Consider the following 57,541-nt stretch of genomic DNA (forward strand, 5'->3'; position numbering starts at 1 on the left):
CGTCGCCAACGCCTCCAACGCCCAGGTGGTGCTCGACGCGCTGACCGAGCGCTCCTCCGGCTTCGACGCCGAGGTCCGCGACGACCGCGAGGCCTACGCCCTGCTCGCCGTCCAGGGCCCGGAGTCCCCCGGCATCCTCAAGACCCTGACGGACGCCGACCTGGACGGCCTGAAGTACTACGCGGGCCTGCCCGGCACGGTCGCCGGCGTGAGCGCGCTGATCGCCCGCACCGGCTACACCGGCGAGGACGGCTTCGAGCTGTTCGTCCGGCCCGCGGACGCGGTCGCCCTCTGGGAGGCGCTGACCGCGGCCGGCAAGGACGTCGGGCTCGTCCCGTGCGGCCTGTCCTGCCGCGACACGCTGCGCCTGGAGGCCGGCATGCCGCTGTACGGGCACGAGCTGACCACCGCGACCACGCCGTTCGACGCGGGTCTGGGCCGGGTCGTGAAGTTCGAGAAGACCACCAACGACGGTGACTTCGTGGGCCGCACCGCCCTGGAGGAGGCCGCCCGGCGCGCCGAGTCCGCGCCGCCGCGCAAGCTCGTCGGGCTGATCGCGCAGGGCCGCCGGGTCCCGCGCGCCGGCTACGCGGTCGTCGCCACCGACGGCACGGTCATCGGCGAGGTCACCTCCGGTGCGCCCTCGCCCACGCTGGGCAAGCCGCTGGCGATCGCCTACGTCGACGCGGCGTACGCCACCCCGGGCGCCGAGGGTGTCGCGGTGGACATCCGTGGAAGCCATGAGCCGTACGAGGTCGTCGCGCTTCCCTTCTACAAGCGGGAGAAGTGACGCCGGTCCAGCGCTGCCCCCGGCAGTCGTGACACCGGCGCGCCCCACGCGTCTCACTGTGCAAGACCCCATTCACGATCACACCCTCGCGTACAGGAGAATCGAGCCATGAGCAACCCCCAGCAGCTGCGCTACAGCAAGGAGCACGAGTGGCTGTCGACCGCCGAGAACGGCGTCTCGACGGTCGGCATCACCGAGCACGCGGCGAACGCGCTCGGCGATGTCGTCTTCGTGCAGCTTCCCGAGGTCGGGGACACGGTCACGGCGGGCGAGACCTGCGGTGAGCTGGAGTCGACCAAGTCGGTCAGCGACCTCTACGCCCCGGTCACCGGTGAGATCACCGAGACCAACGAGGACGTCGTGAACGACCCGTCGCTGGTGAACTCCGCCCCGTTCGAGGGCGGTTGGCTGTTCAAGGTGAAGGTGAGCGGCGAGCCGGACGACCTGCTCTCGGCCGACGAGTACACCGCCTTCGCCGCCGGCTGAGCCCTCCCGGCCCGCCGCTCCGGCACCCCGCCACCGCCCAAGCGGAAGCTCCCCCGGACTCGGTCCGGGGCCCCACCGCGCCGCCTGACCCCTCCAGGAAAGACTCATGTCGCTTCTCAACAGCTCCCTCCATGAGCTCGACCCCGACATCGCCGCCGCCGTCGACGCCGAGCTCGACCGCCAGCAGTCCACCCTCGAAATGATCGCGTCGGAGAACTTCGCTCCCCTCGCCGTCATGGAGGCCCAGGGCTCGGTCCTGACCAACAAGTACGCCGAGGGTTACCCCGGCCGCCGCTACTACGGCGGCTGCGAGCACGTCGACGTCGTCGAGCAGATCGCCATCGACCGGATCAAGGCCCTCTTCGGCGCCGAGGCCGCGAACGTCCAGCCCCACTCCGGCGCGCAGGCCAACGCCGCCGCCATGTTCGCCCTCATCAAGCCGGGCGACACCATCCTGGGCCTGAACCTCGCACACGGCGGGCACCTCACCCACGGCATGAAGATCAACTTCTCCGGCAAGCTCTACAACGTGGTGCCCTACCACGTCGACGAGAAGAGCAACCTCGTCGACATGGAAGAGGTCGAGCGCCTCGCCAAGGAGCACCGCCCGAAGCTGATCGTGGCCGGCTGGTCCGCGTACCCGCGGCAGCTGGACTTCGCCGAGTTCCGCCGGATCGCGGACGAGGTCGGCGCCTACCTGATGGTCGACATGGCGCACTTCGCCGGTCTGGTCGCCGCGGGTCTGCACCCCTCCCCCGTGCCGCACGCGCACGTCGTCACCACCACCACGCACAAGACCCTCGGCGGTCCGCGCGGCGGTGTGATCCTGTCGACCCAGGAACTCGCCAAGAAGATCAACTCGGCGGTCTTCCCGGGCCAGCAGGGCGGTCCGCTGGAGCACGTCATCGCGGCGAAGGCGGTGTCCTTCAAGGTCGCGGCCTCCGAGGACTTCAAGGAGCGCCAGCAGCGCACCCTGGACGGCGCCCGCATCCTCGCCGAACGCCTCATCCAGCCCGACGTCACCGAGGTCGGTGTCTCGGTGCTCTCCGGCGGCACCGACGTCCACCTCGTCCTGGTCGACCTGCGCAACAGCGAGCTCGATGGCCAGCAGGCCGAGGACCGCCTCCACGAGGTCGGCATCACCGTCAACCGCAACGCCATCCCGAACGACCCGCGGCCCCCGATGGTCACCTCGGGTCTGCGGATCGGCACCCCGGCGCTCGCCACCCGCGGCTTCCAGGCCGAGGACTTCCGCGAGGTCGCCGACATCATCGCCGAGGCCCTCAAGCCCAGCTACGACACCGAGGCCCTCAAGAGCCGCGTCACGGCCCTCGCGGACAAGCACCCGCTCTACCAGTCGCTGTGACACCGCGCCCCGAGTCCATCGCCGCTGCCACCTCTCGCGGCGGCTGACGCGGGGCCCACGGCCCACGCCACGGCCGGGTCACGCGTGCCACGCGTGTCGTGCGCGGCGCCCGTGGTGCGCTTCACGAGCGCGGGCCCGGCCCGCCGGGAGACCGGCGGGCCGGGACGGGCGAGTTCCCGGCCAGGTCGATCTCCTGGGCGCGAGGGAGCAGGGCGTCAGCGGCCGGGTGACCGGCAGGGCCGGCCCGCGGGGCCGCTCTGCTCAGAGAACCGGAAGGACCCGAGGAACCGGACGGCTGACTCCGGGCACTATCCGACCCACACCAAAACGGCCCACTTCGCCGGATACCGGGCAACGATCTGGCGCCCGCCGGCTGTGAGACGACGCACAGCGCAGCGGGCCGCGGCCCGCACAGAGCGCCGACAACCGCTGTTTCCCGGGACGACGGCCGTCCGCCGTTTTCCGTCAGGCGGCACCGGCGCGCGTCCGCGTTACGCTCGTCAGTCGGCGCAGAAACGTACCTCCTGCCCCATTGCTCCACCGTCCACCACGAGCAGACAAGGGAGTCCGCCACCGTGGCCATCTCCGTCTTCGACCTCTTCTCCATCGGCATCGGCCCCTCCAGCTCCCACACCGTGGGCCCCATGCGCGCCGCCCGGATGTTCGTCGGTCGCCTCAAGAAGGACGGTCTCCTCGCGCAGACGGCCTCGGTACGCGCCGAACTGTTCGGCTCGCTCGGTGCCACCGGCCACGGCCACGGCACCCCCAAGGCCGTGCTCCTCGGCCTGGAGGGCCACTCCCCCCGCACCGTCGACGTGGAGAACGCGGACGACGAGGTGGAGCGGATCCGCACGACCAAGCGGCTGCGGCTGCTGGGCGCCGAGATCGGGACGGACCACGAGATCGACTTCGACGAGTCGACCGAGCTGATACTGCACCGCCGCCGCTCCCTGCCGTACCACGCCAACGGCATGACGCTCTTCGCCTACGACCAGGCCGGCGCCCCGCTCCTGGAGAAGACCTACTACTCGGTCGGCGGCGGCTTCGTCGTCGACGAGGACGCCGTCGGCGAGGACCGGATCAAGCTCGACGACACCGTCCTGAAGTACCCCTTCCGCACCGGCGACGAGCTGATGCGGCTCGCCCAGGACACCGGGCTCTCCATCGCCACCCTGATGCTGGAGAACGAGAAGGCCTGGCGCACCGAGGAAGAGATCAACGAGGGCCTGCTGGAGATCTGGCGTGTGATGCAGAGCTGCGTCAGCCGCGGCATGTCCCGCGAGGGCATCCTGCCCGGCGGCCTCAAGGTCCGGCGCCGCGCCGCGAACTCCGCACGCCAGCTCCGCTCCGAGGGCGACGCGCTCGCGCACGCCATGGAGTGGGTCACCCTCTACGCGATGTCGGTCAACGAGGAGAACGCGGCCGGCGGCCGGGTCGTGACCGCCCCCACCAACGGGGCGGCCGGCATCATCCCCGCCGTCCTGCACTACTACATCAACTTCGTCCCCGGGGCCGACGAGGAGGGCGTGGTCCGCTTCCTGCTCGCCGCCGGTGCCATCGGCATGCTCTTCAAGGAGAACGCCTCCATCTCCGGCGCCGAGGTCGGCTGCCAGGGCGAGGTCGGCTCCGCCTGCTCCATGGCCGCCGGCGGCCTCGCCGAGGTGCTCGGCGGCTCCCCCGAGCAGGTGGAGAACGCCGCCGAGATCGGCATGGAGCACAACCTCGGCCTGACCTGCGACCCCGTCGGCGGCCTCGTCCAGATCCCCTGCATCGAGCGCAACGGCATGGCAGCGGTCAAGGCCATCACGGCGGCGCGCATGGCGCTGCGCGGCGACGGCCGGCACCACGTGTCCCTCGACAAGGTCATCAAGACCATGAAGGACACCGGCGCCGACATGAGCGTCAAGTACAAGGAGACGGCCCGCGGCGGCCTCGCCGTCAACATCATCGAGTGCTGAACGGCGCGGGCAGCCGCTGATTCCGCGGCTGCCCTGACGGCGTCGGCGTCGGACAGCGCATGACGGTGGCGCCGCCGGTCGGCTATTTGCCGATCTCCCAGGCGAACGGCGGGAGTTCGCGGGCCCGGGAGTAGATCTCCAGGGCGTGGTGGGCCGGGACGAAGGGGTGGACGCGGGCGCCTTCGAGGCCGGCGAGCAGGCGCGCGCAGTGGTGGACGCAGCCGGCCACCTCCCTGCCGAGGCGCTCGACGATGGTGGCGGCGTCGTGCGGACCTTCGCACGGCGTCGGGTCCTTGGCCACGGCGGCCGCGCAGCGACCCTGCGGGGTCCGCCCGTCGGGGTGTGCCGGCCCGTGGCGCGAGGGGTGCGGTGAGGGGTTCGCCGGCAACTCTGCCGGGTGGGCTGTCGGTGGGTCCTTCGGGCCGTTGCCGGGCTGTTCCATCGTGCCGTCCCCCTTGGTGGCGCTGCCTGCGGTGGTGTCGCCGTACAGGTGCGTGCAGGGACGGATCGCCGCCGCCGATGGCGGGCCCGCGGCGGCCTCCCCCTCACCCAGGTGAGTGCTGCTCCGCAAGGGACAGGTCCATGCCGCCTTGGCCAAGTCGTGGACCGATCGTCAACGTTTCATGGGCCGCGATCAGCGGCGACGGGGTGTTCAGCCGAGTGGGGTGGCCGGGGGCGGGGGCGGGCCCGGGTGGCGGAAGGCGAAGGGCTCCGCGATCAGCGCCAACGCCAGGACCACGGCGGCCAGGAGCCAGCCGCCGAGAATGTCAGCCGGCCAGTGGACGCCCAAATAGACACGGGTGGCGCCGACTCCGATCGCCCACAGCACCAGCACCGTGCACCAGGTGCGGGCCACGCCAGGGCGGGCACGGTGCAGTACGCCCCAGGCCAGGAGGCCGGCGATCAGTGCGGCGTTGGTGGCGTGGCCGGAGGGGAAGGCGTAGTCGGGGGCGGGCCCGACCCATTCGCCGGACGGTGGCCGCGGGCGCGCGAGGAGTTCCATCAGGCCGTAGCGGGCGGCCTGCCCCACCGCGAGGACGACGACGGCGCAGGCCACCGTACGGAGCCGGCCGAGCGCACCCCGGCCGGCCAGCAGACCGGCCACCACCGCCAGCAGGTACAGGACGGGCCCGCTGCCGGTCACGGTGAGCACACGGGCGAGGGAGCGCACCGGCTCCCCGTTGTGCGCCGTCGACCAGTCATGGGCAGCCTGTTCGGAGGCGAGCGGGGAGCCGTCGCCCACCGTCGCGACGACGGCAAGGGCCGCGAAGAGCGCCGCGCACACCGCCGCGAACGCGAGCAGCGGACCGGGCCTGCGGGCGTCCGGGGGGCGGTGCGGGAGATGCAGCGGGGGGTGCTGCGGGAGGTGGCGGGGCAATGAGAGGTGGAAGGGATGGTGCGTGGTCTCCTGCGCGGGGCGGGTGCCCTTCGGTGTTTTCTGCAAGGCGTCCTCCGGTCCCTTCGCCGACTCCGGGTCCTGCTCGGGTGCCGGTCCCCCCTCCGGCTTCCTGCCCTTCGTGCGTTCCGGCTCCCGCCCCGCTCCCTTCCCCGGTTCCGGTCCGGGTCTCGGCGCGGACGGCGTCACCTGGCGGCCACCAGGGCACGCAGCCGGGTGGTGCGCAGGCGGTCGACGGCCGGCGTCGCGTGCCGGGCGAGCGGCAGGAGCGGCCGGGCGACGACCACACCGATGGCCAGGCCGGCGAGGACGTCGTGCGGGTAGTGAGCTCCTACCCAGATACGCGAGAACGCCATCAACAGCGCGGCCGGGACGGCGATCCGCCCGAGCCGGGGAGCGCACCGGATCAGGGCGACCGCGGCGGCCGCCGCGATGGCCGCGTGGTTGCTGGGGAACGACCAGTCGGTCACGCCCGGACACATCGCGACGGTGACCGTGTGCAGGGTCCGGCAGGGCCGCGCTTCGTCGAAGAGGGCCTTGACCGTGTCGTTGGCGACGTAGACCAGGGTCACCACCAGGGGGCCGGCCAGCACCTTCGCCATCTCCGCGGCAGTGCCGCGCCGGGCCCGCCACCAGCAGAGCGCCATCAGGATCGCGAAGAGGAACAGGCCGTAGTCGGTGCCGTACGAGACGAGGACGTTGACGGTGTGCGGGGCGCGCTGCGCGAGATCGGTGATCCAGGTGTAGAGGCCGCCGTCGATCGAGGCTGCGCCGAGGGCGACGTTGCTCACAGGCTTCTCCTTGGCGGGTGGCTCGATGCGAGGCCCGGCGGTGGGCCGTGCCCTCCGCTGTCCGTGCGGCCGGCTGCCCCTCTGCAGTCACGTATACGGTCTACCTGACTGTATACGTCTAAAAGGTGACGATCCGTTTCATGTCGGACGGACCACCCGTGCAGCCGCGCCCCGGGGGGAGCCTGCGGCCGGCGTGTTCGCCGATGCCCCGGCCTGACGGCCCGTCGCACGCGCGGCGCACTCGGAAGGGCACGGGGCGGTGCACGTCACGGACACACGGCACGGACATCAGTGAGCGCGCTGGGACCCGTGGCCCGCACCCGTCCCGATCGTGAAGCCGAGGACGGCGCCGCCGCCCGGCCGGTGGCCGGCGAAGGCGTGGCCGCCGTGCGCGGTGACGATCTCGCGGACGATGGCGAGGCCGAGGCCCGAGCCCGGCAGCCCGCGGGCGGCGGGGGCCCGGTAGAAGCGGTCGAAGACCCGGGTGCGGTCGGCGTCGGCGATGCCGGGACCGCGGTCGAGGACCTCGACGCGGGCGCCGGTGACGACGACCTCGATCGGTTCGGTGCCGCCCGGGTCGAACTTGGCGGCGTTCTCCAGCAGGTTGGTGAGCGCACGGTGCAGTGCCGCGGGCCGGCCCTCGACCGCCGCGGGTCGCGTGCTGCGCACGGTGATCTCACGCCCCGTGCGGCGGCGGGCCGAGGCGGCCCCCTTCTCCGCGACCTCGGCCAGGCTGACCTGGGCCAGCGGGTCGTCACCCCGCTGCCCGGCGGCCAGGTCCACCAACTCATTGACCAGGTCGGTGAGTTCGCGGGCCTCACCGGCCAGGTCGGTGAGCAGTTCCGCACGGGCCCGCGGCGGCAGCTCCTCGAACCGCTTCAGCAGCGAGATGTTCGTCCGCAACGAGGTCAGCGGCGTGCGCAGCTCGTGGCCCGCGTCCTGGACGAGGCGCTGCTGGTCCTGGACGGCCGCGGCCAGCCGCCCGAGCATGTCGTCGAAGGCCCGCCCGAGCCTGGCGACCTCGTCCCGGCCCGCGACCGGGACCGGGACGTCCAGCCGGCCGTGCTCGGCCACGCTCTCCGCGACCGCGGTGAGCCGGACGAGCCGGCCGGTGATGCGGCGCGCCAGCCACCACCCGGCGGCCCCGGCCAGCACCAGGACCGCGGCCGCCAGCAGCGCGGTGCGCCGCTGGAGCGCGGAGAGCAGGTCCTCGGTCCCGCTGAACTTCTGGGCCACCTGTACCGCGCCGCGGCCACCGCCGAGTGCGACCGTCGCGACGTGGTACTCCTCGTCGCCGATGTCCGCTTCCCGCTGTGTGTGACGGCCCGCCTGCGCGGCCCCGACGACCCGGCGTTCCCGGGCGCCGACCGGGAGGGCGGGGCTCCCCGGGTCCACGATCCGCCCGCCGGCCCCCAGCACCTGCACATCGGTGCGGGTGCGGCGGGTGAGATCGTCGCGCGGGCCGTCGCGGCCGGGTCCTGCGGCCGCGTAGTCCCCGGGCCGGAACGACCGCTCCCGCACCTGGGTCCGCAGGTCCCCGACCACCTCGGAGAAGACCGACTTCTCGTCCACCCGGACCAGCCGGGCCGCCGCGTCATAGCTGAGGAACCCGACGAGGGCGGTCACCGCCGCGGCCCCGGCGGCGAAGGTCACCGCGAAGGCGGTGCGCAGACTGGCCGGCTTACGGGTCCGCAGCCAGGCGCCCACGCCGCGGCCGCGTGGCGCGCCGCGTTCCCGGCGCCGGGAGGGGCCCGCGCGCCCGGTCACGTCAGTCCTCCCGCAGCACGTAGCCGACGCCACGCACCGTGTGGATGAGCGGCCGGCTGCCCGGCACGTCGACCTTGCGCCGCAGATAGCCCACGTACACCGCGAGATTCTTCGAGCCGGGTCCGAAGTCGTAGCCCCAGATGCGGTCGTAGATCGTCGAGTGGTCCAGCACGATCCCGGCGTTCCGCGCCAACAGCTCCAGCAGCTCGAACTCGGTACGGGTCAGCTCCAGCTCGCGCTGCCCGCGCCAGGCACGGCGGGAGGGGCCGTGGATCCGCAGATCGGCGGCCTCGACGACGCCCTCGGCCGCGGCCTTTGCGCCCTGCGCCACGCCACTGCCCGCCGTATCGCCGCCGGCCGTTCCGCTGCCGACGGCGCCGCCCCGCGTGCCCGTCCCGTCCTTCTGCCCGGCCTCCCCGTCCTGATTGCCCTGGTTGCTGTGGTTGCCGTGGTTGCCGTGATCGCCATGGCCGGCGTGGCCGCCGTCCTCGCCGTACGGGTTCCGCCGTCCTCCCGCCCCTCCTGTGCCTTCCGCCCCGTCCGCCCGGGGCGCGCTGTCCGCGGCCGCCGTCTGTGCCATCCGCCGGAGCAGCGCCCGCAGCCGGGCGAAGACCTCCTCCACCTCGAAGGGCTTGACGACGTAGTCGTCCGCGCCGGCGTCCAGCCCGGCGATACGGTCCGCCGTCCCGACCCGGGCGGTGAGCATGAGGATCGGGGTGCGGTCCTGTTCGGCCCGCAGCGTCCGGCACACCTGGAGCCCGTCAAGGCCCGGCATCATCACGTCGAGGAGGATCACGTCCGGCCGCTCGCGGTGCACGGCGGCCAGCGCCTGGAGACCATCGGCGACCGCGGTGACCTGGTATCCCTCAAGGATCAGGGCGCGCTCCAGGGCGGTGCGGATGGGACGGTCGTCCTCGGCGAGCAGTACGGCGTAGGTCACCGGGCAAGTCTGCCAAGGCCCCGGCGGTGCGGCGGGGGCGGCCGCCTCCCGCCGGGCGGCGGGCTCACCCGGCTCGGCGCCCCGGCCGGACCGCGAAGGCCCGCGAAGGCTGTGATGAGAACCACCCTGGTCACTCCCAGCTGTTTCCGCCCCACCCGCCGCTCGCTGCACCAGCAGGCTCTCCCCTCACCAACTCACCCGTGAGAAAAGGAACTTCACCGCCGCGATCTGGCGTCTCAGGTCGTGAACATGCTGAACTGCTGGAACGCAGATGACGCTTCGAAATCGCAGGTCCGATCGGCAGGAGGCCGCTCATGCTGCATGGTGTCGATGTCAGCTCGTACAACGCCTCGTACTCGGCCGAGGGGTTGGACTTCGTGATCGTCAAGGCGACCGAAGGCCGCTCCTACATCAACCCGCACCAGTCCGCGCAGGCGTCCAAGGCCCGCAAGGCGGGCTGTGTGGTCGGCTTCTACCACTTCCTGTGGCCGGGGAACATCGCGGCGCAGGCGAAGTACTTCGTCGAGAAGTGCGCGTCCGTCCAGGGCGACATCCTGGCCGCCGACTGGGAGCGCACCGGCGAGGGGACCTACGCCAGCAACGCGCAGAAGGACCAGTTCCTGCTGGAGGTCAAGAAGCTGCGGCCCACCCACCGCGTGATGCTCTACTGCAACAGAGACTTCTGGCTCAACCACGACACGACGTCCTACGCGGCCGACGGCCTCTGGATCGCCGACTACGTCTCGGCCGGCCACCCGCGGATCAAGGCGAAGTGGCGCATCCACCAGTACACCGACCGCCCGCTGGACAAGGACGTGGCGGACTTCTCCAGCAAGGCCGCCCTCAAGAAGTGGGCGCACCCGTCATAGGATTTCCCACCAGCACACGGACAGACGCAACAAAAGGAGCAGCTGTGACCGACCCGGCGCCCAAGGCCCTGCAGCAGGAGATCGCCCGGGATCTCCAGGTGAGCGCGTCCTTCGACGCCGAGCGGGAGATCGAGCGCCGGGTGGCCTTCCTCGCCGAGCAGCTGACATCCACGGGCCTGCGCTCGCTGGTCCTCGGGATCAGCGGGGGCGTCGACTCCACGACGACGGGCCGGCTCTGCCAGCTCGCCGTGGAGCGGGCCCGTGCCGCCGGGCACGACGCGACGTTCTTCGCGATGCGGCTGCCCTACGGCGTCCAGGCGGACGAGGAGGACGCGCAGCGGGCGCTGGACTTCATCCGGGCCGACCGGCAGCTGACCGTCGACATCGCCCCGGCGAGCGACGCGGCGCTGGACGCGGTGGTGAAGGGCGATGTGACCTTCCGCGACGCCGGGCACCAGGACTTCGTGCAGGGCAACATCAAGGCCCGCCAGCGCATGATCGCGCAGTACGCGGTCGCGGGCGCCCATGAGGGCCTGGTCGTGGGCACCGACCACGCGGCCGAGGCCGTCTCCGGATTCTTCACGAAGTTCGGCGACGGCGCGGCCGACGTCGTGCCGCTCACGGGGCTGACCAAGCGCCGGGTGCGTGCCGTCGCGGCGGCGCTCGGCGCCCCCGACGAACTGGTCACGAAGGTGCCCACGGCCGACCTGGAGACCCTCGACCCGGGCAAGCCCGACGAGGACGCGCTCGGCGTGAGCTACGCGCAGATCGATGACTTCCTGGAGGGCGAGCCCGTCAGCGACGAGGTCTTCCGGACCATCGTCCGCCGCTACCGCCTCACCGGCCACAAGCGCGAGCTGCCCATCGCTCCCTGAGCCGGTCCCGCCGTACGACCGGTCCGCGGCACGACCGGTGCACGGTGGAACCGATCCCGCCCCCCGGGTGGTGCGCACGCACCCGCTCCCGGGGGCGGGCCGCGTTCCCACGTCCTCTCACGGATCGGTCATCCGCCGGCCAGGGGCCGGTCACCGTCCCGGTGCTAAATGGTCGGCGGCAGCGGGCATGCATGCGGCCATGGGAAGCCGCGAAATCCGATCGGAAGATCAACTGTCAGTGGGGGCGCCTACGCTCCGGGGCATGGGTGACGCACCGCTACGCGAACTCCGCACCGCGCTGACCACAGCCGCCGACATCGCCTCCGCCCTCCAGGCCGCGCCGAACCGGAGCGACGCCGACCAGCTCGTCGACGTCCTCCGGAAGGCGCTGGCCGCGGCCGGCTCACTGGGCGCCGAGACCGGGCCGACCGGCTGCGCCCTGCATCCGCACGGCGCCGTCGACCCCCTCTACGGCGACCCGGAGGACCCGCTGCCGCCGGAGTACGGAAAGTGCCTGCTCTGCAACGACCGCCGCCGCCGGGCCGACGCCCACCATCCCCACCCACACGCCAGGCCCCGCCCGCATCCGCTGTCCCACCGCCGCCGACGGCAGAGCGCGTAGCGCGGACGCTCCGGGCGGCGGTGGGACAGTGCCCGCATCCGGTAGACCTTCGGTTCCGCCCGCCGGCACCCCGGCAGGACGTAGCATCCGCGCATGCGACCTGCCACATACAGCGACGAGGATCTAGAGCAGCACTCCCTGCGGCGCCGGGTGCCCGACGACGGGCAGCGGTCCGGATTCGCGCACGACGTCGACCGGATCCTGTACTCGACCCAGTGGCGGGCCCTGGCCGGCAAGAGCCAGGTGGTGGCCAGCGCCGAGCTGGGCGCCTACCACACCCGGCTGACGCACTCCATGAAGGTGGCCCAGCTCGGGCGCCGGATGGCGGAGCGGCTGGAGCGCAAGTACGGCGGCCCGAACCCCGCCCTGGTCGAGGCGGCCTGCATGGCCCACGACATCGGTCATCCGCCCTTCGGGCACGCGGGCGAGATGGCCCTGCGCGCCACGATGGACGAGCTGCACTTCGCCACCGGCGTGCTGGACAGCTTCGAGGGCAACGCGCAGACCCTGCGCGTGCTGACCTTCCTCGCCGCCCACAAATACCCCGGCCACCGCGGGCTCCACCTCACCCGTGCCTGCCTGGACGCCGCCACGAAGTACCCGTGGGAGCGGGCCCCGGCCGACCAGGACCCGGCGCGGCATGTGAAGTGGGGGGTGTATGTCGCCGACCGGGAGGCATTCGCCTGGGTGCGCGGCGACCGCACCGACACCGCCGTGCCGGTCGAGGAACAGCTCATGGACTGGGCGGACGACGTCACCTACGCCTGCCACGACGTCGAGGACTTCTACCGCACGGGCCTGATCCCACTGGCCGCGCTGTTCCCGCCGGACGGCGCCGCGGGCGGCGACACCGAGCGGGAGATCCGCCGCTTCCTGGACTATGTGCAGGCGAAGCGGAAGCGGGCGGGGGCGCCCTTCGACCGGGACGCGGCGCTGCTGCTGATGTCGGACATCGGCAAACGGCTCGCGGTGCACGCGCCGTACACCGGCAGCCACGAGGACGCCGTCGCGGTCAACCGCCGCACCGCCGATCTGATCTCGTACTTCACCCGCCAGATCGAGCTGGAGGTGAGCGGCACGGCCGCGATCCGGTACGGCGCGCGGCTGGTGATCCCGGCGGAGCGGCGGGCCGCCTGCGATCTGCTCAAGGAGCTGGTGTGGTGCTACGTCATCGACCGCCCCGCGCTCGCCACCCAGCAGCACGGCAAGCGCCGGGTGGTGAGCGAGCTGCTGCGCTGGAGCTACGACGCTCCCGAGCTGCTGCCGCCGGACCGCACCGAGGAACTGGCCCTGCACGGTGACCGGCTGCGCGCCGCCGCGGACCATGTCGCCTCGCTCACCGAGGACCAGGCACTGGCGCTGCACCGGCGGCTGTCCGGCACCGGCCTGGGCTCCGTCAACGACAACGTCTGGCTGTAGGCACATAGCGCCGGTCGGCCCGGCAGCCCGCGCGCAGCGGGACGCCGGGCCGGCCCTGCGGGGCCCACGAAACGGCTCGTGGGGCCCTGCTCAGTCCTGCGCCTTCTTCTCCGGCCGCAGCTTCTCCGGCCGCAGCGCGATACGCCCCAGCACGCCGGCGACGGCCAGCGCGACGACCGCGACCAGCACGAAGTCCGGCACGCCGTTCCCGACCCGCGCCACCCACTCCTCGACTCGGAACTCGGCGTCCGCGTCCAGGATTCCGGGCAGCGCGCCGGTCCCGTTGAAGAGCAGGAACAGCACGCCGACGCCGATGAAGAAGAGGCCGGAGAGCACGGACGTGGTGTGCAGGCGCAGCTTCCCGAGGGTGACGGAGCGGCCGCGCAGCCAGCCGCGGCTGCCGAGCTTGAAGCGGTCCCACAACAGCGCGAGCAGGAACAGGGGCAGCGCCATGCCCAGCGCGTACACGGCGAGCATCGAGGCGCCGTACAGGGGCGAGCCGCTGACCGCCGTCACCGTCAGCACCGCGCCCAGGATCGGGCCCGCGCAGAAGCCCGCCAGGCCGTAGACGCAGCCGAGGAGAAAGGTGGATACGGCCGACCTGGGGGTGATCCGGGCGGCGGCGGCCTGGGCACGCTTCGAGGCGAAGCCCAGCCCGAGTATCTGCGCGACGCCCAGCGCGATGACCAGGCAACCGCCGACGGCGATCAGCAGACCGCGATGGCCGTTGAACAGCCGGCCGGCTGCCGTGCTGGCCGCCCCCAGCGGCACCAGGGTCGAGGCGAGCCCCAGGTAGAACACGCCGGTGCGGGCCAGCAGCTTGCCGGGGTGCGCGAGGGAGTACGCGAAGAACGCCGGCAACAGCAGCGCGCTGCACGGGCTGAGCAGCGCGAGCGCGCCGCCGAGGAAGGCCGCGAGGAAGCCGATGTCGGTCACTTCGCTACCCCCGCGGTCCGCTTCTTCGCGGTCGCCGCGGCATCCCGGACGGCCTGTGCGAAGACCTCGGTGGGCTGCGCCCCGGCCACCGGCCTGCCGTTGACGAGGAAGGAGGGGGTGGACTGGACGCCCAGCCGGTAGCCCTCCTCCTGGTCCTTCTTCAGGGCACGTTCCGCGGCCGGGCTGCCCATGTCGGTACGGAACTTCTCGATGTCCCGCACCCCGCCGGCCCGAGCCAGGCCGACGAGCTTGTCCTCGGCGAGCGCGTCGCCCTTGCGGGTCTCGGCGTACAGCTCGTCGTGCATCTGCCAGAACCTGCCCTGCTGTCCCGCGGCCCAGGAGGCGCGGGCGGCCCGCTCGGAGTCCGCGCCGTAGAGCGGGAAGTTGCGGAACTCGATCCGCAGAGTGCCGGCGTCGACGAACTTCTTGACCAGCTCGGGCTGGGTCTCGCGGGTGAAGCGCCCGCAGAACGAGCACTGGTAGTCGGCGTATTCGACGAGGACCACCGGGGCGTCCTTCGTGCCGATGGCGAGCGGGTCGCCCTCCTCGCGACGGCTGGTCTGCGCGGCGAGGTCGTCGAACATCTTCTGCTGGGCGGCGTCCACCTCCGCGGGGGCGGAGGAGGCGGCTTGCGGCTGACCGGTGCCGCCGGCGTCGCGGCTGCCCTCGACGGACTTGCCGACGGCGATGCCGAGGGCGACGACCGCCACGACGAGGGCGATGACCGCGCCGAGGGCGGCCATTTTGCGGGTGGGAGAAGCGGATGTGGGCATGCGGAAGCTCCAGACGTGCGGAGTGGACATACGGGCCGGTGCGTCGGGGCAGCGGCCTATATCCGCAGGACGGGCTGGAGCGCGAAGGGATCGGTGGCGGGTGCGTTGTTCGTCGGGGGCCTGGCCAGGGCGTACTGCGCGGGCGCGTCGGCGGCGAGCGGCGCCGGGCCGGCGGTCGTGGACGCGAGCGGTTCGCCGCGGTGCGGGGCGGGCAGCGGGACGGACTCGTCGGGTGCGGGTGCGTGCCGGCCCGAGCACTTCTTCGCGGTGTCGGCCACGGCGATGGGGGCGCCCCGGGGCGGCCCGCCGCGTGGGCCGGCGGTCACGTCCCTTCCGGTCGCCGGTCGTTGGGCACCCGCTGGCCCCGTCGCGGGGGCGGCAGCGCCCACCGCGGGGCCGGCGGCGGCCGTCGCGGCGCGGCCGGCGAGCCACGCCTGGTCGCCGCCGATCCGGCACAGCAGCGGCCCGAAGGTGACCGCGAGGAGCAGCAGCAGGGTCATCGTGGCCGACCGGCGCACCTGCCGCATGTGTCCCCTCCTCGGTGCCTGGCGCGAGCGTGAACGTCCCATCCTACGGACCCTCTCCGGGCCGCCCGGCGCGGACCGGGCGCGCTTCCGCCGTTCGCGCGCCCGCGTCACTCCACTCGCACCATCACACGCGAAATCGCGCGCGCGGTCGCAGAGATGGAGGCCGGTGGCGCAGCTCACCTACGATCGTCCGGCACTTTGGGTGATTGATTCCGCTATGCCCGTCAGTGCCGCTTTGGTGGCTCGGCTTCCGGCCTGCGATAGTCGAGCACGACGCCCCCCGGTGATCCGGGAACGTTCCCGATCCCGCGGGCACACCCCTTCCGCCCGCCGGAGATCGGCCGACCGGGGCCTCGCCCGCGCACCCCGCGGGAGGCCCCGGTCCCTCTCTCCGGAGTCCGCCGCGGGCGGTCGCCTCAGCGGTCGGTCACCCGCATCTCGAACCACGTCGTCTTGCCGCGCGGCAGCAGATCCACGCCCCAGCGGTCGGAGAGCTTGTCGACGAGGAAGAGGCCGCGGCCGCTGGTGTCCATCTCCTGAACGGGCATCAGGCACGGCAGACCGCGCGAGGGGTCACGCACCTCGATACGGATCCAGCCGCGGCGGCGCAGCATGCGCAGCCCGAAGGTGCGGGCGCCGGTGTGGCGAACGGCGTTGCCCACCAGCTCCGAGACCAACAGCACGGCATGCTCGGCGAGCTGGGGCGAGAGCGCCCACTGCCGCAGCAGCACGGAGGCGGTCAGCCGGCGGGCGGTGCCGGCGGATTCGGGGCGCGAGGGCAGCCGGACCTCGTCGACGGTCGGATCGCCGACCAGATCGAGTGCCACGGACACCGGGCCGCCGGGAGCGGACGCCATGTCCGCGCCCGCACCGGGGAGTTCCCAGCATGCGGCGGCCGTGCCGCTCCGCGGCCGCGGCTGCTCCATTCCTTCGAGGCCCGCCATGCCCCCCATCATGGCCGTTACTTGGCCACCACGGGAGCGGAACCGAGGGAATCCGTTGCCCGGAATCACCGGTTCCGCACCCCTGGCGGGACATACGCCAATGGCAGTCAGGGGCCCTTCACAGCCCGCCTGACCTGCGATGACCTCTCGTGCACGAGTGATCACCCGGCGTGCCCGAGAAGGCCCCGCAGGGGCGCGAAGAAGTTTTCCGTGATTCCCCCACACGAGGCATGGACTCACGGGCAAACCTCATTCGCACCGCCAACACCAGCCGTTTCAGCGGAACTTGGCCTTGCCCGGGCCTTCCTCGACGAAGCTGCGCATACCGGTCTCCCGGTCCTCGGTCGCGAACAGCCCGGCGAACCAGTTGCGTTCGATCGTCAGCCCGTTGTCGATGTCGGTCTCCAGGCCCGCGTCGATCGACTCCTTCGCGGCGCGCAGCGCCAGCGCGGGACCCGACGCCAGCCGCGACGCCCAGGCGTGCGCCTGCTCGTAGACCTCGGCGGCGGGTACGACCCTGTCGACCAGACCGAGGGCGAGGGCCTCGTCGGCCTTGACCTGCCGGCCGGTGAAGATCAGGTCCTTGGCCTTGGACGGGCCCACCAGCCGGGCCAGCCGCTGGGTGCCACCGGCGCCCGGGATCAGGCCGAGCAGGATCTCGGGCTGGCCGAGCTTGGCGTTCCCGGCGGCGATCCGGAAGTCGGCGCAGAGCGCCAACTCGCAGCCGCCGCCCAGCGCGTAGCCGGTGACCGCGGCGACCACCGGCTTGGGGATCCGGGCCACCGCGGTGAAGGAGTCCTGCAGCGCCTTGGACCGCACGATCATGGCCGGGTGGTCCATGGCCTGCATTTCCTTGATGTCCGCGCCGGCCGCGAACACCTTCTCGCCGCCCCAGATGACGACGGCGCGCACATCGTCGCGGCGGGTGGCCTCCTCGGCCAGCTCGCGCAGCCGGTCCTGGGTGGCGATGTCCAGTGCGTTCATCGGCGGGCGGTCCAGGCGGATGGTGCCCACGCCCTCGGCGACCTCGAGATTCACAGTCATACCGAAAGGTTAGTACGCGTTAACGACAGCGGACCCGGTGCACTTGGTCACAGCGCGCCGGGCCCACCGCACTCTCCGCGGTCCGTCTGCCGCCCTACTGGCCGGCCTTCCACTGCTCCCAGGAGAGGTTCCAGTCGCTGAAGCCGTTGTCCGGCTGGATCGTCTCGTCGTGCGAGTTCTTGACGATCACCACGTCCCCGATGAGGGAGTTGCCGAAGAACCACGCCGCGGGGGTGGAACCGTCCCCGCCGCCGCGCTGGTCGAACAGGCCGACGCAGCCGTGACTGGCGTTGCGGCTGCCGAAGGTCGGCTTGCCCGACCAGTAGTTGCCGTGGATGAAGGTGCCGGAGTTGCTCAGCCGCATCGCGTGCGGCACGTCCTTGATGTCGTACTCGCCGCCGAAGCCGACGGTGTCGCCGTTCATGCGCGTCACCGGGTGCTTCTCGCTGATCACCATCTGCCCGTTGTAGGTCTCGGTGCCGGGTGCGCCGGCGGTGATCGGGATGGTCTTGATCGTCTTGCCGTCCCGGACGACGGTCATCTTCTTCGCCGAGGCGTCGACGGTGCTCACCTGGCTGCGGCCGACGGTGAAGGAGACCTCCTTGGCCTGCGTGCCGTAGACCCCGGGGCGGCCCTCGACGCCGTCGAGGTTGAGCGTGAGGGTGACCTTGGTGCCGGCCGCCCAGTACTTCTCCGGCCGGAAGTCGAGGCGGTCGTTGCCGAACCAGTGGCCCTCGACCGGGACCGACGGCTTCGCCGTGACCTTGATGGCGCCCTCGACGGCCCGCGGGTCGGTGATCCCGCGGGTGAAGCGGATCGAGACCGGCATCCCCACGCCGACCTGCTGGCCGTTCTCGGGGGTGTACTGGCCGATGAAGGTGTTCTTGGGAACGAGCGTGGTGAAGGTGGAGTGCTCGGCGGACTCGCGGCCCTGGCCGTCGACCGCTATCGCGTCGACGGTGTACTCGGTCGAGGCGCCGAGGTGACCGCTCGGCTGCCACCGGGCGCCGCCGCCGGATATCTTCCCGCCGACCTCATTGCCCTTGCCGTCCTTGACCTTGACGGACTTCAGCTTGCCCTTCTGGGCCGTCACCTTCAGCGCACCGCTGGTGGCGACATCCTCCGCGCCGTCCTTGGGCGCTATCGTCACGGCTGCCTGCGAGGCGGCCTTGTCGGCGCCCGCCTTCCCGGCCGGCGCGTTGCCGTCGCCGTCGTCACCCCCACACGCGGTGACCGCGAACAGCAGGCCGCCGAGCAGCAACGCGAGCGGACCTCCGCCCCTGTGTCGCCGCCGCCGGCGAGCCGGCACCCCCGAATTCGGCTGCACATCCACGACTGGCCCCTTTTCCCCTCGCACCGCCCGCAGTCCCCCGCGCGCGGACGCGAACAACCGCGCGCTTGCCGTTAGATAACCACACCGCGGCGACAGTTGAACTGCTCACTCATGTCACCGTTTCGTCCCAAGTGTGCGGGGTGGCGCGAAGCCGTTCCGACGGTGGCCGGCGGTGGCGCGGTTCCGCCTGAAATCCACCGTATGGCGGGGGTTCCGGGGCCGGGTCAGCCCAGCGCGCTTCCCTGCTTCCACTTCTCCCAGGGCATGTTCCAGCCACCGAGGCCGTTGCTCGGAGCGACGATGCGGTCACGTGAGTTGCGCACCTCCACGGTGTCCCCGACCCGCGAGTGGGCGAAGAGCCAGCCGGCCGGGGTGCCCGGGCCGCCGCCCTTGAGGTCCTTGAGCCCCACGCAGCCGTGGCTGGTGTTGGCGGCGCCGAAGACCTGGGGCCGCGCCCAGTAGTTGCCGTGCAGGAAGGTCCCCGACCGGGTGAGGCGCATCGCGTGCGGGACGTCCGGAATGTCGTACTCGGCGCCGAAGCCGACGGTGTCCCCGTCCATCCGCGTCACCGAGTGCCGCTCCAGGATCACCATTTTCCCGTTGTAGGTCGGATTCTCGGCGTTGCCCGCGGTGATCGGCAGGGTCGCCAGCACCCGACCGGACCGACGCACCGTCATGCGGTGCTTGGCGACGTCGATGATGCTGATCTGGTCCCGGCCGATCCGGAAGCGGATGGTCTTGCGCTGCGTCCCGTAGATGCCCGGCCCGGCCTTCACATCGCGCAGCCGCAGATCCAAGGTGACCTGGGTGCCCGGCCTCCAGCGCTCGCGGGGCCGGAAGTCCAGCCGCCGACGGCCGAACCAGTGCGGGGCGATCTCCACCGCCGGCTCGGCGTTGACCGTGACGGCGCGCTCGACGGCGGCGCGGTCGACGATCCGCCGGTTGAAGTCCAGCGAGACGATGATGCCGGTGCCGACCGTGGTGCGGTTCTCCGGCGTGTAGAAGCCGATGAAGCGGTGCGCCGGCACGAAGGTGGTGAACGTGGTGTGGCGGGCCGAGCGACGGCCCGAGCCGTCCAGGGCCACCGCGTCGACGGTGTACTTCGACCCGAGTTCGAGCGGGCCCGGCAGCGGCCGCCAGCTCAGGCCGTCCTGCGAGAGGCGGCCGGCGACGACCGCCGCACCGGCGTCCCCGGTCCGCCGGACCTCGACCCGCTCCAGCCGCCCGTCCGGCACCCGGACCTCGAACCGCCCGTCGGGCCGTACGCCGTGGGTGCCGTTGTCCGGCGTGACCCGGATCGTCTCCTGCGGGGAGCGCGGTTTGCCGCCGATCAGCGCGTCCGAACCACCGCAGCCGGCCGTCGCCACCGCCGCGAGCGCGGCGACCACCACCAGAGCGGCGCGGCCCGCGCGGGCGGCGCGCCGCCGGTGCCGCGCCTGCCCGCGGGCCATGCCTTCCACCGGGCCCCGCACGCGGCAGTTCGCTCGGACCTTCGGTCGACGCTTCACATGGACGGTCATGCACCGAATTGTGACTGATGATGTGTGAGTGGACGGGTACGCCATGAATCGGTATGTCCCGTTCAGATCAGCGAGGCCCGGACGGGCGGAAAGCGTGAGGCAACGCCCGGTTGCGGGAAGAACAACTCCGAGGGCGGGGAAAGACGCACGGCTGGGACGCCGGGCACGGCCGCCGCCCGACCGAGCCATGAGCCGCAGGAGGCCGGCACGTGTCGAGCGCACCCGAGCAGGAGGCAGTACAGGAGGGACCGGACGGATCGGAGGGGCGGGGCGGGCAGGCCGGGCCGGACGGACGGAGCGGGTCGCGACAGCGGTCCGCACCCCCGGCGCACGGCATGCCGGGCCCCGCGCTCACCCCGCCCTCCACCGTCCGCCCCGGCAGTCCGACGCCCCTCGGCGCCCGTTACCGCACCGGGCCCGACGGCGTCGCGGGCACCAACTTCGCCCTGTGGGCGGGTGGCGCCGAAGCCGTGGAGATCTGTCTTTTCGACGACGAGGAGCACGAGACCCGCCATCCCCTCACCGAGCTGACGCACGAGATCTGGCACGGTTTCCTGCCCGGTGTCCGCCCCGGGCAGCGCTACGGCTACCGCGTGCACGGCCGCTGGGATCCGTGGACCGGCGCCCGCTGGAATCCGGCGAAGCTGCTCCTCGACCCCTACGCCCGGGCCGTGGACGGCGACTTCGGGGCCACGGTCGGCGCGGACACCCCGCCGGCCCTGCCCGCCCAGCTCTACGGCCACGTCCGCGACTGGCCGCAGCAGCAGATAGCGGACACGGTGCGCGACGAACAGGACTCCGCGCCGTACGTCCCCAAGGGCGTGGTGGTCGGCGGGGACCCGGGGGACGACACGGGCGACGAGTGGCGGGACGACCGCCGGCCCAAGACGCCCTGGCCGGATTCCGTCCTCTACGAACTGCACGTGCGCGGCTTCACCATGCGCCACCCCGGCATCCCGGAACACCTGCGCGGCACCTACGCGGGTCTGGCCCACCCGGCGGCGCTGGAGCACCTCATCCGGCTCGGCGTCACCGCCGTCGAACTGCTGCCCGTCCACCAGTTCGCGCACGAGGACCACCTGGTGCGCCGCGGGCTGCGCAACTACTGGGGCTACAACTCCATCGGCTACTTCGCGCCACACGCCGGGTACGCCGCCACCGGCACCCGCGGCCAGCAGGTCGGCGAATTCAAACGGATGGTGCGGGCCCTGCACGACGCCGGCATCGAAGTCATCCTGGACGTCGTCTACAACCACACCGCGGAGGCCGGCGAACTGGGCCCCACCCTCTCCCTCCGCGGCATCGACAACCGCGGCTACTACCGCCTCCAGGACGACCCGCGCCGCTACGCCGACTACACCGGCTGCGGCAACACCCTGCATGTCGTACAGCCCCAGGTGCTGCGTCTGATCACCGACTCGCTGCGCTACTGGGTGACCGAAATGGGCGTGGACGGCTTCCGTTTCGACCTCGCCGCCGCGCTGGCGCGCTCCATGCACGACGTCGACATGCTCTCCCCGTTCCTCGCCGTCATCGCCCAGGACCCCGTACTGCGCCGGGTCAAACTGATCGCCGAGCCGTGGGACGTCGGCTCCGGCGGCTATCAGGTCGGCGCCTTCCCCCCGTTGTGGACGGAGTGGAACGACCACTACCGCGACACCGTCCGCGACTTCTGGCGCGGCGCCCAGCCCGACGTCCGCGACCTGGGCTACCGCCTCTCCGGATCCAGCGACCTGTACGCCTGGGGCGGCCGCCGCCCGTACGCCTCGGTCAACTTCATCACCGCCCACGACGGCTTCACCCTCCGCGACCTGGTCACCTACGAGCACAAGCGCAACGACGACAACGGCGAGGGCAACCGCGACGGCACCCACGACAACCGCGCCTGGAACTGCGGCACGGAGGGCGAGAGCGACGACCCCGACATCGTGGCCCTGCGCGGCCGCCAGCTCCGCAACCTCCTCACCACCCTGCTGCTGTCCACCGGCGTCCCGATGCTGGTCGCGGGCGACGAGATGGGCCGCACCCAGCACGGCAACAACAACGCCTACTGCCAGGACTCCCCGGTCAGCTGGCTCGACTGGTCACTCCTCGACGACCCGCGATGGCGCCCGCTGGCCGAGCTCGCCGCCCGCCTGATCGCCCTGCGCCGCGCCCATCCGGTGCTCCGCCGCCGCGCCTTCTTCTCCGGCCGTCCGCAAGGGCAGAGCGGGCTGCGCGACCTGGCGTGGTTCACGGCGGCGGGCACCGAGATGACCGAACAGGACTGGTACGCGCCCGGGGCCACCCTGGGCATGTACCTCTCCGGCAACGACATCCCCCAACGCGACAGCCAGGGCGTCCGCATCGTCGACGACAGCTTCCTCGTCTTCCTCCACGCCGACCACCGGCCCCGTACGGTCACCCTCCCGGGGCAGCCCTGGGCCGCGGAGTACGAGGTCGTCATCGACACCTCCCACGACGAGCAACCGCCCCCGGACACCCCGGCCGAGCGGCACCCGGCGGGCAGCACCCTCACCGTCCCGGGCCGGTCGGTGCTGCTGTTCCGGGCGGTTCCGGGGTAAGGGCACGGGCGTCGGGCGGCCCGCTTCGGCCCCCACCTGGCGCCCGGCCCGCTCCCGTAGGGTGCGGGCATGACTGACGCGGGGGCGGGTCCGGGCGCCGCGTACCACCGTGGCCCCGGGCGGTATCTGTGGTGGCTGGTCGTCCGTCAGCGGCGGCGTGTTGCCGCCGGGGCGTCGCTCGGGAGCCTGTGGATGGTGGGGCTGATGCTGCCCCCGTACGTGCTCTCCCGGGCCATCGACGAGGGCCTGGCGCCGGGGCACACCGCGGCACTGGTCGGCTGGACCGGCGTGCTGCTGGCCGTCGGGGTGCTGAACGCCGTGCTGGCGGTCATGCGGCACCGCACGATGACCAGGATCCGGATGGACGCGACCTTCCGCACGGTACGCGCCCTCGTGGCCCACACCATGCGGCTGGGCGCCGCGCTGCCGCGCCAGGTGACGGCCGGCGAGGTGGTCACGATCGGGATCGGTGATGTCGCCGTGATCAGCCAGACCCTGACGGTCACCGGGCCCGGCGTCGGCGCGGTCCTGGCGTACGCGGTCGTCGCCGCCCTGCTCCTGGCCGTCTCCCCGCTGCTGGCCGCGGTGGTCCTGGTGGGGGTGCCGCTGCTCGCGGTGCTGGTCGGACCGCTGTTGGGCCGGCTCCAGGGCGCGGAGACGCACTACCGCGAGCGGCAGAGCGGGCTCGCGGCCCGGCTCACGGACATGGTGGGCGGGCTGCGCGTGCTCAATGGCCTGGGCGGCAAAGGGGTGTTCGCGGACCGCTACCACCGCGAGGCACGGGAGTTGCGGGCCGAGGGCTACCGGGTCGGGGCGGTGACCAGCTGGATCCAGGCCCTGGGGGTCGGCCTGCCGACGCTGTTCCTCGCCGCGGTGACCTGGCTCGCCGCCCGGATGGCCGCCCAAGGGGCCATCACGGTGGGCGAGTTGGTGGCGGTCTACGGATACGCGGCGGCCTTGGTGGTGCCGGTCTCCTTCCTGATCGAGGGCGGCTACGACCTCACCCGGGGCCTGGTCGCCGCCCGCCGGGTCGTCCGGTTCCTGAACCTGGAGCCGGCGCCGGCCGACGGGGCGAGCCGCGGGCCCGAGGTGGCGTCCGCGCTGCACGATCCGGCCTCCGGTGTGGAGGTGACGCCCGGACAGCTGACCGCCCTGGCCTGCGCCCGGCCGGAGCGGTCCGCATCGGTGATCGACCGGTTGGGCCGGTTCGCGGACTCGGCGGCGACGTGGGGCGCGGTGCGCCTCGACGCGCTCGCGCCGGACATGCTCCGCGAGCGGATCCTGGTCGCCGACAACGAGGCCGACCTGTTCGCCGGGACTCTGCGCGAGGTGGTCTCCGGGCGGCGGGCCCGCGACACGGAGGCGATCGACCGCGCTGTCCACACCGCCATGGCGCAGGACATCGTCCGAGGGCTGCCCGAGGGGCTCGACACGGCGATCGAGGCCCAGGGCCGCAATCTCTCCGGCGGGCAGCGTCAGCGCGTCCGGTTGGTACGGGCGTTGCTGGCCGACCCGGAGGTGCTGCTCGCGGTCGAGCCGACCTCGGCGGTCGACGCACACACCGAGGCCGGTCTCGCGACCCGGCTGCACGCCGCGCGGGCGGGCCGTACCACCGTCGTCACGAGCACCTCCCCGCTGGTTCTGGACCGGGCCGACACCGTCTACTACCTGGTCGACGGCCGGGTCGAGGCCGTCGGCAGTCACCGTGCGCTCCTCGACGGCCACCCCGGCTACCGCCGTCTGGTCTCCCGCGGCGAGGACGACGAGGCACCGGACGGCGGCGGGGAGACACCGGCGCCCGCTGAGGAACCGGCCGGACGCGATGTCCCCTCCGACGGGCCCGAGTCCGCGGAAGACCCGGCCCGTACCGGCGGTCCGGACCGTACCGGCGGCGCGCCGGTGTCTCCGGAGGGCGCCCGGTGAGCGCCATGGGGCCCGAGCGGGCCGCCGACCCGGCAAAGGGCGCGCTTCCGGTGGCCGGTCCCGCCGAGACCCGGCGCGCCTCGCTGCGGCTGATCCGGCGGGACGGGCGCGCCTTCACCCTCATGATCACCCTGAACGTCCTGGCCGCGGGTGCCGGTCTGGTCGGCCCGTGGCTGCTGGGCCGGATCGTCGACACGGTGCGCGACGGGGGCGGGGTGCACACCGTGGACCGGCTGGCGCTCGTGATCGTGGTGTGCGCGGCGGCGCAGCTGCTGCTGGCGCGCTACGCCTGGTACGTCGGCCACCGCTTCGGGGAGCGGACCCTCGCGCGGGTGCGCGAGCAGTTCGTCGACCGGGCGCTGGCGTTGCCCGCGGCGACCGTGGAGCGGGCCGGTACGGGCGATCTGACGGCCCGCGGCACCGCGGACGTCGCGACGGTCGCCAGGACGCTGCGGGATGCCGCGCCGGAGGTCTTCATCGCGCTGGTGGAGGCGGTGTTCCTGCTCGGCGCGGTGGTGGTGCTCGATCCGCTGCTCGGGGCGTGCGGTGCCGGCCTGCTCGGGTGTCTCTTCGCCACCCGCTGGTACCTGCGCCGTGCGCACGCCGCGTATCTCGCCGAGGGGGCGGCCAATTCCGCGCTCGCCGAGCTGCTCGCGGCGAACGCGGCCGGGGCCAGGACCATCGAGGCCCTCGGCCTGCGGGAGCGCAGGACCGCCGCGAGCGAGGAGGCGATCGAGCGGTGCCGCCGCACGCGCACCCGCACGCTCTTCCTGCGCAGTGTGCTCTTTCCGGCCATGGACATCTCCGCAGCCCTCCCCGTGGTCGGTGTGCTGCTGATCGGCGGTGCGCTGCACGGGCAGGGCACGGTCCCGCTGGGGGTGGTGGTGTCCGCGGCGCTCTACATGCGGCAGGTGTCGGCGCCGCTGGACAAGATCCTTTTCTGGGTCGAGCAGTTGCAGAGCAGCGGGGCCGCCTTCGCGCGCGTGGAAGGACTGGCGCGGGCCCCGAGGTCCGCACGGGCCGCCGGCGCCGTGGCCGCTCCGCGTGTCCCGGCGCCCTCCCCGGCCCCCGGTCCGTCCCCCGTCGACGACCGCATCGACGTGTCCGGCGTCCGCTACGCCTATGCCCACGGGGACGTCGGGCACGGGCCGGACGGCACCCCCGGCAGCACCGGCACGCGCCCCGGCGACGTCCTGCACGGCGTGGACCTGACGATCCGACCGGGCGAGCGGATCGCCCTCGTCGGCCCCTCCGGCGCGGGAAAGTCCACCCTGGGCCGGCTGCTGGCGGGAATCGACGCGCCGCGTACCGGCTCGGTGACCGTCGGGCGGGTGCCGATCGCCGAGCTGCCGCCCGAGACGCTCCGCCGGCAGGTCGTCCTCGTCACCCAGGAGCACCACGTGTTCCTGGGGACCGTGCGGGACAACCTGCGGATGGCCGCGCCGGAGGCAGACGACGCCGCGCTGCGGGCCGCGCTCGCCGCGGTCGGTGCCGAGTGGGCGGCGGAGCTGCCGGACGGCCTGGACACCGAGCTGGGCCCCGGCGGCCACCGGCCCGACGGCGCGCAGGCCCAGCAACTGGCCCTCGCCCGCGTGGTGCTGGCCGACCCGCACACCCTGATCCTGGACGAGGCGACGGCGCTGCTCGATCCGCGGACCGCCCGGCACACGGAGCGGGCGCTGGCCGCCGTCCTGACGGGCCGTACGGTCATCGCCATCGCGCACCGGCTGCACACCGCGCACGACGCGGACCGGGTCGCCGTCATGGAGGGCGGCCGGCTGACCGAACTCGGCACCCACGACGACCTCGTGGCGGCGGACGGTGCCTACGCCGCGCTCTGGAGGTCCTGGCGCTCCCGGCACGGCGAACGGACCGACGCGCCCGCGGCGCCCGGCCCGGACCGCGCCCCGTAGCCCCCCGGTCACCGCCGGTCCGTCCGCCTTCCGGACATGGATTTCGCGCAACGGACGGTTTCCGGCCAATTAGTTGAACCGATCCTGACAATCGCACATCCGTGGTGGGACTCTTCCCCGCAACCGCCGCACGGGGCCCCACAGCACCACTCCCCACGGCAGTTCGCTCCATGCGCTCCACCGTTCCGTGTTCCACGGTTCCGTGATCCACCGTTCCACCCGTACGTCTCCCCCCACACGTTCCACGTGTTCTGCCTCGCTCTGCCCGGACGGCCGCTTCGCCGCCCGGTCCCCCTCGGCCGCACCGTCACGTCGGCCACCGCAGAAGGAGTCAGTGTGAGACGCACCCCCCATGGACGCGCCGTAGCGACCGGCGCACTGGTCGCCGCCACGGCGATGCTGGCCGTCGGCGTGCAAGCCGGCACCGGAGCCGCGGCCGCACCCCGGCCGGGCACCACCCACGCCGCGCCCGACCCCGGCGCCGTACCGGCCAAGCTGTCCCCCTCCCAGCGCGCGGAGCTGATCCGGGAGGCCGGCGCCACCACCGCCGACACCGCCCGGCAACTCAAGCTCGGCGCGAAGGAGAAGCTCGTCGTCAAGGACGTCTCGAAGGACGTCGACGGCACCACGCACACCCGCTACGAGCGCACCTACGACGGGCTGCCCGTCCTCGGCGGTGACCTCGTGGTGCACGAGAGCAAGGCCGGAGCGCTCCAGGGCGTCACCAAGGCCGTCCGCTCCCAGCTCAAGGTCGCCGGCACCACCGCGAAGATCAAGGCGGCCACGGCCGAGGCGAAGGCCGTGAAGTCCGCGCAGGCGCAGGGCTCGAAGAAGACCGAGGCCGCCAAGGCCCCGCGCAAGGTGGTCTGGGTCGCCGACGGCAAGCCGGTGCTCGCGTACGAGACCGTGGTCGGCGGGCTGCAGCACGACGGCACGCCCAACGAGCTGCACGTGATCACCGATGCCACCAACGGCGCCAAGATCTTCGAGTACCAGGGGATCGAGAACGGCACCGGCAACAGCCAGTACAGCGGCAAGGTGACGCTCGGCACCGCGCCCTCGTACACGCTGACCGACACCGGCCGCGGCAACCACAAGACGTACAACCTCAACCACGGCTCGTCCGGCACCGGGACGCTGTTCTCCGACCCGGACGACACCTGGGGCGACGGCACCCCGCAGAACGTCCAGACCGCCGGCGTCGACGCCCACTACGGCGCCGCGTTGACCTGGGACTACTACAAGAACGTGCACGGCCGCAGCGGCATCAGGGGCGACGGCGTGGGCGCCTACAGCCGGGTCCACTACGGCAACAACTACGTCAACGCCTTCTGGAGCGACAGCTGCTTCTGCATGACGTACGGCGACGGCAGCGGCAACGCCGCCCCGCTGACCTCCATCGACGTCGCGGCCCACGAGATGACGCACGGCGTCACCGCGGCCACCGCCAACCTCACCTACAGCGGTGAGTCCGGTGGCCTCAACGAGGGCACCTCCGACATCTTCGCCGCCGCCGTGGAGTTCAACGCCAACAACAGCAGCGACGTCGGCGACTACCTCGTCGGCGAGAAGATCGACATCAACGGCGACGGCACGCCGCTGCGCTACATGGACAAGCCCAGCAAGGACGGCGCGTCCAAGGACTACTGGTACTCCGGTATCGGCAACGTCGACGTGCACTACTCCTCAGGTGTCGCCAACCACTTCTTCTACCTGCTGTCCGAGGGCAGCGGCGCGAAGGACATCAACGGCGTCCACTACGACAGCCCGACGTACGACAACCTGCCGGTGCCGGGCATCGGCCGGGCCAACGCCGAGAAGATCTGGTTCAAGGCGCTCAGCCAGTACATGAGCGCGAACACCAACTACGCGGCGGCGCGCACCGCCACGCTGTCGGCGGCCGCCGACCTCTTCGGCCAGGGCAGCGCGACGTACAACACCGTCGCCAACACCTGGGCGGCGGTCAACGTCGGATCCCGGGTGCCGGACACCGGCGCGGTCAGCGTCACCAACCCGGGCAACCAGACGAGCACCGTGAACCAGGCGGCGAGTCTGCAGATCAAGGCCTCCAGCGGCACGGCGGGCGCCCTGTCGTACGCGGCGACCGGACTGCCCGCGGGCCTGTCGATCAACGCGAGCACCGGTCTGGTCTCCGGTACGCCGACCACGGCCGGCACCGGCAACGTGACGGTCACGGTCACCGACGCGGCCAAGAAGACCGGGACGGCCGCCTTCACCTGGACGGTCAACCCGGCCGGCGGCAGCAACGTCTTCGAGAACGCCGATGACGTCGCGATCCCGGACGCGGGCGCCGCGGTCACCTCGCCGGTCGCGGTGACCCGCAGCGGAAACGCGCCGAGCACGCTGAAGGCGGACGTCGACATCGTCCACACCTACCGCGGTGACCTGGTCCTGGACCTGATCGCCCCGGACGGTACGGCCTACCGGCTGAAGAACTCCAGCGCGACCGACTCGGCGGCCAACGTGAAGGCGACCTACACGGTCAACGCCTCCTCGGAGACGGCGAACGGCACCTGGAAGCTGCGGGTCCAGGACGTCTACGCCCGGGACACCGGATACATCAACGGCTGGAAGCTCACCTTCTGACCGGCGCCGGCACCTCGGCGTCACCCGGGTATGAAAGAAGCAGGCCGGAATCATCCGCTCCACCACAACTGACCTGCTGAACAGTCAAGTTGGGCGTCGCTCCCGGATCATCGGGGGCGGCGCCCGACTCCGTTATGCGAACAGCGATCTTCTCTGTACGAACGATTTTCGGCCAACATGCCGACACCCTCCTGACATGCACGCGTTCGAATGGCAGTCTTCCCGACGCACGTCACACCCGCATCGCTTTGCACCCCCACCACTTGGCAAAGTTGAAGGAGCACGCGTGACCCCCCGCATATCTCGTAAGACCCGTGTCACCGGTACCGTCGTCGCCGCAGCGGCCCTCCTGGCCGCAGGCATCACCGCAGGTACCGCGGGCGCGTCCCCCACGCAGACCACCGAGCAGGGCGGCACGCCGCTCAAGCTCAGCGCCTCCCACCGCGCGGAACTGCTGCGCGACGCGAGCGCAACCAAGGCGCAGACCGCCAAGGAGCTCGGCCTCGGCGCGCAGGAGAAGCTGGTCGTCAAGGACGTCATCAAGGACGCCGACGGCACCACGCACACCCGCTACGACCGCACCTACGCCGGCCTGCCGGTCCTGGGCGGCGACCTGATCGTGCACACCGCCAAGGGCGGCGCCATCAAGAGCACCACCAAGTCGACCGGCAAGTCGATCAAGGTGGCCTCCACCACGCCGAAGATCGCCCCGCAGACCGCCGCGAAGTCCGCGCACGGCACCGCGGCGAAGTCCATCAAGGCGGCGAAGGCCGACGCGCCGGCGCCCAAGAAGGTCGTCTGGGCCGCCGACGGCAAGTCCGTGCTGGCCTACGACACCGTCGTCAAGGGCGTCCAGAAGGACGGCACCCCCAGCCGGATGCACGTCATCACCGACGCCAACAGCGGCAAGAAGCTCTTCCAGTACGACGAGATCCACACCGGCAAGGGCGAGAGCGAGTACAGCGGCAGCGTCGAGCTGGGCACCTCCAAGGAGGGCTCCGGCTTCACGCTGACCGACGCGGACCGCGGTGGCCACAAGACCACCAACCTGGAGAACGGCGAGTCCGGCGACGGCAAGGCCTTCACCGACGAGGACGACGCCTGGGGCACCGGCAAGCCCGACGACCCGCAGACCGCGGCCGTCGACGCCCACTACGGCGCGGCCGTGACCTGGGACTACTACAAGACCGTGCACGGTCGCGCCGGCATCAAGGGCGACGGCAAGGGCGCCTTCTCCCGCGTCCACTACGGCGACAGCTACGTCAACGCCTTCTGGGACGACAGCTGCTTCTGCATGACGTACGGCGACGGCGAGGGCAACAAGGCCCCGCTCACCGCCCTCGACGTCGCGGCCCACGAGATGTCGCACGGTGTCACCTCCGCGACCGCCAACCTCACCTACAGCGGTGAGTCCGGCGGCCTCAACGAGGCCACCTCCGACATCTTCGGCACCTCGGCCGAGTTCTTCGCCAAGAACGACAAGGACCCGGGCGACTACCTCATCGGCGAGAAGATCGACATCAACGGCGACGGCACCCCGCTGCGCTACATGGACAAGCCCTCCAAGGACGGCTCGTCGCAGGACAACTGGGACTCCAGCACCGGTGGTCTCGACCCGCACTACTCCTCGGGTGTCGCCAACCACTTCTTCTACCTGCTGTCCGAGGGCAGCGGCGCGAAGGAGATCGGTGGCGTCAAGTACGACAGCCCGACGGCGGACGGCAAGAAGGTCGAGGGCATCGGCCGGGAGAAGGCCGAGAAGATCTGGTTCAAGGCCCTGACCGAGTACATGACCTCGAACACCGACTACAAGGCCGCGCGTGAGGCGACGGTCAAGGCCGCCACCGACCTCTACGGTGCGGACGGCGCCGAGGTCAAGGGTGTCGAGGCCGCGTGGACCGGTGTCGCCGTCAAGTAACTCCGCATCGCGGGTACTTGTGAGCGGTCGCTGATCACTCCGGGGTAGCGTGAACCCCAAGAGTGGGCGGTGTCCGGTGCCGGCGGCGGCCGGGGGAAGACTCCCCCGGCCGTCCGCCAGGCTCCGGACACCGCCCTTTCGCATGAGGGGGAGTGCGGATGATCCGCGTGCTGTTGGCAGACGACGAGCCGCTCATCCGGGCCGGCGTCCGCGCCATCCTGGGGAGCGCGCCCGATATCGAGGTCGTCGCGGAGGCCGCGGACGGCCACCAGGCGGTCGAGCTGGCCCGCGCCCACCGCCCCGACGTGCTGCTCCTGGACATCCGGATGCCACGCCTCGACGGCCTCGGCGCCGCCGCCGAACTGGCCACCGCCGCCCCCGGGACCGCCGTCGTGATGCTGACGACGTTCTCCGAGGACGACTACCTCGCCGGCGCCCTCGCCTCGGGCGCCGCCGGTTTCCTCCTCAAGTCCGGTGACCCCCGGGAGCTGCTCGCCGGGGTACGGGCCGTCGCCGAAGGCGGCGCGGCCCTCTCGCCGTCCGTCGCCCGGCGGGTCATCACCCACCTGGCACAGGGGCAGTTGGGCCGCGCGGTGGCCGCCCGCGTCCGGGTGGCCGAGCTGACCGGCCGTGAGCGCGAGGTCCTCGGGCTGGTCGGCGCGGGGCTGTCCAACGCGGAGATCGCCGAGCGGCTGTTCCTGGTCGAGGGCACCGTCAAGGCGCACGTCAGCGCGATCCTCGCCCGCCTGGGCTTCAAGAACCGCGTCCAGGCGGCGATCCTCGCGTACGAGGCCGGTCTGGTCCCCGCGTCATGACGCCCGTGCGGCTCCTCCGGCAGCCGCTGCCGGACCGTTGGCGGGTACGGCTTCCCGGGGCCGGGCTGTGGCTGCTGCTGTGCGTGCCGCCCGCCACCGCCTTCAACGCGTTGTCCGGCCGGGACCTGTGGGCGACGGCTCTCGCCTTCCCGCTCCTCGGCGTCTGCGTACTGCTGCGCGGACAACGGCCGTTGGTGTCGCTGGCGCTGCCGGTCGCGGCGAGCCTGGCCCTCTCCCTGGAGCTGTTCACCCCCGCTTACTGCCTGGCGCTCGCCGTCTTCGGCTATCTCGCCGGCGTGCGGCTGCCCTCCGCACGCCCCGTGCTGCGGCTGCTCGCCGCCGTCGCGCTCGCCGGTCTGCCGCTGAGCGCGATTTTCGGCCGCTCGCTGTGGCCGTGGTTCTCCCTGTTGCTGACACTGCTGCTCAACGTGGTGCTGCCGTGGCTCCTGGGACGCTACCGGCGGCAGTACGGCGCACTGGTCCGCACCGGCTGGCAGCTCGCCGAGCGGATGGAGCGCGAACAGCGAGCGGTCGCCGACCGCACCCGGCTGCGCGAACGCGCCCGGATCGCCGGCGACATGCACGACTCCCTCGGCCACGACCTGGCCCTGATCGCCCTGCGGGCGGGCGCACTGGAGGTCGACCCGCACCTGGACGAGGACCGCCGGGCGGCGGCAGGTGAGCTGCGCGCCGCGGCCGGCACGGCCACCGAACGGCTGCGGGAGATCATCGGCGTGCTGCGCACCGATGACGAGGCGCCGCCCCGGACACCGTCCGGCGAGAGCGTGCCGGCGCTCGTCGAGGACGCACGGTCCGCGGGCATGACGGTCACGCTGGAGCAGGTGCCGGAGGCCGGCCGGGAACGCCCCGGGGGTGACGCCGGGGACGCCGGGCTGCCCGCCATGACCGGGCGCGCCCTGCACCGCGTCGTCCAGGAGTCCCTGACCAACGCCGCCAAGCACGCCCCGGGTGCTGCCCTACGGGTACGCCTCGTGCGAGCCGCCGGACACATCGAACTGTCGGTGGTGAACGGCCCTCGCCCCGACGGTCCCGCTCCCGAAGCGATATCCGGCGGCAGTGGCCTGGTCGGCCTGGACGAGCGCGTACGACTGGCGGGCGGCATCTTGCGCACCGGGCCCACCCCGGAGGGCGGCTTCGCGGTGTCCGCCCGGCTGCCGACCGCCGGAGGCACACCGGCCTCGCCCGCAGATCGCGCCGAAGTGACGGCGTCACAGCGGGAGTTGGAGCTCGCCAGGCATCAGGTGCGGCGCCGGCTGCGGCAGACGGTGACCGTGCCGCTGGTGGTGATCACCGCGCTGTATCTGCTGATGGGCGTCTTCACCCTGGTCAGCCCGTCCTGGACGGTGCTGGACCGGGACCGCTACGACGCCCTGCGGACCGGGGCGCCGCGCGCCGAGATGGAGTCCGCGCTGCCGTTCTTCGCTCTGGACGTCCCACCGGACGGCACGCCCTCTCCCCCGGGCGGCTGGTCCTGCGTCTACTACAGCGTCCGAGCCGGTTCCGACTCGGCCTACCAACTCTGCTTCGCCGCTGACCGGCTGGTCCGCAAGGCCGTCGTCCACCGGCGCGACTGACGCCCGACTACGGCCCCCGCACGGCACCCCGGCGGCCGGGTGGCGACCGGAGCACGTCACCCGGCCGCCACGGCACGACATCGGTACGGCGGCGCACCGGCCCCGTACCCCGCGGTCACCTCAGCAGCACCCCCGGGGCCGGCCGCGATGTCTGCCCGCCCGCCTCCGCCGGCACCGCGACCAGGCCGGGTTCGGTGCCGGAGGCCAGCAGCCGGTGGGCCGGCAGGATGCGGACGGTGTAGCCGAAGGAGCCCGTGCGGTCCAGCGCGAGCGGTCCTTCGTAGAGGAGGCAGCCCGCGAGGTCGGGACCCGCGGTCGGCTTGAGCGGCAGGGCAGTGGCGTCGGTGATCCGGTCCGAGCCGTCGACCCTGCCGGAGACCACCTGCACCTCGACGTCCCCAGGGGTCAGTTCGCCGAGCGTCACCCGGACCCGCAGCGCCAGGGTGGCACCCAGCTCCGCGCTGCTGTGGGCCGGCCCGTCGGCGGCGCAGGTCTCCACATGGTCCACCGAGACCTGTGGCCAAGCGGCCCGCAGCCGCGCCTTGTGGGCCGCGAGCTCGCGGGCCGCGTCCGGAGTCAGGGCGCGGTGCGCGTGCGCGGCCGGGGTGTAGAGCCGCTCGACGTACTCGCGGACCATGCGACCGGCCAGCACCTTGGGCCCCAGCGTGACCAGGGTGCGGCGCACCATCTCGACCCAGCGGCTCGGCACCCCCGCCTCGCCCTGGTCGTAGAAGCGCGGCGCGATCTGCTGTTCCAGCAGCGTGTAGAGGGCGTTGGCCTCCAGCTCGTCGCGCCGGTCGTCGTCGATGGCGGCTCCGTCGGCGGTCGGGATGGTCCAGCCGAAGTCCGGCTCGTACCACTCGTCCCACCAGCCGTCGCGCACCGACAGGTTCAGCGCGCCGTTCAGGGCCGCCTTCATGCCGGAGGTGCCGCACGCCTCCAGCGGCCGCAGCGGGTTGTTGAGCCAGACGTCGCAGCCGGGGTAGAGCTTCTGCGCCATCGCCATGCCGTAGTCGGGAAGGAAGACCAGGCGGTGGCGGACCCCGGCGTCGTCGGCGAACCGCACCAGCTCCTGGATGAGCCGTTTGCCGCCCTCGTCGGCGGGGTGGGCCTTGCCGGCGACCACGATCTGGAGGGGCCGCTCGGGGTGCAGCAGCAGCTCCCGCAGCCGGTCGGGGTCGCGGAGCATGAGGGTGAGGCGTTTGTAGGAGGGGACCCGGCGGGCGAACCCGATGGTCAGGACGTCGGGCGAGAGGACATCGTCGATCCAGCCCAGTTCCGCGCTGCCGGCGCCGCGCTCCCGCCAGGAGGCGCGCAGCCGCTCCCTGACCTCGGCGACCAGTTGCTCGCGCAGGGTGCGGCGCAGCTCCCAGATGGCGGCGTCCGGGATGCTGCGGACCGCCTCCCAGCGCTCCGAACCGCCGACGGACAGCGCCTCCTCGGCCCGCCCGGCGCCGATCTGCCGCGCGCCGAGCCGCAGCACCTCGGGCGCCACCCAGGTCGGTGCGTGCACCCCGTTCGTGACGGACGTGATCGGCACCTCCTCGGCGTCGAATCCGGGCCACAGTCCGGCGAACATCTCGCGGCTGACCTGTCCGTGCAGGGTGGAGACGCCGTTGGCGCGCTGGGCCAGCCGCAGACCCATCACGGCCATGTTGAAGAGGTCCGGCTTGCCGCCCGGGTAGGACTCGGTGCCCAGCTCCAGGATCCGGTCCGGGTCGATGCCGGGCAGCTCGCCGTCGTCGCCGAAGTGGCGGGCGACCAGGTCGCGGTCGAAGCGGTCGATGCCCGCGGGTACGGGCGTGTGCGTGGTGAAGACGGTGCCGGCCCGTACGGCTTCCAGGGCGGCGCCGAACTCCATGCCTTCTTCGGCGAGTTCGCGGATCCGCTCCAGGCCGAGGAACCCGGCGTGGCCCTCGTTGGTGTGGAAGACCTCGGGCACGGGGTGGCCGGTCAGCCGGCAGTACGCCCGGACGGCCCGCACGCCGCCGATGCCCAGCAGCATCTCCTGGAGCAGCCGGTGCTCGCTGCCGCCGCCGTAGAGCCGGTCGGTGACCTCGCGTTCGCCGGGGCCGTTGTCCTCGACGTGGGAGTCGAGCAGCAGCAGCGGGACCCGGCCGACCTGCGCCTGCCAGACGACGGCGCGCAGCTGCCCGCCCCCCGGGAGGGCGAGCGCGATCTGCGCGGGCGTGCCGTCGGCCTCCCGCAGCAGGGTCAGCGGCAGCTCGTTGGGGTCGAGGACGGGATAGTGCTCCTGCTGCCAGCCCTCCCGGGAGAGTGACTGGCGGAAGTAGCCGTGCCGGTAGAGGAGTCCTACGCCGATCAGGGGTACGCCGAGGTCACTGGCGGCCTTGAGGTGGTCGCCGGCGAGGATGCCGAGGCCGCCGGAGTACTGCGGCAGGGCGGCGGTGATGCCGAATTCCGGCGAGAAGTAGGCGATGGCGGTCGGCCGTTCCCTGCCGGGCCCTGCGCCTTGCGGTTCCTCGTCCGCGGTCTGGTACCAGCGGCGGCCGTCGAGGTAGTCGTGCAGGTCGGCGCCGGCCGTGGCCAGCCGGCGCAGAAAACGGTGGTCGCCGGTCAGCTCGGAGATCCGTTCGGCGGAGACGGCGGCGAGCATCCGCACGGGGTCGCCGCCCGCACGCCGCCAGCCGTCGGGGTCGACGGCCTGGAACAGCTCGCGGGTCTCGGGGTGCCATGACCAGCGCAGGTTACGCGCGAGGTCACTGAGGGGTCGTAGGGAATCGGGAAGGACGGGACGCACGGTGAAACGACGAATGGCCTTCACGCCTCGACGGTAACCGTGCGGGGGCCCGGCAACCATCACGCGCCGCCGCGTGGCTCCGTCTACCGCCGGGTCGGCCGATATGGCTGATTCCACCCCCTCATGCGCTCTTGTACGGACTCCCTCCTGGAGAGAGGCTGCGGTGTGCGCCGCCGGGACCCATGCGGCACCCGGTACCCGCAGACCACAACTCCGCTGTGATCACGATGAGTTGAGGAGGGGAATGCCGAGCGTCTTCCTACCGCGACCGCCGCCCGTGCGGGTGTGCGAGCGGATCGAACAGCTCGCCACAGCCCCCTGGTTACGTACCAGTAGTTCACATACAACCGGATTGCCCGACCGCCGGCCGAGGGAAGGCTCCCCGGGTACGCCGTTCCTCGCGCACGATCCGTACGCACCGACTCGGACCGCCGCACCCCGCCAACCGAGTGAAAGCGGACAGGAGCGCCCATGCCCGGACCCCGTACCCCCGCCATGGAACGGATACAAAGGACAAAACCCTTAAAGCATCACAAGCCCCAGGTGAGCCCATGATCGGTCGCATCCCTGTTCTGGACATCAGCCCGCAGATCGATTGCGGCCGCCGCCCGGCGAAGGCGGTGGTGGGCGAGACCTTCGAAGTCTCGGCCACCGTCTTCCGCGAGGGCCATGACGCGGTAGCGGCCAATGTGGTGCTGCGCAACCCGGCCGGCCGGTGCGGCCCCTGGACGCCGATGCGCGAGCCGCAGCCCGGCACGGACCGTTGGTCCGCCGAGGTCACCACCGATGTCGAGGGCCGCTGGACGTTCACCGTCGAGGCCTGGTCCGATCCGGTCACCACCTGGCGGCGGCACGCCACGATCAAGATCCCGGCGGGCATCGACACCGAGCTGGTCCTCACCGAGGGCGCCGAGCTGCTGGAGCGGGCGGCCGCCGACGTACCCAAGAGCGACGGCCGGGAGACGGTCCTCGGCGCCGTGGACGCGCTGCGCGACGGCACGCTCCCTGCCGCGACCCGCCTGGCCGCCGCCCTGGCCCCCGAGGTCACCGACGCCCTGGACCGCCACCCCCTGCGCGAACTGCTCACCGTCTCGCGCCCGGTGCCGCTGGTCGTCGAGCGGCGGCGCGCCCTCTACGGCTCGTGGTACGAGCTCTTCCCCCGCTCCGAAGGCGCGAGAACCGCACCGGACGGCACCCCCGTCAGCGGCACCCTGCGCACCGCCGCCGACCGGCTGCCCGCCATCGCCGCGATGGGCTTCGACGTCGTCTATCTCCCGCCGATCCACCCCATCGGCACCTCCTTCCGCAAGGGCCCCAACAACTCCCTCGCCGCAGGGCCCCACGACGTCGGCTCCCCCTGGGCCATCGGCTCCGCCGACGGTGGCCATGACGCCCTCCACCCGGACCTGGGCACCTTCGAGGACTTCGCCCACTTCGTGCAGACCGCCCGCGATCTGCGCATGGAGGTGGCGCTCGACTTCGCGCTGCAGTGCTCCCCCGACCACCCGTGGGTCGAGCGGCACCCCGACTGGTTCCACCACCGCGCCGACGGCTCCATCGCCTACGCCGAGAACCCGCCGAAGAAGTACCAGGACATCTACCCCCTCGCCTTCGACGCCGACTTTCGCGGACTGGTCCGCGAGACCAAGCGGGTGCTGCGCTTCTGGATGGCCAAGGGCGTACGGATCTTCCGCGTCGACAACCCGCACACCAAACCGGTGCACTTCTGGGAGAAGGTCATCGGCGACCTCAACCGCACCGACCCCGACGTGCTCTTCCTCGCCGAGGCGTTCACCCGCCCGCCGATGCTGCACACCCTCGCCAAGGTCGGCTTCCACCAGTCGTACACCTACTTCACCTGGCGCAACACCAAGCGGGAACTCACCGACTACCTCACCGAGCTGTCCGGGGACGGTGCGGCCTACCTGCGGCCCAACTTCTTCGTGAACACCCCCGACATCCTGCACGCCTACCTCCAGGAAGGCGGCCGCACCGCATTCGAGATCCGCGCCGTCCTGGCCGCCACGCTCTCCCCGACCTGGGGGGTGTACGCCGGCTACGAGCTGTACGAGTCGACGCCCGTCCACCGCGGCAGTGAGGAGTACATGGACTCCGAGAAGTACCAACTCAGGCCGCGCGACTGGGATGCGGCCGCCCGCGAAGGACGCACCATCGCCCCGCTCCTCACCACGCTCAACCGCATCCGCCGACGGCACCCCGCCCTTCAGCAACTGCGGTCCCTGCACTTCCACCCCGTCGACAACGACGCCGTCATCGCGTTCTCCAAGCGCGAGGGACACGGCGCCGAGGCCGACACGATTCTCACGGTGGTCAACCTCGACCCGCACCACACCCACGAGGCGACGGTGTCGTTGGACATGCCGGAACTCGGCCTCGACCGGGACGATTCCTTCCCGGTGCGCGACGAGCTCACCGGCGACACCTACCACTGGGGCAGGGACAACTATGTGCGCCTTGAGCCGGGCCGCTCTCTCGCGCCCGCTCATGTGCTGTCGCTGCGACCGTCCTCACCGATCGGAGGGTCACCCAATTGATCGTCAATGAGCCTGTCCCCGACAAGTTCGAGGACACCCCGGCGAAGGACCGCGATCCCGACTGGTTCAAACGGGCTGTCTTCTACGAGGTCCTGGTGCGCTCCTTCCAGGACAGCAACGGCGATGGCGTCGGCGACCTCAAGGGCATCACGGCCAAGCTCGACTATCTGCAATGGCTGGGGGTGGACTGCCTCTGGCTCCCGCCGTTCTTCAAATCCCCCCTGCGGGACGGCGGCTACGACGTCTCCGACTACACCTCAGTGCTCCCCGAGTTCGGCGATCTGGCCGACTTCGTGGAATTCGTCGACGCCGCCCACCAGCGCGGCATGCGGGTCATCATCGACATGGTGATGAACCACACCAGCGACCAGCACCCGTGGTTCCAGGAGTCGCGCACCGACCCCCAGGGGCAGTACGGCGACTACTACGTCTGGGCCGACGACGACAAGCAGTACGCCGACGCCCGGATCATCTTCGTCGACACCGAAGCCTCCAACTGGACCTTCGACCCGGTGCGCAAGCAGTACTACTGGCACCGCTTCTTCTCCCACCAGCCGGACCTCAACTACGAGAACCCGGCGGTCCAGGAGGAGATGATCTCCGCCCTGCGCTTCTGGCTCGACCTCGGCATCGACGGCTTCCGGCTCGACGCGGTGCCCTACCTCTACGCAGAGGAAGGCACCAACTGCGAGAACCTGCCCGCCTCGCACGGCTTCCTCAAGCGGGTGCGGGCCGAGATCGACGCGCACTACCCGGACACGGTGCTGCTCGCCGAGGCCAACCAATGGCCCGAGGACGTCGTCGACTACTTCGGTGACTACGCCGTCGGCGGCGACGAATGCCACATGGCGTTCCACTTCCCCGTCATGCCGCGGATCTTCATGGCGGTACGCCGGGAATCGCGCTACCCGGTCTCCGAGATCCTCGCCAAGACCCCCGCGATCCCCTCCGGCTGCCAGTGGGGCATCTTCCTGCGCAACCACGACGAGCTCACCCTCGAAATGGTCACGGACGAAGAACGCGACTACATGTACGCGGAGTACGCCAAGGACCCCCGGATGCGCGCCAACATCGGCATCCGGCGACGGCTCGCACCGCTGCTCGACAACGACCGCAACCAGATCGAGCTCTTCACCGCCCTGCTGCTCTCGCTGCCCGGCTCGCCGATCCTCTACTACGGCGACGAGATCGGGATGGGCGACAACATCTGGCTCGGTGACCGCGACGCGGTGCGCACCCCGATGCAGTGGACGCCGGACCGCAACGCCGGCTTCTCCTCCTGCGACCCCGGCCGGCTCTCCCTGCCGACCATCATGGACCCCGTCTACGGCTACCAGGTGACCAACGTCGAGGCAGCGATGAGTTCGCCGTCCTCGCTGCTGCACTGGACCCGCCGGATGATCGAGATCCGTAAGCAGAATCCGGCGTTCGGACTCGGCAGCTACACCGAACTCCCCTCCTCCAACCCGGCGGTGCTGGCCTTCCTGCGCGAGGCGCCGGCCGCCGAGGCGGGCGCGGACGACGATCTGGTGCTGTGCGTGCACAACTTCTCGCGCTTCGCCCAGCCGACGGAGCTGGATCTCCAGTCGTTCAGCGGCCGCCATCCGGTGGAACTCATCGGTGGCGTCCGCTTCCCGCCGATCGGTGAGTTGCCGTATCTGCTGACCCTGGCGGGCCACGGCTTCTACTGGTTCCGGCTGCGCAAGAACCCCGCCTAGCGGGGCGGCCCACCGGGCGGCGGCGTCAAAAAATCCGCCCGTACGCGGCGCCATGGCGCGTACGGGCGTTTTTTGACCTTTCGCTCGGGCACTCTTCCTACTACCGCACGGGCCGGGTGGGCCATCGTCGGTCCGCCCCGGTCCGGGGGCCGCCACGCAGCGGGTATCACGTCATGCCGCAAAGCTCCGCTGCCGTACGGACGATCCTCGTCCGACACGTCCCACACCGCCGCACAGTCAAGGCCGCATTCCGGGACACTTTGCCCTACCTGTCGTGTGCCCGGGGAAAGGACGCGACGCCATGTCGGACACCGCCTCGACCCGTGCCACCCGAAACACCCCTGACCGCCCGCTCGTCTCCGCACCCGATCTGCTGTCCTCACTGGCACCCCTGCTCGCCGAATGGGTGCCACGCCAGCGCTGGTTCGCCGGTAAGGGACGGCTGATCACCGGCTTCACGCTGGTATCGGCGACGGAGCTGCTCCCGTGTACCGGTGACGGCAGCGCGCCGGGCCTGCTCCAGCTGCTGGTCCGCGCCCAGCAGTCCGCACCCGCCAGCCGCACGCCCGTCGTCGGCGACTGCTATCAACTCCTGCTCGGCGTACACACCGCGCTGCCACCGCAGCTGGCGCCGGCCGTGATCGGCCACCCGGCCGGCGGCCCGCTGCGCGGCCGCACCGTCTACGACGCGCTGGCCGACAACCGCCTGTGCGCGCTGCTCCTGGAGCGGCTGCGGATGCCCGGCCGGATCGGCGCGGTGCGCTTCTGCCGGGAAGCCGGCTACGACATTCCCTCCGGGCTGCCCGCCCGGCCGATCGCCGTCGAGCAGTCGAACTCCTCCATCGTCTATGGAGATACGTTCATCCTGAAGGTCTTCCGGCGGATCGCGCCCGGCGTCAACCCGGATCTGGAGCTGCCGCGCGCCCTGGCCGACGCCAAGTGCTCGCGGGTGCCCGCGCCCGCCGCCTGGTTCGAGACGGACGCCGCCCGGGACGGCGCGGAGGCGACCACGCTGGGGGTCCTGCAGCCGTTTCTCCAAGGCTCCGCGGACGGCTGGCAACTGGCGCTCAACGCCCTGTCCGTACGCGCCGACTTCACCAGCTCCGCGCGGGCGCTCGGCCACGCCACCGCCGAGGTGCACACCGCGCTCGCACAGACCCTGCCGACCTCCGAGCTGCGCCGCCCCCAGCTGGAGGCGATCGCCGAGCGGATGAACGAACGCCTGGACGCGACCGCCCGTGCGGTTCCCCTCCTCCAGCCCTACCGCGCACGTCTGCGGGACGCCTTCGACGCGCTGGCGGCGGTCGGCCACGACGGGCGCAGCTGGGCCGCCCAGCGCATCCACGGCGATCTGCACCTGGGTCAGACGCTGCGTTCCGCCGCGGAGGGCCGCTGGTCGCTGATCGACTTCGAGGGGGAACCGGCCCGACCGCTGGCCGAGCGGCGCCGCCTGGAGCCCGCGGTGCGCGATGTCGCGGCGATGCTGCGCTCCTTCGACTACGCCGCGCGCAGCGGCCCGGCCGGTGGCGACCCCTGGTCGCTGGAGTGGGCACGGCGCACCCGTGAGGCGTACTGCCTGGGCTACGCCGAGGCAGGCGGTCTCGATCCGCGCTCCGCTCCCGAGCTGATGCGCGCCTACGAGACCGACAAGGCCGTCTACGAAGTGCTCTACGAGGCCCGGCACCGCCCCGACTGGCTGTCCGTCCCGATGGCCGCCATCCGGCGGCTGGCCGCGGGCGGGCAACCCGCGGACGGCGCCGGGAGCAGGGAGTCCACCGGTGAGGCGGCCCGGTCCGAGCCTCCCGGGGCCGACGGGCGCGGGTGAGGGCGCCCGGCCACGCGACCGTTCGCGCCGCGGAGGGTGTCGCCCGCACCGAACGCCGGGGTGACCCCGGCACCGCCCCTCCCGTCCCCGGCGCCACTGCGCCCCCACACGCCCCCCGGCTCACCACGCTCCACCGCCGTGCCGCCCACCGCCCCCGTCCGACCGATGCCCCGCCCCCGAGGAGGCTCCTCTCGTGACCCCCCGTCCGTCGTCCCGCCGTACCGCTTCCGACACCGCGCCCGCCAAGAACGCGCCCGAGGAACCTGCCCGAAGGTCCCCTCGCGCGGCGAGGTCCCGGCCGCCGGTCGGCGAGACCGCCGCCCCGTCCGAGCCGGCCGCCGCGCCGGAAGCCCCCGTGGCGGCCGAGAGCGTCCCGGCCACCGAGACCGGCACCGTCACCGAGGCCGCCTCCGGTGCCGACGCCGCGCGCGCGTCGGCCCCACGGCCGCCCGCCCCCCGGGCCGCGGCCTCCGCGCCGACCCGCACCGCGCGGCCGGCCCGCACCCGGGCGGCGAAGCCGAAGGCCGGCGACGGCGTGCGGGCCGCCACCCCGCTGGACGACGAGGACCGCGGGCGGCTGCTGGGCGGTGCCCACCACGATCCGCACGGGCTGCTCGGCGCGCATCCCGTGCCCGGTGGTGTGCTGATCCGGACCCTGCGGCCGTACGCGACGGCGGTGACCGTCCTGGCGAAGGGGCTGCGCGCAGCGCTGCGCCCCGAGGGTGACGGGCTGTTCGCCGGGGTGCTGCCACTGGCGCAGATCCCGGAGTACGAGCTGGAGGTCGCCTACGACGACACCACCGTCACGGTGCAGGACCCGTACCGCTTCCTGCCGGCGCTCGGCGAGCTGGATCTGCATCTGCTGGGTGAGGGCAGGCACGAGCAGCTGTGGCACGCGCTCGGCGCGCGCATCATGGACCACCAGGGCGCGACCGGTACCCGCTTCACCGTCTGGGCGCCGAACGCGCAAGGTGTCCGGGTCGTCGGGAACTTCAACTACTGGGACGGCACCTGCTTCCCGATGCGCTCGCTCGGCTCGTCCGGCGTCTGGGAGCTGTTCCTGCCCGGCGTCGGCGAGGGAGAGCTGTACAAGTTCGAGATCACCCGGCCGGACGGGTCCCGGACGGTGCGCGCCGACCCGATGGCGCGGCGTACCGAGTGCCCGCCGGCCACCGCGTCGGTGGTGGTGGAGTCGCACTACCACTGGAAGGACGAGGACTGGATGGCGCGGCGCGCCGACCGCCCCGTGCACCAGGCGCCGTTCTCCGTCTACGAGGTTCACCTCGCCTCCTGGCGCCCCGGCCTGACCTATCGGCAGCTCGCGACGCAACTGCCCGCGTACGTGAAGGACTTGGGTTTCACGCACGTCGAGCTGATGCCGGTCTCTGAGCACCCCTTCGGCGGCTCCTGGGGCTATCAGGTGACCGGGTTCTACGCGCCCACCGCACGGATGGGCACCCCGGACGACTTCAAGTTCCTGGTCGACGCGCTGCACCGGGCCGGTATCGGTGTCCTGATGGACTGGGTGCCCGCGCACTTCCCGCGGGACGACTGGGCGCTGGCGGAGTTCGACGGGCGTGCGCTGTACGAGCACTCGGACCCCTCGCGGGCCGCGCACCCGGACTGGGGCACCCTGGAGTTCGACTACGGCCGCACCGAGGTCCGTAACTTCCTGGTCGCCAACGCCGTCTACTGGTGCGAGGAGTTCCACATCGACGGCCTGCGGGTGGACGCCGTCGCCTCGATGCTCTACCTCGACTATTCGCGCGAGGACGGCGGCTGGACGCCCAATATCCACGGCGGGCGGGAGAACCTCGACGCGGTCGCCTTCCTCCAGGAGATGAACGCGACCGTCTACCGCCGCTGCCCCGGCGTCGTCACCATCGCCGAGGAGTCCACGGCCTGGAACGGCGTCACCCGCGCCACCCACGAGGTCGGGCCGGACGGCTTCGGCGGTCTGGGCTTCGGCCTGAAGTGGAACATGGGCTGGATGCACGACTCCCTGGTCTATGTGTCCAAGGAGCCGGTGCACCGCAGGTACCACCACGGCGAGATGACCTTCTCCATGATCTACGCCTACTCCGAGAACTACGTGCTGCCCATCTCCCACGACGAGGTGGTGCACGGCAAGCGCTCGCTGGTGTCGAAGATGCCCGGTGACTGGTGGCAGCAGCGCGCCAACCACCGGGCGTATCTGGGGTACATGTGGTCCCACCCCGGCAAGCAACTCCTCTTCATGGGGCAGGAGTTCGCCCAGGGGGCGGAGTGGGCGGAGAGCCATGGCCCGGACTGGTGGCTGCTGGAGCCGAGTTACGAGGCGGAGCCCGACCACCGCGGTGTGCGGGACCTGGTTCGCGATCTCAACCGCGGCTATGCCGCCGCGCCCGCGCTCTGGGAGCGGGACACCGACCCGGCGGGCTTCGCCTGGATCGACGGCGATGCGAGCGAGGACAACGTCTTCGCCTTCGCCCGCTTCGCCGCCGACGGCTCCCCCCTGATCTCGGTCACCAACTTCTCACCGGTCGTGCGTCATGCCTTCCGGCTCGGCGTCCCCGACGAGATCCCCGCCTGGCGCGAGGTCCTCAACACCGACGACGCGCGCTACGGCGGCAGCGGAGTCGGCAACGGGGAGCCCCTGAAGGCCGAGCCGACCCCCTCCCACGGCCGCCCCGCCTCCATCGCGCCGGCGCTGCCCCCACTGGCCACGCTGTGGTTCCGCCCGGCCTGACAACCACCGCAACCGTCAGGGACGGTGACTGTCAGGACCGTCCGCCGCCCTGCCCCGTCGCGCTCCGGTCGCGGGGCGGGGCCCCGGCCGCCCCGCCTCCCTCCGGCATCCGCCACAGCCTCCCCGCCGCACGGACAAATCCCCCCAAGTGGCCAATGACCCACCCCTCTTTTCGGCCGCGGCCGACCGGCGCCGACCGCTGTTCTGCCGCTGTATTCATGCTCCCAGGGGGCACTGACAATCGACCGTCGTGAACAGCGAGGGCGGGAAAACACCAGGTCACAGGGGTGATGGCCGGACCGGGGAGCGAGCGGACGCGGGGAGCGGAAACAGGAGGGGCGGGCGCCGCGCGGCGCCCGCCCCTCCTGATGTGGTCCGTCCGGGGAATCAGACCCCCGCGACCTTCTTCACGCTCGTCCCGTCGCGCGGTCCGACGACCTCCGCCTCGGGGGCCGGACCGTGTCCGTCCGCGGACAGCGTCTGCTCGTCGAACGGAGCCCGGCCGGCCAGTACCTCGGCCACCCGGACCTTGTCGATCTCCTTCGTCCAGGTGCCGACCAGGACCGTGGCCACCGCGTTGCCCGCGAAGTTGGTCATCGCCCGCGCCTCGCTCATGAACCGGTCGATACCGACGATCAGACCGACACCGTCCACCAGCTCCGGGCGGTGCGACTGCAGACCGCCCGCCAGTGTCGCCAGACCGGCGCCGGTGACGCCCGCGGCACCCTTCGACGCGATGATCATGAAGACCAGCAGCGAGATCTGCTGCCCGAGCGAGAGCGGCTTGCCCATCGCCTCGGCCACGAACAGCGAGGACATCGTCAGATAGATGGCGGTGCCGTCGAGGTTGAAGCTGTAGCCGGTCGGGACGGTGATGCCGACCACCGGCTTGCTGACACCCAGGTGCTCCATCTTCGCGATGAGCCGGGGCAGCGCCGACTCCGAGGAGGAGGTGGACAGGATCAGCAGGAACTCGCGCGCCAGGTACTTCAGCAGGCTGAAGATGTTCACGCCGGCGACCAGCCGCAGCAGGGCGCCCAGCACCACGATCACGAACAGCAGACAGGTGGTGTAGAAGCCGATCATGATGATGGCCAGCGACTTGAGCGCGTCCAGGCCGGTCTCGCCGACCACCGCCGCGATCGCGCCGAAGGCACCCACCGGCGCCGCCCACATGATCATCGAAAGCACCCGGAAGACCAGCTTCTGGATGTGCCCCACACCGCGCAGGACCGGCTCGCCCGCCGAGCCCAGCGCCTGCAGGCCGAAGCCCACCAGCAGCGCGACGACCAGCGTCTGCAGCACCTCACCCTGAGTGAAGGCGGACACCAGCGTGGTCGGGATCATGCCCAGCAGGAACTCGGGCAGGCTCTCGCCGCCGCCCTCCGTCTGCGCGTGGCCGGCGTCGCGGACCGTGTCGGTCAGGTGCAGACCCGATCCGGGGTCCAGGAGGTTGCCGACGACCAGGCCGATGGCGAGCGCGACGGTGGACATCACCATGAAGTAGCCCAGGGCGAGCCCGCCCACCGCGCCGACCTTGGCCGCCTTACGTACCGAGCCGACGCCCAGCACGATGGTGCAGAAGATGATCGGCGAAATCATCATCTTGATCAGGTTCACGAACCCGGTGCCGAGCGGCTTGAGCTCGACGGCGACACCGGGGGCGGCGAAGCCCACGATGACTCCGAGCACCACCGCGCCGATGACGGCGATGTACAGGAAATGTGTCCGGTCCCGTTTCTTCGTCACGGTCGCCTCGGTGATGCCCCCGGACGGCGGGGTCTGTGCAGCCACGGCTGCCTCCTCGGGTCTACGGCTGTGCGGCTGATCTGCGGCTCTCTCGCACAACGGGTTCCGGTGACTATGCACGCCGCGTGTGGCGCCCGTCACCCTTACGTGCATTTCGTTCACGTAAAAGTGACCGTGCAGACTGTTACGTATGCGCCTCCCCCGACCCCGCCTCCCTCTGCCGCTCCGGGGCCCCCGCAGCCTCGCCGGGCAGCTCTTCGCCATGCAGGTGGTGCTGGTCGCGGTGGTCGTCGCGGGCTGCGCCCTCTTCGCGTACCTCAGCGCCGGCCGGCAGGCGGAGGAGACGGCGCGGCGGCAGGCGACGGCCACGGCCACCGCCGTCGCCGACTCCCCCGCCGTCGTGGCGGCGGCCCGCACCCGGGACCCGACGCCCGCGCTCCAGCCGTACACCGAACGGCTCCGGCGGGACGCGGACGTCGACTTCATCGTGGTGATGGCCCCGGACAAGACCCGCTGGACCCACCCGCGGCCGTCCGCGATCGGCAAGACGTATCTCGGCCATATCGGGCCGGCCCTGCGCGGCGAGACCTTCGACGAGACGCATCTGGGGGTGCTCGGGCCTTCGGTGCGGGTCGTCGCGCCGGTCCGCGACCCGGAGCGCGGCAACCGGATCACGGCACTGGTCAGCTCCGGTATCACCGTCCAGACGATCAGCCGGGAACTGCGCGACCAGGTGCTGGCGCTGATCGGCGTCGCGGCGGCCGCCCTGGCGCTCGGCGGCCTCGGCACCTACGTGATCAACGCGCGGCTGCGGCGGCACACCCACGGGATGAACGCCGCCGAGCTGAGCCGGATGCACGACTATCACCAGGCCGCGCTGCACGCGGTGCGCGAGGGGCTGCTGATGCTCGACGGGCAGCGCCGGGTCGCCCTGATCAACGACGGCGGACGGGAGCTGCTCGGGCTCCCCGACAGCGCGCTCGGCCGGTCCGTGACGGAGCTGGGGCTGCCCACCCCCCTGACCGAGGCGCTGCTGGCGCCGGGCCCGCGCGTCGACGAACTCCACCTCACCAGCGAGCGGGTCCTCGTCCTCAACTCCGCGCCGGTCTCCGGCGGCGAGCAGTTCGGCAGCGTCGTCACCCTCCGCGACCACACCGAACTCCAGGCGCTCTCCGGCGAGTTGGACTCGGTCCGCGACTTCGCCGAGGCGCTGCGCTCGCAGGCGCACGAGGCCGCCAACCGGCTGCACACCATGGTGTCGCTGATCGAACTCGGGCGCGTGGCGGACGCCGTGGAGTTCGCGACCTCGGAGCTGGAGCTGGCCCAGGAACTCACCGACCAGGTCGTCGCGGCGGTCGCCGAGCCGGTCCTCGCCGCGCTGCTCCTCGGCAAGGCCGCCCAGGCCAACGAGCACGGCGTCGAACTGACCCTCACCCCCGACAGCCGGATCGACGACGGACTGATCCCGCCCGGTCTGCCCGCCCGCGACCTCGTCACCGTGCTCGGCAACCTCATCGACAACGCCATCGACGCCGCCGCGCCGCCCCGGGAACACGCCGCGCCCGGTGCCCCACGGGTCCTCGTCACCGCGCGGGCCACGGACGAGGAACTGCTGCTGCGCGTCGAGGACAACGGGCCCGGGGTGCCGGAGGACGCCGTGGAGGAGATCTTCCAGCGCGGCTGGAGCACCAAACAGGGCCCTACCGCGCCCGCCCGCGGCCGCGGCCTCGGCCTGGCCCTCGTCCAGCAGGCCGCGCGGCGCCACCACGGCACCGTCACTCTCGACCGGGGGGCGAGCGGCGGCGCGCGGTTCACCGTACGGTTGCCGCTGCGCACGGGGGTGGCACCATGACCGACGCGGGCGGCTGCGCGGCCCGCCGGGCCGGCCGCCACGCCCGCTCGACCACGAGAGGATGAGCCCGGTGACCCCTTCCGACATCCGGGTCCTCGTCGTCGAGGACGACCCGGTCGCCGCCGACGCACACGCCCTGTACGTCGGGCGGGTATCCGGCTTCACCGTCTCCGGCACCGTGCACTCCGGCGCCGACGCCCGCCGCCACCTCGACCAGCACCCCGTCGACCTGCTGCTGCTCGACCTCTATCTACCGGACGGCCACGGGCTGAAGCTGGTGCGCAAGCTGCGCGCGGCGGGTCACACCGCCGATGTCATCGCCGTCACCTCCGCCCGCGACCTGGCGGTGGTGCGCGAGGGCGTCTCCCTCGGCGTCGTGCAGTACGTGCTGAAGCCGTTCACCTTCGCCACCCTGCGTGACCGGCTGACCCGCTACGCCGAGTTCCGCGCCACCGTCGGTGAGGCGAGCGGGCAGGACGAGGTGGACCGGGCGATCGCCTCGCTGCGCGCGCCGCGCCCCGCCGCCATGCCCAAGGGCCTGACCGCGGCCACCCTGCGCGCGGTGACCGATGTGCTGCGCGCCGCCGAGGGCGGTCTGACGGCGACCGAGGCAGCCGCCGATGTGGGGATCTCCCGCATCACCGCCCGCCGCTACCTCGAACACCTCGTGGAGAGCGGCCGGGCCGCCCGCGCCCCGCAGTACGGCCAGGTCGGCCGCCCGGAATTGCGCTACCGCTGGTCGGGCCATTGACCCGCTCCGGGAGGTGACTTACCTTCACCGGGCAGCCCACCGTGGCTAGTTGGAGGTCGTGCCGTGCGCCCCACCGCCCCGCTGATTCTTCTCACCGCCGCCGCCCTGGCCGCCGGCACACTCACCGCCTGCGGCAGCGGATCCGCAGGCGACCGGAACACCGTCCGGGTCGCCTTCATCAAGGACACCAACAACCGGGTGACGGTACGCGACGACTACGTCCGCCTGGTGGCGAAGCAGTTCGAGAAGGCCAACCCCGGCAAGAAGGTCAAGCTCATCCCGATCCAGGCGTCGGAGAACGACTACTACGCCAAGATCCAGCAGATGATGCGCTCCCCGAAGACCACCCCCGACGTGGTCTACGAGGACACCTTCCTGATCAACTCCGACATCAAGGCCGGGTTGCTGCGCCCGCTGGACAGCTACCTCAAGACGTGGGACGCGTGGGGGCAGTTCGAGGCAACCGCGAAGACCGCCGCCAAGGCACAGGACGGCAAGACCTACGGCGTCCCGGACGGCACGGACACCCGCGGTCTGTGGTTCAACAAGAAGTTCTTCGCGCGGGCCGGCCTGCCCACCACCTGGAAGCCCAGGACCTGGGACGACGTGCTCGACGCCGCCCGCACGATCAAGCGGAAGGTGCCCGGCGTCATCCCGCTGAACATCTTCACCGGCAAGGGCGCCGGCGAGGCCGCCGTCATGCAGGGCTTCGAGATGCTGCTCTACGGCACCGGCGAACACCAGCTCTACGACCCGGGCACGAAGAAGTGGGTCACCGGCAGCAAGGGCTTCCGCGACAGCCTGAGGTTCATCGACACCGTCTACAAGGAGGGGCTCGGCCCCGAGGTGTCGGACGCGCTCAGCCCCAACATTCAGACCAATGTCGTGGCCGAGCTGCTGCCCGAGCAGAAGCTCGCCATCGACCTGGACGGCTCATGGCTCGGCCAGCAGTGGCAGAAGACCGGCGGCAGGCCCTGGCCTGAGTGGTCCGGCACGCTCGGCCAGGCGCCGTTCCCCACCCAGCACGGCGACCCGCCCGGCAAGGTCAGCCTGGCCGGCGGCTGGACCTGGTCGATCCCGCAGCGGTCCCAACAGCCCGACCTCGCCTGGAAGTTGATCGAGACCTTCCAGTCGCGACAGAACGCCCTGGAGTGGTGCGTACGCGGCGCGCAGATCGCCGTCCGCAAGGACGTCGCCACCGACCCGCGCTATCTGAAGTCGGTGCCCGGCATCGGCTTCTTCACCGGCCTGGTGAAGATCAGCCACTACCGGCCCGCGCTGCCCGTCTACCCCCAGGTCTCCTCGGCGCTCGGCGAGGCGATGGAGGCGGTCACCGCCGACGACTCCTCGCCGGAGGCGGCGGCCGGGGAATACGACGAGCGGCTGAAGTCGCTGGTGGACGGCCGCGTCATCCGCAAGCCGTGAGCCGCGCCGCGGGGACCGCCCGCCCGGCCCGCGGCGCCCGCGCCACCGCCCGTGCGAGCCTGCTGCGCTGGTCCCCTCTCGCCCCCGCCACCGTCCTCCTGCTGCTCTTCCTCGCCGGGCCCATCGGCTACTGCGTCTACATCGCCTTCACCGACACCCAGCTGACCGGCCAGGAGTCGGCGTCCTTCGTGGGCCTGGCCAACTTCCGCCGCGCCTTCACCGACCACCACTTCCTCAACGCTGTCGTCCTGACGCTGGTGTTCACCCTGATCTCCTCGATCCTCGGCCAGAACACCCTCGGCCTCGCGCTCGCCGGCCTGATGCGGCGCGCGTCGCGGCCCGTACGCGCGCTCACCGGCGCGGTGGTGATCACCGCCTGGGTACTGCCGGAGATCGTCGCCGGGTTCCTGCTCTACACCTTCTTCGAACGTCGCGGCACCCTCAACGCCCTCCTGGATTGGCTCCATCTACCCACCCAGAACTGGCTGTTCACCCTCCCCATCCTCGCCGTGTCGTTCGCCAACGTCTGGCGCGGCACCGCGTTCTCGATGCTGATCTACTCCGCCGCGCTCGACGGGATCCCGCGGGAGGTCACCGAGTCCGCGCAGGTCGACGGCGCCGGCGGGGCGAAGCGGCTGTGGCACATCACGCTGCCGATGATCCGCCACTCCATCGGCACCAATCTGATGCTCAACACCCTGCAGACGCTCTCCGTCTTCGGGCTGATCTGGGCGATGACCCGCGGCGGCCCCGGCAGCCGCAGCCAGACGCTGCCGGTGTTCATGTACGACCAGGCGTTCATGAAGGCGCTGATCGGCTACGGAACCGCGGTGGCGCTGCTGCTGCTCGTGGTGGGCGCGCTGTTCTCCGCGGTCTATCTGCGTCTGATGCGCGAGGAGGTCTGATGTCACGCCTCGCCGTTCCCGGCACGAGGAGCGCCGACCCCCGCCCGGAGCGCCCGGAGCGCCCGGACCGCGCAACCGCCGGCCGCCGCAGGCCCCGCCTCCCCCGGTCCACCCGTCACCGCCTCGCCGCCGACGCCGGGCTGCTGGCGGCCGCGACGGCGTTCGCGATCCCGCTGGTCTGGCTGGTGCTGTCCTCCCTGGACACCGAGGCCACGCTGCGGGTGCGGCTGCCGAAGTCCCCCACCACGGACAACTTCTCCGCGGTACTGACCGACGAGATCACCTTCACGCCGATGCTCAACAGCCTGCTGCTGTGCGGCGGCGCGACCCTGCTCGCGGTCGCCTGCGCGGCCCTGGCCGCCTACCCGCTGTCCCGCTTCCGCGCCCGCTTCAGCCGCCCCTACCTGCTGACCATCCTGTTCTCGACCTGTCTGCCGATCACCGCGATCATGGTCCCGGTCTACGGGCTGTTCGTGCAGGTGAATCTGATCGACACCATGTACGGCACCGCGCTCTTCCTGGCCGCGACCCAGCTCCCCTTCGCCATCTGGCTGATGAAGAACTTCATGGACGGCGTTCCGAAGGTCCTGGAAGAGGCGGCGTGGACGGACGGCGCCTCCTGGCTGCAGACCCTGCTGCGGGTCGTCCTGCCGCTGATGGGCCCGGGCTTCACCGTCGTGACGATCTATACCTTCATCATGATGTGGGGCAACTTCTTCGTCCCCTTCATGCTGCTGCTCTCCCCCGAGCAGCTGCCCGCCTCGGTCAGCATCTTCACGTTCTTCGGCAACTACGGTGCCATCGCCTTCGGCGAACTGGCGGCGTTCTCGATCCTGTACTCGACACCCGTGATTCTTCTGTACATCATGATCTCCAGGCGCCTGGGCGGCGGCTTCGCGCTCGGCGGCGCGGTGAAGGGCTGACCATCGGCCACCAAAACCGACCCGTCCGTAGGTTCCTACGACATTCAACCTTGGTCATCCGCACCATAGGTGCGCAAGGGCACCGTCACTTACCGTGTGCCGGTGAACACGCACGCCGGGGATCAGCACAAGCCCCCCTTCGACGCCGAGGCCGCCAGAAGGCTCCGCGAGGCCCTCGGCATGACCCCCGCCCACGTTGCCTACGGCATCTGGGCCGCCTATGGCCTGCGCATATCGCCCTCGACCGTGGCGTCCTGGGAGCTGGGCGAGACCTCCCCCAGCGAGGCGGAACTGACCGCGCTGGCCGGCGCCCTGTGGTGCGCACCGGCCGAACTGCTCGGTGCCCCGGGAACGCTGCGTGAGTACCGCCTCGCGATCGGACTCGCCCCCGCGGACCTGGCGCTGCGCATCGGCATGGACCAGGGCGCGTACGAGCGTCTGGAGGACGGCGGGCGGTGGAGCGGCAACGACCGGCAGGCCGCGGCGCTCGCCGAGACGCTTCACCTGCCGCTGCCCGCACTGGTCCGGTTCACCGGCCAGGACACCAAGCTGACCGAGCTGCTGACCAGCGCAGCCACCACCCGCTGGCAGGCGTACGTCCGGCCGGTGGGCAAGCTCCTACCGCTCCCCAAGCAGCAGCTCCAGGACGTCCTCCAGGGGCTGCACGGCGACTACCAGGCAACCATGACCGCCTCGCTCAACTGGGGCGGCGGAGCCAGCGCCGACGCGTCCGGCAAGGCCGGGCAGGCATTCCTCACCGACATCCTGGCGGAGTTCTGGAAGCGGCTCGCACAGTAGGCGGTCCCCTAGGGCGGCACCCTGACAGCGCGTCGGCCGCGCGTCGGCCAAAGGTCGGACGGCGCTCCCCCCAGGGGATGACACCGGCGCCCCCGATAGGACTTCCGGCCGGTCCCGCTTTCGGTCCTTGCGGGTGAGGACCGAGCTGACCTGCGCAAACAAGAATGGGGACATCACATCGTCCGTCCCCTTCCAGGAGTCCCCGTGTCCCACGCGGCTGCCTTTCCGGGCTTTCCCGGTTCCCCCGCCCCCGCCCGAGCCACCGCGGCCGTCGCCGCGCGGGCGACGGATCTGAGCAAGGTCTACGGACAGGGGGAGACCCGCGTGGTCGCGCTGGACTCCGTCTCCGTCGAGTTCGGCAAGGCCCGCTTCACCGCCATCATGGGCCCGTCCGGCTCCGGCAAGTCCACGCTGATGCACTGCATGGCAGGACTGGACTCGGTCTCCTCCGGCTCGGCCCGGATCGGTGACGTCGAGCTGGCATCGCTGAACGACAGGCAGCTGACGCGGCTGCGCCGGGACAAGATCGGTTTCATCTTCCAGGCGTTCAACCTGCTGCCCACGCTGACCGCGCTGGAGAACATCACGCTGCCCATGGACATCGCGGGCCGCAAGCCCGACCGGCAGTGGCTGAACACCGTCGTCGAGACCGTCGGTCTGGGCGGGCGGATGGCGCACCGGCCGTCCCAGCTCTCCGGCGGCCAGCAGCAGCGGGTCGCGGTCGCCCGCGCCCTGGCCGCCCGGCCGGAGATCATCTTCGCCGACGAGCCGACCGGCAACCTCGACTCCCGCTCCGGCGCCGAAGTACTGGGCTTCCTGCGGGAGTCGGTGCGCGCGATGGACCAGACCGTCGTGATGGTCACCCACGACCCGGTCGCGGCCGGCTACGCGGACCGGGTGGTCTTCCTGGCGGACGGCCGGATCGTGGAGGAGCTGCACGAGCCGACCGCCGACTCCGTGCTGGACCGGATGCGGCTTTTCGACTCCAAGGGCCGTACTTCCTAGGACACGCCCCAGGGCGTCTCCGGGCGGGCTCCCCCGCCCCGGCACCGGCCCGCCCCGGCCGCCCGCAGCTTCGACCGCCGGGCCCGGCCCGCACCCGCGCGGCGCACCCGCCGCCCCTCCGTATCCGGCGCACCACGACTCCAGGACTGACCCCACCATGCTGCGTACCGCCCTGCGCAATGTCCTTGCGCACAAAGCCCGCTTGCTGATGACCGCGCTCGCGGTGCTGCTCGGCGTCGCCTTCGTCGCCGGCACCCTCATCTTCAGTGACACCGTCGGCGAGGCCGTCAAGAACGCCTCCACCAAGAACCTCAAGGATGTGGCCGTCTCCGTCCAGGCCGTCTCGGACAGCGACACCGGCGGCGGGCCGGGGAAGGACGGCAAGCGGGCCACCGCCCTCGACGACAAGCTGGCCGACCGCATCCGCGCCCTGCCGGGTGTGGAGTCCGTACGGCCCGAGGTGACCGGCGAGGCGACACTCGCCGCCAAGGACGGCCGGCCGCTCGGCGAGGGCCGCTTCAACCGCGCCGTCAACTACCGCCCGGACACCGGCGGCAAGGACAGCCGCTACCCGCTGGCCCAGGGCCGCGGCCCGGCCGCCGGCAACGAGATCGTGCTGGCCGCCGGCACCGCGCAGGCCGCCGGCTACCGCATCGGCGACACCGTGCGGTTCGCGACCGACGGGCCGGTGCTGAAGAAGAAGCTGGTCGGCACGGTCACCACCGACGACCCGCAGGTGACCGCGGGCGGCACCCTGGCACTGTTCGACACCGCCACGGCACAGAAGCTGTATCTGCACCCGGGCCAGTTCGACGAGCTGGTCGTGGCCGCCGAACCCGGTACCGATCAGCGGGCGCTGACCGCGAAGGTCCGCGAGCTGCTGCCCGAAGGGCGCGCCGAGGCGAGAAGCGGCGCCGAACTCGCCGCCGAGCAGACCCGGATGATCGCGCAGCAGAACAGCGCGCTGAGCCAGACCCTGCTGACCTTCGCCGGCATCGCCCTGTTCGTCGGTGTCTTCATCATCGCCAACACCTTCACCATGCTGATCTCGCAGCGCAGCCGTGAGATCGCGTTGCTGCGCGCGGTCGGTGCGTCGCGACGCCAGGTCGTCCGCTCGGTGCTGGCCGAGGCCGGCCTGCTGGGGCTGGTCTCCTCCGTCGTCGGACTCGCGTTGGGCACCGGTCTCGCCGTCGGCCTGCGGGCGGTCCTGGACGCCAACGGCGTCGGCTTCCCGGACGGGCCGCTCGTCATCAGCCCCACCGCGGTGCTCTCCGCGTTGGGTGTCGGGGTCGTGGTGACCGTGCTGGCCGCCTGGCTGCCGTCCCGGAAGGCGGCGAAGATCGCCCCGGTGGAGGCGCTCAGCAGCGTCGAGGCGCCGCCCGCGCCGCGCGGCCTCCTCGTGCGCAACATCATCGGCTCGGTGGTCACCGGTCTCGGCGTGGCCACCATGCTCTGGGTCTCGACGCTGACGTCCGGCGACGATCTGCCGATCGCCATGGCCGGCTCGATGCTGACGCTGACCGGCGTGATCATCCTGGCCCCGCTGCTGTCCCGCCCGCTGGTGTCGCTGGCCGGTCTGGTCACCACCCGGCTGTTCGGCGTCGGGGGCAAGCTGGCCAAGGAGAACGCGCTACGCAACCCGCGCCGCACCGCCGCGACCGCGTCCGCGCTGATGATCGGCCTCACCCTGATCACCGGCATGACGGTCGTCGGACACTCCACCCAGCGCGGCATGGACAAGATGGCGGCCACGGGAATGACGGCCGACTATCAGATAGGGACCTCGACCTTCGTCGGTCTGGACCCGGAGCTGTCGAAGAAGGTCGCGCGGCTCCCCGGCGTCGAGGCGATGGCCCCCCTGCGCGGCGCCGGGTTCAACGCCGACGGCGGCTACGGCTACCTCCACGGCACGGATCTCGACCAGATCGGCAAGGTCACTCACCTCACCTTCCGCAAGGGCTCGTTGGACGCGGTACGGGCCGGCGGCATCGCCATCTCACAGAGCGGCGCCAAGGAGCACGGCTGGGACGTCGGCGACCGGATCGGCGCCGAGTTCTACGACAAGAAGAAGGCCGAGCTCACCATCGCGGCGGTCTACGACGACAACGACATGCTCGGTGAGTCCTTCGCCGCCACGTCACTGGTCGATCCGCATCTGGAGCAGCTCAAGGACGACACGCTGCTGGTGAAGGCGGCGGGCGGCGGCTCCGAGGCGCTGGTCAAGGACATCCGGCACGCCCTCGGCGACAGCCCGCTGGTGAAGGTGCAGGACCACGACGACCTGCGCAAGGAGAGCGCCGGACAGATCGACACCGTCCTGAACATGGTCTACGGGCTGCTGGGCATGGCCGTCGTCATCGCGGTGGTCGGCGTGGTCAACACCCTGGCCATGTCGGTCTTCGAGCGGACCCGGGAGATCGGGATGCTGCGGGCGATCGGCCTCTCGCGCGGCGGCATCAAGCAGATGGTCCGGCTGGAGTCGGTGGTCCTCTCGCTGTTCGGCGCGGTGCTCGGCATCGGGGTGGGGATCTTCCTGGCCTGGGCCGGCGGCAGCCTGGTCGGCTCCTCGTTCCCCACCTACGAGATGGTGCTGCCCTGGGGCAGGATCGGGCTGTTCCTGCTCATCGCGCTGGTCGTCGGGGTACTGGCCGCACTGTGGCCGGCCCGCCGCGCGGCCCGGCTCAACGTCCTGGAGGCCATCGGCGCGCAGTGAGCGGCACCGCACACGGCGGCGGGGGGGGCCCCCCCCCGGGGGGGGGGGGCCCGGGGGGGGGGGGGGGGCCCCGGCCCCCCCCCCCCCCGGGGGCCGCCCGGGGCCGCGGGGGGCCGGGCGGGCCCCCGCCCACCACCACCCC

General features: G+C 72.0%; 41 protein-coding genes (1 of these 41 running past the window's edge). 27 read left to right on the forward strand and 14 right to left on the reverse strand.

The features are described 5' to 3' along the window. The 4 genes from gcvT to ACH4FH_RS20745 all read left to right on the forward strand — a co-directional run. Positions 1-790: the 3' portion of a glycine cleavage system aminomethyltransferase GcvT gene (gene gcvT, locus ACH4FH_RS20730; RefSeq protein WP_398557327.1), read on the forward strand. The gene continues 338 nt to the left of window position 1, outside the view; 790 of the gene's 1,128 nt are visible here — the last part of the coding sequence; its start codon lies beyond the left edge, outside the window; it ends in the stop codon at positions 788-790. Between the two features lie 108 nt (positions 791-898). Then, a complete protein-coding gene (gene gcvH / locus ACH4FH_RS20735) occupies positions 899-1,276 on the forward strand; it encodes a glycine cleavage system protein GcvH (RefSeq protein ID WP_398557328.1) in 378 nt (125 codons plus the stop codon). A gap of 106 nt (positions 1,277-1,382) precedes the next feature. Then, positions 1,383-2,642: a serine hydroxymethyltransferase gene (glyA, locus tag ACH4FH_RS20740; RefSeq protein ID WP_398557329.1), complete on the forward strand. Its 1,260-nt coding sequence runs from the start codon at positions 1,383-1,385 to the stop codon at positions 2,640-2,642. 575 nt (positions 2,643-3,217) lie between these two features. Next, complete coding sequence (locus ACH4FH_RS20745; protein WP_398557330.1) at positions 3,218-4,600, forward strand: L-serine ammonia-lyase; 1,383 nt, start codon at positions 3,218-3,220, stop codon at positions 4,598-4,600. Between the two features lie 82 nt (positions 4,601-4,682). Here ACH4FH_RS20745 and ACH4FH_RS20750 read toward each other — a convergent pair whose 3' ends face one another. The 5 genes from ACH4FH_RS20750 to ACH4FH_RS20770 all read right to left on the reverse strand — a co-directional run bounded on the left by ACH4FH_RS20750 (position 4,683) and on the right by ACH4FH_RS20770 (position 9,494). Continuing rightward, entirely contained in the window at positions 4,683-5,171 is a 489-nt protein-coding gene (locus tag ACH4FH_RS20750) for a hypothetical protein (protein ID WP_398557331.1), read from the reverse strand. A gap of 81 nt (positions 5,172-5,252) precedes the next feature. Continuing rightward, entirely contained in the window at positions 5,253-6,044 is a 792-nt protein-coding gene (locus tag ACH4FH_RS20755) for a phosphatase PAP2 family protein (protein WP_398557332.1), read from the reverse strand. Positions 6,045-6,181: 137 nt separating this feature from the next. Beyond that, entirely contained in the window at positions 6,182-6,787 is a 606-nt protein-coding gene (locus tag ACH4FH_RS20760) for a phosphatase PAP2 family protein (RefSeq protein ID WP_398557333.1), read from the reverse strand. A 288-nt stretch (positions 6,788-7,075) separates the two neighbouring features. Beyond that, complete coding sequence (locus ACH4FH_RS20765) at positions 7,076-8,554, reverse strand: ATP-binding protein (protein WP_398557334.1); 1,479 nt, start codon at positions 8,552-8,554, stop codon at positions 7,076-7,078. A 1-nt stretch (position 8,555) separates the two neighbouring features. Then, positions 8,556-9,494 (reverse strand): response regulator transcription factor, encoded by a 939-nt coding sequence (locus ACH4FH_RS20770; RefSeq protein WP_398557335.1) that lies wholly within the window; start codon positions 9,492-9,494, stop codon positions 8,556-8,558. Between the two features lie 314 nt (positions 9,495-9,808). On the opposite strand from ACH4FH_RS20770, the gene ACH4FH_RS20775 reads away from it, so the two are divergent. The 4 genes from ACH4FH_RS20775 to dgt all read left to right on the forward strand — a co-directional run bounded on the left by ACH4FH_RS20775 (position 9,809) and on the right by dgt (position 13,279). Next, positions 9,809-10,363, forward strand: a complete 555-nt coding sequence (locus ACH4FH_RS20775; RefSeq protein WP_398557336.1) for a GH25 family lysozyme — start codon at positions 9,809-9,811, stop codon at positions 10,361-10,363. A 44-nt stretch (positions 10,364-10,407) separates the two neighbouring features. Further along, a complete protein-coding gene (nadE, locus tag ACH4FH_RS20780) occupies positions 10,408-11,238 on the forward strand; it encodes an ammonia-dependent NAD(+) synthetase (RefSeq protein WP_398557337.1) in 831 nt (276 codons plus the stop codon). A gap of 262 nt (positions 11,239-11,500) precedes the next feature. After that, the gene (locus ACH4FH_RS20785) at positions 11,501-11,860 is read left to right on the forward strand and encodes a hypothetical protein (RefSeq protein WP_398557338.1); all 360 of its coding nucleotides are present in this window, start codon (positions 11,501-11,503) and stop codon (positions 11,858-11,860) included. A gap of 93 nt (positions 11,861-11,953) precedes the next feature. Further along, positions 11,954-13,279 carry a dGTP triphosphohydrolase gene (gene dgt / locus ACH4FH_RS20790; RefSeq protein WP_398557339.1) on the forward strand — a complete coding sequence of 442 codons (1,326 nt, stop codon included), beginning with the start codon at positions 11,954-11,956 and terminating at the stop codon, positions 13,277-13,279. 90 nt (positions 13,280-13,369) lie between these two features. Here dgt and ACH4FH_RS20795 read toward each other — a convergent pair whose 3' ends face one another. From ACH4FH_RS20795 to ACH4FH_RS20825, 7 genes are all read right to left on the reverse strand, one after another. Further along, positions 13,370-14,215, reverse strand: a complete 846-nt coding sequence (locus ACH4FH_RS20795) for a cytochrome c biogenesis CcdA family protein (RefSeq protein WP_398557340.1) — start codon at positions 14,213-14,215, stop codon at positions 13,370-13,372. Next, positions 14,212-14,988 carry a DsbA family protein gene (locus ACH4FH_RS20800; RefSeq protein ID WP_398557341.1) on the reverse strand — a complete coding sequence of 259 codons (777 nt, stop codon included), beginning with the start codon at positions 14,986-14,988 and terminating at the stop codon, positions 14,212-14,214. Before ACH4FH_RS20800 ends, ACH4FH_RS20795 begins: the two co-directional genes overlap by 4 nt. 56 nt (positions 14,989-15,044) lie before the next feature. Then, the gene (locus ACH4FH_RS20805; protein WP_398557342.1) at positions 15,045-15,515 is read right to left on the reverse strand and encodes a hypothetical protein; all 471 of its coding nucleotides are present in this window, start codon (positions 15,513-15,515) and stop codon (positions 15,045-15,047) included. Between the two features lie 416 nt (positions 15,516-15,931). Next, complete coding sequence (locus ACH4FH_RS20810) at positions 15,932-16,459, reverse strand: ATP-binding protein (protein WP_398557343.1); 528 nt, start codon at positions 16,457-16,459, stop codon at positions 15,932-15,934. A gap of 276 nt (positions 16,460-16,735) precedes the next feature. Continuing rightward, positions 16,736-17,503, reverse strand: a complete 768-nt coding sequence (locus ACH4FH_RS20815) for an enoyl-CoA hydratase/isomerase family protein (RefSeq protein ID WP_398557344.1) — start codon at positions 17,501-17,503, stop codon at positions 16,736-16,738. Positions 17,504-17,597: 94 nt separating this feature from the next. After that, on the reverse strand, positions 17,598-18,836 hold the full coding sequence (locus ACH4FH_RS20820; RefSeq protein WP_398557345.1) for an Ig-like domain-containing protein: 1,239 nt from the start codon (positions 18,834-18,836) through the stop codon (positions 17,598-17,600). Positions 18,837-19,060: 224 nt separating this feature from the next. Continuing rightward, positions 19,061-20,287, reverse strand: coding sequence for an Ig-like domain-containing protein (locus ACH4FH_RS20825; RefSeq protein ID WP_398557375.1), 1,227 nt, complete (start codon positions 20,285-20,287; stop codon positions 19,061-19,063). Positions 20,288-20,691: 404 nt separating this feature from the next. Between ACH4FH_RS20825 and glgX the strand changes: the two genes are divergently transcribed. The 7 genes from glgX to ACH4FH_RS20860 all read left to right on the forward strand — a co-directional run bounded on the left by glgX (position 20,692) and on the right by ACH4FH_RS20860 (position 33,691). Next, a complete protein-coding gene (glgX, locus tag ACH4FH_RS20830) occupies positions 20,692-22,920 on the forward strand; it encodes a glycogen debranching protein GlgX (RefSeq protein ID WP_398557376.1) in 2,229 nt (742 codons plus the stop codon). A 69-nt stretch (positions 22,921-22,989) separates the two neighbouring features. Then, on the forward strand, positions 22,990-24,843 hold the full coding sequence (locus ACH4FH_RS20835; protein ID WP_398557346.1) for an ABC transporter ATP-binding protein: 1,854 nt from the start codon (positions 22,990-22,992) through the stop codon (positions 24,841-24,843). Between the two features lie 5 nt (positions 24,844-24,848). Next, a complete protein-coding gene (locus ACH4FH_RS20840) occupies positions 24,849-26,756 on the forward strand; it encodes an ABC transporter ATP-binding protein (RefSeq protein WP_398557377.1) in 1,908 nt (635 codons plus the stop codon). A gap of 336 nt (positions 26,757-27,092) precedes the next feature. Beyond that, positions 27,093-29,363 carry a M4 family metallopeptidase gene (locus ACH4FH_RS20845; protein ID WP_398557347.1) on the forward strand — a complete coding sequence of 757 codons (2,271 nt, stop codon included), beginning with the start codon at positions 27,093-27,095 and terminating at the stop codon, positions 29,361-29,363. A 286-nt stretch (positions 29,364-29,649) separates the two neighbouring features. Beyond that, positions 29,650-31,281, forward strand: coding sequence for a M4 family metallopeptidase (locus ACH4FH_RS20850; RefSeq protein WP_398557348.1), 1,632 nt, complete (start codon positions 29,650-29,652; stop codon positions 31,279-31,281). Positions 31,282-31,439: 158 nt separating this feature from the next. After that, on the forward strand, positions 31,440-32,096 hold the full coding sequence (locus ACH4FH_RS20855) for a response regulator (RefSeq protein WP_398557349.1): 657 nt from the start codon (positions 31,440-31,442) through the stop codon (positions 32,094-32,096). Beyond that, positions 32,093-33,691 carry a sensor histidine kinase gene (locus ACH4FH_RS20860; RefSeq protein ID WP_398557350.1) on the forward strand — a complete coding sequence of 533 codons (1,599 nt, stop codon included), beginning with the start codon at positions 32,093-32,095 and terminating at the stop codon, positions 33,689-33,691. The genes ACH4FH_RS20855 and ACH4FH_RS20860 overlap by 4 nt, the downstream gene beginning before the upstream one ends. Before the next feature lie 115 nt (positions 33,692-33,806). On the opposite strand, the gene glgP is transcribed toward ACH4FH_RS20860, so the two are convergent. Next, entirely contained in the window at positions 33,807-36,476 is a 2,670-nt protein-coding gene (glgP, locus tag ACH4FH_RS20865; protein ID WP_398557351.1) for an alpha-glucan family phosphorylase, read from the reverse strand. 527 nt (positions 36,477-37,003) lie between these two features. Between glgP and ACH4FH_RS20870 the strand changes: the two genes are divergently transcribed. The 4 genes from ACH4FH_RS20870 (at position 37,004) to glgB (ending at position 45,278) form a co-directional block, all read left to right on the forward strand. Beyond that, positions 37,004-39,007: an alpha-1,4-glucan--maltose-1-phosphate maltosyltransferase gene (locus ACH4FH_RS20870; RefSeq protein ID WP_398557352.1), complete on the forward strand. Its 2,004-nt coding sequence runs from the start codon at positions 37,004-37,006 to the stop codon at positions 39,005-39,007. After that, positions 39,004-40,725: a maltose alpha-D-glucosyltransferase gene (treS, locus tag ACH4FH_RS20875; RefSeq protein ID WP_398557353.1), complete on the forward strand. Its 1,722-nt coding sequence runs from the start codon at positions 39,004-39,006 to the stop codon at positions 40,723-40,725. The genes ACH4FH_RS20870 and treS overlap by 4 nt, the downstream gene beginning before the upstream one ends. A 301-nt stretch (positions 40,726-41,026) precedes the next feature. Then, entirely contained in the window at positions 41,027-42,550 is a 1,524-nt protein-coding gene (locus tag ACH4FH_RS20880; RefSeq protein ID WP_398557354.1) for a maltokinase, read from the forward strand. A gap of 535 nt (positions 42,551-43,085) precedes the next feature. Beyond that, positions 43,086-45,278 (forward strand): 1,4-alpha-glucan branching enzyme, encoded by a 2,193-nt coding sequence (glgB, locus tag ACH4FH_RS20885; RefSeq protein ID WP_398557378.1) that lies wholly within the window; start codon positions 43,086-43,088, stop codon positions 45,276-45,278. 387 nt (positions 45,279-45,665) lie between these two features. On the opposite strand, the gene ACH4FH_RS20890 is transcribed toward glgB, so the two are convergent. Continuing rightward, positions 45,666-47,072, reverse strand: coding sequence for a cation:dicarboxylate symporter family transporter (locus tag ACH4FH_RS20890; RefSeq protein WP_398557355.1), 1,407 nt, complete (start codon positions 47,070-47,072; stop codon positions 45,666-45,668). 145 nt (positions 47,073-47,217) lie between these two features. Between ACH4FH_RS20890 and ACH4FH_RS20895 the strand changes: the two genes are divergently transcribed. The 8 genes from ACH4FH_RS20895 to ACH4FH_RS20930 all read left to right on the forward strand — a co-directional run bounded on the left by ACH4FH_RS20895 (position 47,218) and on the right by ACH4FH_RS20930 (position 57,399). Next, a complete protein-coding gene (locus ACH4FH_RS20895; RefSeq protein ID WP_398557356.1) occupies positions 47,218-48,879 on the forward strand; it encodes an ATP-binding protein in 1,662 nt (553 codons plus the stop codon). Positions 48,880-48,940: 61 nt separating this feature from the next. After that, positions 48,941-49,630, forward strand: a complete 690-nt coding sequence (locus ACH4FH_RS20900; protein WP_398557357.1) for a response regulator — start codon at positions 48,941-48,943, stop codon at positions 49,628-49,630. Between the two features lie 63 nt (positions 49,631-49,693). Beyond that, positions 49,694-51,055 carry an extracellular solute-binding protein gene (locus tag ACH4FH_RS20905; RefSeq protein WP_398557358.1) on the forward strand — a complete coding sequence of 454 codons (1,362 nt, stop codon included), beginning with the start codon at positions 49,694-49,696 and terminating at the stop codon, positions 51,053-51,055. Beyond that, positions 51,052-51,960: a carbohydrate ABC transporter permease gene (locus ACH4FH_RS20910; RefSeq protein ID WP_398557359.1), complete on the forward strand. Its 909-nt coding sequence runs from the start codon at positions 51,052-51,054 to the stop codon at positions 51,958-51,960. Before ACH4FH_RS20905 ends, ACH4FH_RS20910 begins: the two co-directional genes overlap by 4 nt. Beyond that, complete coding sequence (locus ACH4FH_RS20915) at positions 51,960-52,883, forward strand: carbohydrate ABC transporter permease (RefSeq protein ID WP_398557360.1); 924 nt, start codon at positions 51,960-51,962, stop codon at positions 52,881-52,883. Before ACH4FH_RS20910 ends, ACH4FH_RS20915 begins: the two co-directional genes overlap by 1 nt. 96 nt (positions 52,884-52,979) lie before the next feature. Beyond that, on the forward strand, positions 52,980-53,681 hold the full coding sequence (locus ACH4FH_RS20920; RefSeq protein WP_398557361.1) for a helix-turn-helix domain-containing protein: 702 nt from the start codon (positions 52,980-52,982) through the stop codon (positions 53,679-53,681). A 204-nt stretch (positions 53,682-53,885) separates the two neighbouring features. Continuing rightward, on the forward strand, positions 53,886-54,686 hold the full coding sequence (locus tag ACH4FH_RS20925) for an ABC transporter ATP-binding protein (protein ID WP_398557362.1): 801 nt from the start codon (positions 53,886-53,888) through the stop codon (positions 54,684-54,686). A gap of 157 nt (positions 54,687-54,843) precedes the next feature. Then, complete coding sequence (locus ACH4FH_RS20930; RefSeq protein WP_398557363.1) at positions 54,844-57,399, forward strand: ABC transporter permease; 2,556 nt, start codon at positions 54,844-54,846, stop codon at positions 57,397-57,399. Positions 57,400-57,541: the final 142 nt, after the last annotated feature.

The organism is Streptomyces sp. NPDC017993 (assembly GCF_044328065.1).
GTDB lineage: Bacteria > Actinomycetota > Actinomycetes > Streptomycetales > Streptomycetaceae > Streptomyces.

Coding starts and splice junctions, on each gene's coding strand:
- ACH4FH_RS20915 (WP_398557360.1), top strand. CDS start 51,960: ATGTCACGCCTCGCCGTTCCCGGCACGAGGAGCGCCGACCCCCGCCCG.
- ACH4FH_RS20930 (WP_398557363.1), top strand. CDS start 54,844: ATGCTGCGTACCGCCCTGCGCAATGTCCTTGCGCACAAAGCCCGCTTG.
- ACH4FH_RS20815 (WP_398557344.1), bottom strand. CDS start 17,503: ATGACTGTGAATCTCGAGGTCGCCGAGGGCGTGGGCACCATCCGCCTG.
- ACH4FH_RS20785 (WP_398557338.1), top strand. CDS start 11,501: ATGGGTGACGCACCGCTACGCGAACTCCGCACCGCGCTGACCACAGCC.
- ACH4FH_RS20810 (WP_398557343.1), bottom strand. CDS start 16,459: ATGGCGGGCCTCGAAGGAATGGAGCAGCCGCGGCCGCGGAGCGGCACG.
- ACH4FH_RS20840 (WP_398557377.1), top strand. CDS start 24,849: ATGGGGCCCGAGCGGGCCGCCGACCCGGCAAAGGGCGCGCTTCCGGTG.
- ACH4FH_RS20895 (WP_398557356.1), top strand. CDS start 47,218: ATGCGCCTCCCCCGACCCCGCCTCCCTCTGCCGCTCCGGGGCCCCCGC.
- ACH4FH_RS20880 (WP_398557354.1), top strand. CDS start 41,027: ATGTCGGACACCGCCTCGACCCGTGCCACCCGAAACACCCCTGACCGC.
- ACH4FH_RS20860 (WP_398557350.1), top strand. CDS start 32,093: ATGACGCCCGTGCGGCTCCTCCGGCAGCCGCTGCCGGACCGTTGGCGG.
- glyA (WP_398557329.1), top strand. CDS start 1,383: ATGTCGCTTCTCAACAGCTCCCTCCATGAGCTCGACCCCGACATCGCC.
- ACH4FH_RS20805 (WP_398557342.1), bottom strand. CDS start 15,515: ATGCGGCAGGTGCGCCGGTCGGCCACGATGACCCTGCTGCTGCTCCTC.
- glgX (WP_398557376.1), top strand. CDS start 20,692: ATGCCGGGCCCCGCGCTCACCCCGCCCTCCACCGTCCGCCCCGGCAGT.
- ACH4FH_RS20870 (WP_398557352.1), top strand. CDS start 37,004: ATGATCGGTCGCATCCCTGTTCTGGACATCAGCCCGCAGATCGATTGC.
- ACH4FH_RS20855 (WP_398557349.1), top strand. CDS start 31,440: ATGATCCGCGTGCTGTTGGCAGACGACGAGCCGCTCATCCGGGCCGGC.
- ACH4FH_RS20835 (WP_398557346.1), top strand. CDS start 22,990: ATGACTGACGCGGGGGCGGGTCCGGGCGCCGCGTACCACCGTGGCCCC.
- ACH4FH_RS20825 (WP_398557375.1), bottom strand. CDS start 20,287: ATGGCCCGCGGGCAGGCGCGGCACCGGCGGCGCGCCGCCCGCGCGGGC.
- ACH4FH_RS20900 (WP_398557357.1), top strand. CDS start 48,941: ATGAGCCCGGTGACCCCTTCCGACATCCGGGTCCTCGTCGTCGAGGAC.
- ACH4FH_RS20800 (WP_398557341.1), bottom strand. CDS start 14,988: ATGCCCACATCCGCTTCTCCCACCCGCAAAATGGCCGCCCTCGGCGCG.
- ACH4FH_RS20775 (WP_398557336.1), top strand. CDS start 9,809: ATGCTGCATGGTGTCGATGTCAGCTCGTACAACGCCTCGTACTCGGCC.
- gcvH (WP_398557328.1), top strand. CDS start 899: ATGAGCAACCCCCAGCAGCTGCGCTACAGCAAGGAGCACGAGTGGCTG.
- dgt (WP_398557339.1), top strand. CDS start 11,954: ATGCGACCTGCCACATACAGCGACGAGGATCTAGAGCAGCACTCCCTG.